Annotated in this window: 45 protein-coding genes, 6 tRNA genes and 1 other RNA gene (2 of these 52 running past the window's edge); 39 read left to right on the top strand and 13 right to left on the bottom strand. The window is 40.3% G+C overall.

Annotated elements, in window-relative coordinates; all coding sequences use genetic code 11:
* The 10 genes from ABIS04_RS13975 to rpoS form a co-directional block, all read left to right on the top strand.
* Window positions 1-1,026: the 3' portion of a CTP synthase gene (locus ABIS04_RS13975; RefSeq protein WP_140234842.1), read on the top strand. It extends 612 nt beyond the left edge of the window; 1,026 of the gene's 1,638 nt are visible here — the last part of the coding sequence; its start codon lies off the left edge, out of view; its stop codon occupies window positions 1,024-1,026.
* A gap of 272 nt (window positions 1,027-1,298) precedes the next feature.
* Window positions 1,299-2,600 (top strand): phosphopyruvate hydratase, encoded by a 1,302-nt coding sequence (gene eno / locus ABIS04_RS13970; protein ID WP_137226361.1) that lies wholly within the window; start codon window positions 1,299-1,301, stop codon window positions 2,598-2,600.
* Between the two features lie 100 nt (window positions 2,601-2,700).
* Window positions 2,701-3,003 carry a cell division protein FtsB gene (gene ftsB / locus ABIS04_RS13965; protein WP_137226363.1) on the top strand — a complete coding sequence of 101 codons (303 nt, stop codon included), beginning with the start codon at window positions 2,701-2,703 and terminating at the stop codon, window positions 3,001-3,003.
* A gap of 59 nt (window positions 3,004-3,062) precedes the next feature.
* Complete coding sequence (gene ispD / locus ABIS04_RS13960; RefSeq protein ID WP_350431451.1) at window positions 3,063-3,761, top strand: 2-C-methyl-D-erythritol 4-phosphate cytidylyltransferase; 699 nt, start codon at window positions 3,063-3,065, stop codon at window positions 3,759-3,761.
* Between the two features lie 61 nt (window positions 3,762-3,822).
* The gene (gene ispF / locus ABIS04_RS13955; RefSeq protein WP_350431450.1) at window positions 3,823-4,302 is read left to right on the top strand and encodes a 2-C-methyl-D-erythritol 2,4-cyclodiphosphate synthase; all 480 of its coding nucleotides are present in this window, start codon (window positions 3,823-3,825) and stop codon (window positions 4,300-4,302) included.
* Between the two features lie 27 nt (window positions 4,303-4,329).
* The gene (gene truD / locus ABIS04_RS13950; protein WP_350431449.1) at window positions 4,330-5,403 is read left to right on the top strand and encodes a tRNA pseudouridine(13) synthase TruD; all 1,074 of its coding nucleotides are present in this window, start codon (window positions 4,330-4,332) and stop codon (window positions 5,401-5,403) included.
* 3 nt (window positions 5,404-5,406) lie between these two features.
* Window positions 5,407-6,156 carry a 5'/3'-nucleotidase SurE gene (surE, locus tag ABIS04_RS13945; protein ID WP_350431448.1) on the top strand — a complete coding sequence of 250 codons (750 nt, stop codon included), beginning with the start codon at window positions 5,407-5,409 and terminating at the stop codon, window positions 6,154-6,156.
* Entirely contained in the window at window positions 6,153-6,788 is a 636-nt protein-coding gene (locus ABIS04_RS13940; RefSeq protein WP_137227431.1) for a protein-L-isoaspartate(D-aspartate) O-methyltransferase, read from the top strand. Before surE ends, ABIS04_RS13940 begins: the two co-directional genes overlap by 4 nt.
* Before the next feature lie 116 nt (window positions 6,789-6,904).
* Window positions 6,905-7,837, top strand: coding sequence for a peptidoglycan DD-metalloendopeptidase family protein (locus tag ABIS04_RS13935; RefSeq protein WP_371833604.1), 933 nt, complete (start codon window positions 6,905-6,907; stop codon window positions 7,835-7,837).
* Between the two features lie 78 nt (window positions 7,838-7,915).
* Window positions 7,916-8,887 carry an RNA polymerase sigma factor RpoS gene (gene rpoS / locus ABIS04_RS13930; protein WP_137226369.1) on the top strand — a complete coding sequence of 324 codons (972 nt, stop codon included), beginning with the start codon at window positions 7,916-7,918 and terminating at the stop codon, window positions 8,885-8,887.
* 472 nt (window positions 8,888-9,359) lie between these two features.
* On the opposite strand, the gene mutS is transcribed toward rpoS, so the two are convergent.
* Window positions 9,360-11,942 carry a DNA mismatch repair protein MutS gene (gene mutS, locus ABIS04_RS13925; RefSeq protein WP_350431447.1) on the bottom strand — a complete coding sequence of 861 codons (2,583 nt, stop codon included), beginning with the start codon at window positions 11,940-11,942 and terminating at the stop codon, window positions 9,360-9,362.
* A gap of 283 nt (window positions 11,943-12,225) precedes the next feature.
* On the opposite strand from mutS, the gene recA reads away from it, so the two are divergent.
* The 13 genes from recA to ABIS04_RS13860 all read left to right on the top strand — a co-directional run bounded on the left by recA (window position 12,226) and on the right by ABIS04_RS13860 (window position 24,176).
* Window positions 12,226-13,287 carry a recombinase RecA gene (gene recA, locus ABIS04_RS13920; RefSeq protein WP_140234835.1) on the top strand — a complete coding sequence of 354 codons (1,062 nt, stop codon included), beginning with the start codon at window positions 12,226-12,228 and terminating at the stop codon, window positions 13,285-13,287.
* A 600-nt stretch (window positions 13,288-13,887) separates the two neighbouring features.
* Window positions 13,888-16,512: an alanine--tRNA ligase gene (alaS, locus tag ABIS04_RS13915; protein ID WP_350431446.1), complete on the top strand. Its 2,625-nt coding sequence runs from the start codon at window positions 13,888-13,890 to the stop codon at window positions 16,510-16,512.
* A 441-nt stretch (window positions 16,513-16,953) separates the two neighbouring features.
* Entirely contained in the window at window positions 16,954-17,151 is a 198-nt protein-coding gene (gene csrA / locus ABIS04_RS13910) for a carbon storage regulator CsrA (protein WP_076496509.1), read from the top strand.
* Between the two features lie 516 nt (window positions 17,152-17,667).
* Window positions 17,668-17,759: transfer RNA gene (locus tag ABIS04_RS13905), tRNA-Ser, on the top strand.
* A 22-nt stretch (window positions 17,760-17,781) separates the two neighbouring features.
* Window positions 17,782-17,858 (top strand) — tRNA-Arg (locus ABIS04_RS13900).
* Between the two features lie 27 nt (window positions 17,859-17,885).
* Window positions 17,886-17,962: transfer RNA gene (locus ABIS04_RS13895), tRNA-Arg, on the top strand.
* A 26-nt stretch (window positions 17,963-17,988) separates the two neighbouring features.
* Window positions 17,989-18,065, top strand: a tRNA-Arg gene (locus ABIS04_RS13890).
* An 8-nt stretch (window positions 18,066-18,073) separates the two neighbouring features.
* Window positions 18,074-18,165, top strand: a tRNA-Ser gene (locus tag ABIS04_RS13885).
* 79 nt (window positions 18,166-18,244) lie between these two features.
* Window positions 18,245-18,321, top strand: a tRNA-Arg gene (locus ABIS04_RS13880).
* Between the two features lie 635 nt (window positions 18,322-18,956).
* Window positions 18,957-19,205, top strand: coding sequence for an OadG family transporter subunit (locus tag ABIS04_RS13875; protein ID WP_137226373.1), 249 nt, complete (start codon window positions 18,957-18,959; stop codon window positions 19,203-19,205).
* 13 nt (window positions 19,206-19,218) lie between these two features.
* Window positions 19,219-20,991 (top strand): sodium-extruding oxaloacetate decarboxylase subunit alpha, encoded by a 1,773-nt coding sequence (gene oadA, locus ABIS04_RS13870; protein ID WP_350431445.1) that lies wholly within the window; start codon window positions 19,219-19,221, stop codon window positions 20,989-20,991.
* Window positions 20,992-21,000: 9 nt separating this feature from the next.
* The gene (locus ABIS04_RS13865; protein ID WP_137226375.1) at window positions 21,001-22,131 is read left to right on the top strand and encodes a sodium ion-translocating decarboxylase subunit beta; all 1,131 of its coding nucleotides are present in this window, start codon (window positions 21,001-21,003) and stop codon (window positions 22,129-22,131) included.
* 881 nt (window positions 22,132-23,012) lie between these two features.
* Entirely contained in the window at window positions 23,013-24,176 is a 1,164-nt protein-coding gene (locus ABIS04_RS13860) for an alginate export family protein (RefSeq protein ID WP_371833643.1), read from the top strand.
* Between the two features lie 106 nt (window positions 24,177-24,282).
* Here ABIS04_RS13860 and ABIS04_RS13855 read toward each other — a convergent pair whose 3' ends face one another.
* A complete protein-coding gene (locus tag ABIS04_RS13855; protein WP_350431443.1) occupies window positions 24,283-25,533 on the bottom strand; it encodes a dicarboxylate/amino acid:cation symporter in 1,251 nt (416 codons plus the stop codon).
* A gap of 567 nt (window positions 25,534-26,100) precedes the next feature.
* On the opposite strand from ABIS04_RS13855, the gene ABIS04_RS13850 reads away from it, so the two are divergent.
* The 5 genes from ABIS04_RS13850 (at window position 26,101) to ABIS04_RS13830 (ending at window position 32,523) form a co-directional block, all read left to right on the top strand.
* Window positions 26,101-26,526 (top strand): YqaA family protein, encoded by a 426-nt coding sequence (locus ABIS04_RS13850; RefSeq protein ID WP_137226379.1) that lies wholly within the window; start codon window positions 26,101-26,103, stop codon window positions 26,524-26,526.
* 70 nt (window positions 26,527-26,596) lie between these two features.
* The gene (locus tag ABIS04_RS13845; RefSeq protein ID WP_350433441.1) at window positions 26,597-29,440 is read left to right on the top strand and encodes a pitrilysin family protein; all 2,844 of its coding nucleotides are present in this window, start codon (window positions 26,597-26,599) and stop codon (window positions 29,438-29,440) included.
* A gap of 310 nt (window positions 29,441-29,750) precedes the next feature.
* The gene (gene gshA, locus ABIS04_RS13840; protein WP_371833642.1) at window positions 29,751-31,394 is read left to right on the top strand and encodes a glutamate--cysteine ligase; all 1,644 of its coding nucleotides are present in this window, start codon (window positions 29,751-29,753) and stop codon (window positions 31,392-31,394) included.
* A gap of 2 nt (window positions 31,395-31,396) precedes the next feature.
* Complete coding sequence (locus tag ABIS04_RS13835) at window positions 31,397-31,831, top strand: hypothetical protein (protein WP_350431441.1); 435 nt, start codon at window positions 31,397-31,399, stop codon at window positions 31,829-31,831.
* Between the two features lie 74 nt (window positions 31,832-31,905).
* Entirely contained in the window at window positions 31,906-32,523 is a 618-nt protein-coding gene (locus tag ABIS04_RS13830; RefSeq protein WP_350431440.1) for a hypothetical protein, read from the top strand.
* Window positions 32,524-32,842: 319 nt separating this feature from the next.
* On the opposite strand, the gene ABIS04_RS13825 is transcribed toward ABIS04_RS13830, so the two are convergent.
* The 3 genes from ABIS04_RS13825 to purE all read right to left on the bottom strand — a co-directional run bounded on the left by ABIS04_RS13825 (window position 32,843) and on the right by purE (window position 36,730).
* Window positions 32,843-34,447 (bottom strand): PAS domain-containing methyl-accepting chemotaxis protein, encoded by a 1,605-nt coding sequence (locus ABIS04_RS13825; RefSeq protein WP_350431439.1) that lies wholly within the window; start codon window positions 34,445-34,447, stop codon window positions 32,843-32,845.
* A gap of 706 nt (window positions 34,448-35,153) precedes the next feature.
* The gene (gene purK, locus ABIS04_RS13820; protein ID WP_350431438.1) at window positions 35,154-36,239 is read right to left on the bottom strand and encodes a 5-(carboxyamino)imidazole ribonucleotide synthase; all 1,086 of its coding nucleotides are present in this window, start codon (window positions 36,237-36,239) and stop codon (window positions 35,154-35,156) included.
* Window positions 36,239-36,730, bottom strand: a complete 492-nt coding sequence (gene purE, locus ABIS04_RS13815) for a 5-(carboxyamino)imidazole ribonucleotide mutase (protein WP_137226385.1) — start codon at window positions 36,728-36,730, stop codon at window positions 36,239-36,241. Before purE ends, purK begins: the two co-directional genes overlap by 1 nt.
* Window positions 36,731-37,033: 303 nt before the next feature.
* Between purE and ABIS04_RS13810 the strand changes: the two genes are divergently transcribed.
* The 4 genes from ABIS04_RS13810 to ABIS04_RS13795 all read left to right on the top strand — a co-directional run bounded on the left by ABIS04_RS13810 (window position 37,034) and on the right by ABIS04_RS13795 (window position 43,853).
* A complete protein-coding gene (locus tag ABIS04_RS13810; protein ID WP_350431437.1) occupies window positions 37,034-38,878 on the top strand; it encodes a VWA domain-containing protein in 1,845 nt (614 codons plus the stop codon).
* 90 nt (window positions 38,879-38,968) lie between these two features.
* Window positions 38,969-39,517: a sigma-70 family RNA polymerase sigma factor gene (locus tag ABIS04_RS13805; protein WP_350433440.1), complete on the top strand. Its 549-nt coding sequence runs from the start codon at window positions 38,969-38,971 to the stop codon at window positions 39,515-39,517.
* Window positions 39,514-40,377 (top strand): hypothetical protein, encoded by an 864-nt coding sequence (locus ABIS04_RS13800; RefSeq protein WP_350431436.1) that lies wholly within the window; start codon window positions 39,514-39,516, stop codon window positions 40,375-40,377. The genes ABIS04_RS13805 and ABIS04_RS13800 overlap by 4 nt, the downstream gene beginning before the upstream one ends.
* A gap of 179 nt (window positions 40,378-40,556) precedes the next feature.
* Entirely contained in the window at window positions 40,557-43,853 is a 3,297-nt protein-coding gene (locus ABIS04_RS13795; protein ID WP_350431435.1) for a S41 family peptidase, read from the top strand.
* Window positions 43,854-43,943: 90 nt separating this feature from the next.
* Here ABIS04_RS13795 and ABIS04_RS13790 read toward each other — a convergent pair whose 3' ends face one another.
* On the bottom strand, window positions 43,944-44,381 hold the full coding sequence (locus ABIS04_RS13790) for an OsmC family protein (RefSeq protein WP_350431434.1): 438 nt from the start codon (window positions 44,379-44,381) through the stop codon (window positions 43,944-43,946).
* A 422-nt stretch (window positions 44,382-44,803) separates the two neighbouring features.
* Complete coding sequence (locus ABIS04_RS13785) at window positions 44,804-45,454, bottom strand: DsbA family oxidoreductase (RefSeq protein WP_350431433.1); 651 nt, start codon at window positions 45,452-45,454, stop codon at window positions 44,804-44,806.
* A gap of 426 nt (window positions 45,455-45,880) precedes the next feature.
* On the opposite strand from ABIS04_RS13785, the gene hpf reads away from it, so the two are divergent.
* A complete protein-coding gene (gene hpf, locus ABIS04_RS13780) occupies window positions 45,881-46,237 on the top strand; it encodes a ribosome hibernation-promoting factor, HPF/YfiA family (protein ID WP_137226392.1) in 357 nt (118 codons plus the stop codon).
* A gap of 410 nt (window positions 46,238-46,647) precedes the next feature.
* Here the strand turns inward: hpf and ABIS04_RS13775 are convergent, their stop codons facing one another.
* Window positions 46,648-47,700: a GGDEF domain-containing protein gene (locus ABIS04_RS13775; RefSeq protein ID WP_350431432.1), complete on the bottom strand. Its 1,053-nt coding sequence runs from the start codon at window positions 47,698-47,700 to the stop codon at window positions 46,648-46,650.
* A gap of 377 nt (window positions 47,701-48,077) precedes the next feature.
* Window positions 48,078-48,803: a YebC/PmpR family DNA-binding transcriptional regulator gene (locus ABIS04_RS13770; protein ID WP_140234819.1), complete on the bottom strand. Its 726-nt coding sequence runs from the start codon at window positions 48,801-48,803 to the stop codon at window positions 48,078-48,080.
* Between the two features lie 406 nt (window positions 48,804-49,209).
* Here ABIS04_RS13770 and ABIS04_RS13765 point away from each other — a divergent pair, with 406 nt between their 5' ends.
* The gene (locus tag ABIS04_RS13765; RefSeq protein WP_140234818.1) at window positions 49,210-49,458 is read left to right on the top strand and encodes a TIGR02922 family protein; all 249 of its coding nucleotides are present in this window, start codon (window positions 49,210-49,212) and stop codon (window positions 49,456-49,458) included.
* A gap of 100 nt (window positions 49,459-49,558) precedes the next feature.
* Here ABIS04_RS13765 and ABIS04_RS13760 read toward each other — a convergent pair whose 3' ends face one another.
* The gene (locus ABIS04_RS13760; RefSeq protein WP_350431431.1) at window positions 49,559-50,152 is read right to left on the bottom strand and encodes a TetR/AcrR family transcriptional regulator; all 594 of its coding nucleotides are present in this window, start codon (window positions 50,150-50,152) and stop codon (window positions 49,559-49,561) included.
* 145 nt (window positions 50,153-50,297) lie between these two features.
* On the opposite strand from ABIS04_RS13760, the gene ABIS04_RS13755 reads away from it, so the two are divergent.
* The 4 genes from ABIS04_RS13755 to ABIS04_RS13740 all read left to right on the top strand — a co-directional run bounded on the left by ABIS04_RS13755 (window position 50,298) and on the right by ABIS04_RS13740 (window position 53,914).
* On the top strand, window positions 50,298-51,341 hold the full coding sequence (locus tag ABIS04_RS13755; RefSeq protein WP_350431430.1) for an alkene reductase: 1,044 nt from the start codon (window positions 50,298-50,300) through the stop codon (window positions 51,339-51,341).
* A gap of 263 nt (window positions 51,342-51,604) precedes the next feature.
* A complete protein-coding gene (locus tag ABIS04_RS13750; RefSeq protein WP_350433439.1) occupies window positions 51,605-52,927 on the top strand; it encodes a leucine-rich repeat-containing protein kinase family protein in 1,323 nt (440 codons plus the stop codon).
* 200 nt (window positions 52,928-53,127) lie between these two features.
* On the top strand, window positions 53,128-53,319 hold the full coding sequence (locus ABIS04_RS13745) for a ribbon-helix-helix domain-containing protein (protein ID WP_011636565.1): 192 nt from the start codon (window positions 53,128-53,130) through the stop codon (window positions 53,317-53,319).
* 250 nt (window positions 53,320-53,569) lie between these two features.
* Entirely contained in the window at window positions 53,570-53,914 is a 345-nt protein-coding gene (locus ABIS04_RS13740) for a zinc ribbon domain-containing protein YjdM (protein ID WP_101032423.1), read from the top strand.
* Window positions 53,915-54,660: 746 nt separating this feature from the next.
* Here the strand turns inward: ABIS04_RS13740 and ABIS04_RS13735 are convergent.
* The 3 genes from ABIS04_RS13735 to smpB form a co-directional block, all read right to left on the bottom strand.
* Window positions 54,661-55,548: a hypothetical protein gene (locus tag ABIS04_RS13735; RefSeq protein WP_350431429.1), complete on the bottom strand. Its 888-nt coding sequence runs from the start codon at window positions 55,546-55,548 to the stop codon at window positions 54,661-54,663.
* A gap of 605 nt (window positions 55,549-56,153) precedes the next feature.
* Window positions 56,154-56,509, bottom strand: a transfer-messenger RNA (tmRNA) gene (gene ssrA / locus ABIS04_RS13730).
* 145 nt (window positions 56,510-56,654) lie between these two features.
* Window positions 56,655-57,146 (bottom strand): SsrA-binding protein SmpB, encoded by a 492-nt coding sequence (smpB, locus tag ABIS04_RS13725; protein WP_137226400.1) that lies wholly within the window; start codon window positions 57,144-57,146, stop codon window positions 56,655-56,657.
* A gap of 237 nt (window positions 57,147-57,383) precedes the next feature.
* Here smpB and ABIS04_RS13720 point away from each other — a divergent pair, with 237 nt between their 5' ends.
* A protein-coding gene (locus ABIS04_RS13720; protein ID WP_137226401.1) for an SRPBCC family protein crosses the window boundary here: on the top strand, window positions 57,384-57,671 show its 5' portion. 150 nt of this gene lie beyond the right edge of the window; the window shows 288 of its 438 coding nt (coding positions 1-288); its start codon is at window positions 57,384-57,386; its stop codon lies off the right edge, out of view.

Raw genomic sequence — 57,671 nt, 5'->3', positions numbered from 1 at the left:
CCAGATGTACTGGTTTGTCGTGGCGACCGTGCTGTTCCTGCTAATGAAAAAGCTAAAATTTCGTTATTCTGCAACGTAGAAGAACGTGCGGTTATTTCATTAAAAGACGTTGATAGCATCTATAAAATTCCAGCGTTATTACGCTCGCAAGGATTAGATGAGTTAGTGATCAAGCGTTTCAATTTAGAATGTAACGAAGCTGACTTGTCTGAGTGGGAAAACGTTATTTACCAAGAAGCCAATCCAAATGGTGAAGTCACTATTGGTATGGTTGGTAAGTACATCGAATTACCTGACGCTTATAAGTCTGTTAATGAAGCATTAAAACATGCAGGCATAAAAAAACGTGTAACAGTGAACATTAAGTACATTGATTCACAAACTGTTGAAGCTAAAGGCGAAGAAGTGTTGCAAGGCCTTGATGGTATTTTAGTACCTGGTGGCTTTGGTGAGCGTGGCGTAGAAGGTAAAATTTTTGCCGCTAAATTTGCCCGTGAAAATAATCTACCGTACTTTGGTATTTGTTTAGGTATGCAAGTAGCATTAATAGAATTTGCACGTAATGTTGCAAGTTTAGACGGTGCTCACTCAACAGAGTTTAATTCACAAACACCTTATCCAGTAGTGGGCCTAATCACTGAATGGATTAACGAAGAAGGTGATGTTGAAAAACGCCATGAGTCTTCAGATTTAGGTGGCACCATGCGTTTAGGCGCTCAGTTATGCCATTTAAAAGAAGGCACAAAAGCTGCAACAGCTTATAATTCAGCAACGTGTGTAGAGCGTCATCGTCATCGTTACGAAGTGAATAATAACTTCATCGAACGTATGGAAAAAGCCGGCTTAGTGTTCAGTGGTTTGTCTTCTGATCGTAAATTAATAGAGATGATTGAACTGCCTGATCACCCATGGTTTGTTGCGAGTCAATTCCACCCTGAATTTACTTCAACCCCACGAGATGGTCATCCATTGTTTGAAGGCTTTATTGCTGCTTCTTATGCGTATCAAAAACGCGATATCAGCTAATTGAGACAGCCGCTAATGCATGCATTAGCGGCTTTTTTGTGTAAGATATGTGCATAAATCAAATAATCGCTATTACGATGTCTCATTGCGGTTAAAACTAAGTTGAAGCAAAGACCAATTCGATCTACTCTACCTTACAATAGAATAAAATTACTAAACTGAAAGTTTAATACCAATAAATCGACAATATTTGTTGTTTAAGCGGTTTTATTGGTATTGGCTTTTAACTTTTATTTAAAACTTTTAATTTACTTACACAGTACGAGGATATTATGGCTAACATTATTAAAGTGATTGGTCGCGAGATTATGGATTCGCGTGGTAACCCAACCGTTGAAGCAGAAGTACATTTGGAAGGCGGTTTTATTGGTATGGCTGCTGCACCATCTGGAGCATCAACTGGTAGTCGCGAAGCATTAGAACTTCGTGACGGCGACAAAGCACGTTACTTAGGTAAAGGTGTATTAAAAGCTGTTGCTGCTGTAAATGGCCCAATTGCTGAAGCGATTAAAGGTAAAGATGCTTTGGCTCAAGCTGAACTTGACCAAATCATGATTGACTTAGACGGTACCGAAAACAAAGCAAAATTTGGCGCTAACGCTATTCTTGCTGTTTCTCTTGCTATCGCAAAAGCCGCCGCTGCTGCTAAGCACGTACCTTTATATGCTCACATTGCTGATCTAAACGGTACACCAGGTGTTTACTCTATGCCTCTTCCAATGATGAACATCATCAATGGTGGCGAGCATGCTGATAACAGTGTTGATATTCAAGAGTTTATGATCCAACCTGTCGGCGCAAAGACTTTTCGTGAAGGTCTACGTATGGGGGCGGAAGTATTCCACAGCCTTGCTAAAGTGCTTAAAGCTGACGGTCATTCAACTGCGGTAGGTGATGAAGGTGGTTTTGCTCCAAACCTAGCATCTAACGAAGCTGCACTAGCTGCAATTAAAGTTGCTGTAGCCAATGCAGGTTACGAGCTAGGTAAAGACATCACGTTAGCGATGGATTGTGCTGCTTCTGAGTTTTACGACAAAGAAGCCAACATCTACGATCTTAAAGGTGAAGGTAAAAAATTCACTTCTGAAGAATTTAACTTCTTCTTACAAGGTCTTACTCAACGCTACCCAATCGTTTCTATCGAAGATGGTCTTGACGAGTCTGACTGGGATGGTTTTGCTCACCAAACTAAATTAATGGGTGATAAAATCCAATTAGTGGGTGACGATCTATTCGTAACAAATACTAAGATTCTTAAACGTGGTATCGACAACGGCATTGCTAACTCTATTTTAATTAAATTCAACCAAATCGGTACCTTAACCGAAACATTGGCGGCAATTAAAATGGCTAAAGATGCAGGCTTTACGGTTGTTATTTCTCATCGTAGTGGCGAGACAGAAGATTCAACGATTGCCGATTTAGCTGTTGGTACAGCGGCAGGTCAAATCAAAACAGGTTCACTAAGCCGTAGTGACCGTGTTGCGAAATATAACCAATTGCTTCGTATAGAAGAAGCGCTAGGTTCAAAAGCACCATACAACGGTCTTAAAGAAGTGAAAGGCCAAGGATAATATTTTTGCTTTAGCTTAAAAAGGCCACCACTAGGTGGCCTTTTTTGTTGTACTATAATGAACATATTTTCTAGGGGTTACTTCGACATAACTTAATATTATGAAACGACTAATATTTTTATTGATTTGTTTATTATCACTTTTACAGTACCGACTATGGAAGGGTGACAACAATTTTTCAGAATATGTCGTGCTGCAAACCCAAATAGCAGCGCAAGAACAAAGTAATGACAAGCTTGTTGCTCGAAATCAAATCCTTAAAGAAGAGATTATTGATTTAAAAAGTGGCACTGCAGCCATTGAAGAACGTGCCCGCAACGAGTTAGGTATGGTAAAAGAAGGCGAAACGTTTTATCGAGTCGTAGGCAGTGAATTACGTGATCTGAACCAATTAAATCGTTAGTCTATGTGGCATCCTAGATACTACTTAATCATATTATTTTCAATCTTGGTATTGCATATATGCTAAACAATCCTCGTTCTATCATTGCTATTGTTCCTGCTGCAGGCGTGGGGAGTCGTATGGGAGCCAATATGCCTAAGCAATATTTGATGCTTGGACAGCAATGCATTCTCGCCCATACATTAGACTCATTATTGTCGCATGCTGAAATAGACCAAGTCGTTGTAGCATTAAACCCACAAGATAACTATTTCAGTCAGTTACCACAGTCTCACCACTCAAAGCTGACAACCGTTTTTGGTGGTGGTGAACGTGCCGATTCTGTATTAGCCGCATTAGATTATGTTGAGTCTATAAACCCTGAAGCTTGGGCTTTGGTGCACGACGCTGCAAGGCCTTGTGTTACTCACCAAGATATTACTAAGTTGATTGAATCAGTAAATCTTCATCCCCAAGGCGCCATTCTCGCCGCACCGGTTCGCGACACCATGAAGCGAAGTGACACTAACGGTAATATTATTCATACAGTCGATCGCGCGTTATTATGGCATGCATTAACTCCACAGCTTTTCCCTGTTTCTGTTTTACGTCACCACTTATCGGCGGCATTAGCCGCGCAGGTTCCTATTACTGATGAAGCCAGTGCCATGGAGTGGGCCGGGGTTATGCCAGGATTGGTTAATGGCCGAATGGATAATATCAAAGTGACTCACCCTGATGATTTACAATTAGCCGCTCTGTTTATGTCACAACAATAGTTAACTGAAATAGTCACACTCGTTAATATCAGTTCAAAGCAAGTTAAGATAAGGTTTTTAAATGAATATTCGTATCGGTCATGGTTTTGATGTACATAAATTTGGCGGTGATAGCCCACTGGTTTTAGGTGGTGTTACTGTCCCTTATGAAAGTGGACTGATTGCCCATTCTGACGGTGATGTGGTACTGCATGCCATTAGTGATGCGATATTAGGGGCGATGGCGTTAGGTGATATAGGCAAACACTTCCCTGATACTGATGTTAATTTTGCCGGTGCAGATAGTCGGGTATTATTAAAGCACTGTTATCAACTTGCACTGCAAAAGCAGTTTGTATTAGGTAACTTAGATGTCACCATTATTGCTCAGGCACCTAAAATGGCGCCACATATTGAGGCTATGCGTCAATGCTTAAGTGTTGATTTACAGACCGACATAGACAAGATTAATGTTAAAGCGACCACTACCGAGAAGCTGGGTTTTACAGGGCGCAAAGAAGGCATCGCTGTTGAAGCTGTTGTATTAATGAAAAGCCAATAACCTACAAATTATAGAGAATTCTGTCGCATGAAAGAATTACATTACCTATTTGGTAAACCAATAAGCCAGGCCGATTTACGCACTCATAACAGTGATTTTATTGTTAAAGAAATTTTGCCTTTTACGCCGACGGGCGAAGGCGAACATCATATGCTGCACGTGCGCAAAAATGGCATGAATACCGTTTATGTTGCTGAAATATTGGCTAAGTTTGCTAAAGTTCATCCAAAAGAAGTGACCTTTGCTGGCCAGAAAGACAAAAACGCCATCACTGAACAATGGTTTGGGGTGCGTATTCCTGGTAAAGAAACACCAGAGTGGACGCAGCTTAATGATGATAAATTAACGATTTTGTCGAGCGGTCGCCACAGTAAAAAATTGCGTATAGGCGCTTTGCTTGGCAATCGGTTTGTGCTGACATTACGTAATATTACCGAAGTCGCTGATGTTGAAGCGCGTTTACAACAAATTGCCAAAATGGGTGTGCCTAATTACTTTGGTGAGCAACGTTTTGGTCATGACGGTAAAAACTTGCTGTTAGGGCGACAAATGCTTAGCGGCGGTCGTAATGTAAAAGATCGCAATAAACGCAGCATGTATTTATCAGCTGTGCGTTCTAACATATTTAATCAAGTGGTTTCCTATCGCTTAGCGACTCATCAAGCCCAAACATTAGCGGGTGATTGTGTCATGTTAGCCGGCAGTAAAAGCTATTTTACTGTTCAAGCATGGGATGATGTTCTCAATGCGCGTTTAGCAGAAAAAGATATTCAACTATCAGCGCCATTGTGGGGCAGGGGAACACCCTTAGCTCAAGATGAAGCACTAACTGTAGAAATGACGCCATTAGCTGATTTGTCAATTGACTTACAGGGACTTGAAGAGGCGGGCTTGTCACAAGAGCGACGCCCATTATTACTTGAGCCTCAAGGCATTAAGTGGCAGTTTGACGCTGATACGCTCACGCTTGAATTTGTTTTGCCTGCGGGAAGTTATGCAACGTCAGTACTTCGCGAACTGGCTGATTATCAAGATGTTCAAGAGTTACAACGAAAAGTCATGGTTGCAGATCAACAAGCACAAACAAAACAAGAGTCTTAATCGATGATGAATATTTTAGTCAGTAATGATGATGGCGTGAACGCTCCAGGAATTATTACGTTAAGTAACGTACTCAGTGAGTTTGCGCAGATACTAACCGTTGCCCCAGATCGTAATTGCTCTGGAGCAAGTAACTCATTAACCTTGACTAATCCATTAAGAATTAATAACTTAGATAATGGTTATATTTCTGTAAGCGGGACTCCTACCGATTGTGTCCATCTCGCGATTCGGGAACTGTGTCAAACTGAGCCTGATATTGTGGTTTCTGGTATTAATGCAGGGGCTAATATGGGCGATGATACCCTGTACTCAGGTACTGTCGCTGCTGCAATGGAAGGACGTTTTTTAGGTTTGCCTGCTATTGCAGTATCACTGGCTGGAAAGTCATTAATTCATTATGATACCGCAGCCATCTTTGCTGCCAAAATTGTAAAAGGATTGTTGGCTCACCCTATTAGTCGTGACCAAATTTTAAATGTTAATGTTCCAGACTTGCCTTTATCGCAAATTAAAGGCATTAAAGTGACACGTTTAGGCGGCCGGCATAAAGCCGAAGGTATGATAAAAACCCAAGATCCAGCGGGTAAAGATATATACTGGCTTGGGCCTGTTGGCACTGAGCAAGATGCGGGTGAAGGGACTGATTTTGGTGCTGTAGCAGCCGGTTATGTGTCAATAACACCGCTAACTGTTGATTTAACGGCATACAATCAACTTGACGGATTAGCCGATTGGATAATAAAAATATGACACGGGTAGCTTCAACATCAGCAAATAATTTAGCGAAAAAATTGTCTGATGCAGGGATCATACATCCTGCGGTATTGCATGCGGTTGCAACAATACCACGAGAATTATTTCTCGATGGTGCATTAGCGCATAAAGCCTATGAAAATACGGCATTACCGATAGGCCAAGGTCAGACTATTTCACAACCTTATATTGTGGCTAGAATGACGGAGTTGTTGATGCAGCACAATCCTCAGAAGGTGCTAGAAATTGGTACTGGTTCTGGTTATCAAGCTGCCATTTTGGCATCGTTAATTCCAGAGTTATGTACTATTGAACGTATCAAAGCATTACAAATACAAGCTAGGCAAAGGCTAAAGCGTCTAGATTTACATAACGTAGCATTCAAATATGGTGATGGTTGGCAAGGGTGGCCAAATCGAGGACCGTTTGATGGCATTATGGTGACGGCCGCAGCGGCTACGGTACCTCAAGCATTGCTTGAACAGTTATCTGACCATGGGGTATTAATTATTCCTGTGGGTGAAGATACTCAACAACTGCTCAAAATAACCCGTATTGGACAATCATTCCAATCAGAGATTGTTGAGGCGGTAAAGTTTGTACCTCTTATTAATGGCGGTTTAGCATAGTTATCACGATAAGATGAGCCTTAATAAATTAATCATAATTTCTTTTGAAATAAGCTCGTTGGAAATAAGTTCGTTTTAGCATAACAATCATGTATTTCTCCCCTTAAGGACTTTGTTTGATGAATACCGGTTGGCCGAACGTTTGTGTTTTAGCTATTTTGCTTTCGGGATGCAGCTTTCAAGCGGATCATCCAGCGCCGGTTGACAGTTTATCGTCGAAAAATTATAACCCTCGTTATCATAAAGGGTCATTAAAAACCAATAAATACAAAGTAAAGAAAGGTGACACTCTTTATTCAATAGCATGGGGCGCCAGCCGTAATTTTGTAGAACTAGCTCATTTGAATCATTTAGCGGCTCCTTACACTATCTATCCAGGGCAGACACTGACGTTAACTGCCCCAAAAAAGCATTCGTCGACCGCAGTTCGTAAACCTAAGGCTAATGTTAATTCGGTACAAACTAGCGCGGTCTCTCAACCCTATATTTCGAGTGGAAACCGTCCGGAATCTAAAACAATCAAGCCTATAATTCTCTCAAAGCCCATAGTTGCAGTGGTTCCAGCCGAAACGAAAAAAGATCTTGATCACAAAGTAAAGCCTGCGTATTCTGTAACAACTACCCAACAAAATATTAACCAAGGTTCGAGTAGTCCTATCGAAAACTTGCCGCAGCAAGTTCACCAATGGCACTGGCCAGTTAGAGGCCGAATAATTAAATATTTTTCGGCATCAGAACAAGGCAATCAAGGGATTAAGATTGCTGGCAATCGCGGAGATATTATTAAAGCCGCAGCTGATGGAAGAGTTGTTTATGCAGGTAATGCACTACGAGGTTATGGCAACTTAGTGATTATCAAACATAATGATGATTTTTTAAGTGCTTATGCTCATACGGACAAGATAATGGTTAAAGAAAAGCAATATGTTAGTGCAGGGCAAACAGTTGCAACAATGGGCAGTACAGGGACAAGCCAAGTGATGCTTCATTTTGAAGTGCGTTACCATGGAAAGTCTGTCAACCCATTAAGATATCTACCTAAACAATAATAGTTTAGCAACATAAATAGCGGAGGATAAGCAAGTGAAGTAGATTACATACATAAAATTAGGTTTGGGAGAGCAATTATGAGCCGCAAAAATAGTACTGCTTCAGCAGAACAACTTGTCGATCTAGCTAAACAACCACAAGAGGTTGCAACCAAAAAAGGCGATTTGGTACAACAACTCGACATTGAAGAAAAAGTCCAAGACGACCTTCAAAAAAATCTTGACGCCACCCAATTATATTTAGGTGAAATTGGTTTTTCCCCACTGCTTACGGCAGAAGAAGAAGTGTTTTTTTCACGTAAATCCCTCAAAGGCTGCGCAAAATCTCGCAACCGTATGATAGAAAGTAATCTCCGTCTTGTTGTTAAAATATCCCGCAGATATAACAATCGTGGTTTAGCACTGCTAGATCTTATTGAAGAAGGCAATTTGGGCCTAATTAGAGCCGTGGAAAAATTTGATCCTGAACGTGGATTTCGTTTTTCGACTTATGCTACGTGGTGGATTAGACAAACTATTGAACGCGCGATTATGAATCAGACTCGCACAATCCGTCTTCCTATTCATGTAGTAAAAGAATTGAATGTGTATTTACGCACAGCAAGGCAACTTGCCCAAAAATTAGATCATGAGCCTACCGCTGAAGAAATTGCCGAAAAATTAGATGTCTCGACCGGTGATGTCAGTCGTATGTTAAAATTAAACGAAAGAATTACCTCGGTAGATTCACCATTAGCTGGCGACAGTGAAAAGGCATTATTAGATGTCATTGCCGCTGATGATTCGGTCGGTCCTGACCATCGTGTACAAAATGAAGATTTATCTAAATCAATCGTTGGCTGGTTAAATGAACTGAATACCAAACAACGTGAAGTGTTGGCAAGACGTTTTGGTTTACTTGGATACGAACCTTCAACATTAGAACATGTGGGGGCAGAAATTGGTCTTACACGTGAACGAGTTCGTCAAATTCAAGTTGAAGCGCTAAAACGCTTAAAAGATTTACTTGGTACGCAAGGTCTGTCTGTTGAGGCACTTTTTAGAGATTAATAAATAGTTAATACTTACTTTGGGTATTAAATGAAAGATGACCATCGAAAGTTATTTGATAGGGAATCTGAATAAATACAATTTAAGGTGATAGTCGATAGTCGGGTTAATAACCTATATGGGCGGTAACAATTCTGACTCATGTTTTTAGGTTTATCCCGTTAATCGTTGTGAACTTAAACGATGTAGGGTTAAAGTTAATTTGTTGATAAATAAAATGTATTTCCCCATATGCTATTTGCACATTTACCATGTGGTTAAATATGCTTAACGCGGATTCAAAACGTCTATTCACTCCTTTCTAGCATCTCCTCGCTATTTACATTTGCCTATTATTTTAAGCCTATTGTTGTGTCATTCTAACTCTCATTGTGCATGTAATACCTTTTTCGATAAATACAATGTTGGTGTGGAAGTCTTGTCAGACTTCCACAGACCTATTATTCCGAGTTATACCAAGCTTTGGTATTGATTAGCTTTGGCTATTTAAGCGCTTCAATTCATATAAATAATCTAATGCTTGTTTAGGGGTTAAATCGTCAGGATTAATTTGTGCTAGCTTTCCCAATGCAGCTGAAGGCTCTGGTATTGGCGGTAATAAGTTCATACTGACTTGGGTCGGATTTTGCTGCGATAAACTCATATCGCGGTTTTCAAGTTGATGCAGTTTTTGTTTTGCTGCTTTAATCACTTGAGCTGGAACACCTGCAAGTGCCGCAACTTGTAACCCATAGCTTTTACTTGCCGCACCTTCTTGCACTGAATGCATAAAGGCAATCGTGTCGTCGTGTTCTATTGCATCTAAGTGGACGTTAATCACTGATGGTAACAGTTCGGGCAGTTGGGTTAGTTCGAAATAGTGAGTGGCAAATAACGTTAACGCACTCACATTTTTTGCTAAATATTCTGCAGCAGACCACGCGAGGGCTAAACCATCGTAAGTCGAGGTTCCGCGACCGATTTCATCCATCAACACTAAACTGTTTGCGGTCGCATTATGTAAAATGTTTGCGGTTTCAGTCATTTCAACCATGAAGGTTGAGCGACCCGATGCTAGATCATCTGAGGCACCAATACGGGTGAATATCCGATCAACTTCGCCAATTTTGGCTGAATCCGCGGGAACAAAACAACCAATGTGTGCCATTAATGTAATGAGTGCTACCTGACGCATATAGGTCGATTTACCGCCCATATTGGGACCGGTGACAATAAGCATTTGACGTTGCGGTGTTAACGCAACAGGGTTTGCAATAAAAGCCGCTTGACTGACCCTTTCAACCACAGGATGACGACCTGCGTCAATATGAATACCAATATCGTCAGTCATTTGTGGGCGTTGGTAATTAAAGGTTTCTGCTCGCTCTGCAAAATTACTGAGTATATCTAGCTCTGCAGCGGCGCTAGCAAACTGTTGTAACTCTTGTAATTTTGGCAGCAATAAGTCAAATAGCTGTTCCCACAGCTGTTTTTCAAGTGCGAGGGCTTTGCCTTGGCTTGAGAGTACTTTTTCTTCGTATTGTTTTAATTCTGGGGTGATATAACGCTCTGTCCCTTTCAGTGTTTGCCGGCGTTGATAGCTCAGAGGCACTCTGTCAGCTTGTAAACGACTAACTTCAATATAATATCCATGAACTCGGTTATAACCCACTTTTAAGGTGTTAATTCCAGTTTGCTGTTTCTCGCGGGCTTCAAGTTCAACTAAATAATCACTCGCGCCTTCGCTCAGCTTACGCCATTCATCTAATTCATTATTATAGCCAGTACGGATAACCCCACCATCACGAATTAACACAGGAGGATTATCTACAATAGCGCGCGTTAATAAATCGTGCTGTTCTGGGAAATCACCTAATAATTGCACTAATGCGCTCAATCTAGGTTGTTGACATGTAGCTAATGTTTGTTGAATTTCTGGCAGAAGTGTTAACGCTTGTTTTAAACGTGAAAAGTCGCGAGGTCTGGCACTGCGTAGTGCTAAACGAGCCATAATACGTTCAATATCACCTAAGCTTTTTAGTTGTTCATGTAACGTTTGATATAGGTCGAGTTCAATGAGTTCATTGACGGCATTATGGCGATATTGAATTGTTTGTCTATTGCGAAGTGGCTCGTGGATCCAGCGCTGCAACATACGGCTGCCCATAGGGGTTGCGGTATTATCTAATACCCACGAGAGGGTATTTTCTCGTCCGCCGGACAAGTTTTTAGTTAACTCTAAATTACGTCGCGTCGCGGCATCTAAAATAATGGATTCCGATTGATTAAAACGCACAATCGAGTTGATATGCGGCAACGCCATCTTTTGAGTATCTTTTACATACTGCATTAAGCAACCAGCAGCTTGCAGCGCCAAGCGGGCATCTGTAATCCCAAAACCATGTAAGTCTTTGGTACCAAATTGACTCAATAGTAAATTAACACAAGTATCGTAATCAAACTCCCACTCTGGACGGCGGCGGATCCCTTTCATATTATTGATTAATAACATGTCAGTAAAATCTTCACTGTAAAGTAATTCTGCAGGATTAGTGCGTTGTAATTCGGCTTCTAATGCTTCACGAGTGGGTAATTCTGCAACCACAAAACGGCCTGATGAAATATCTAGGGTTGCGTAACCAAAACCGTTTTTACCTTGATAAAGCGCCGCCAGTAAATTGTCTTGTTTTTCTTGCAATAGGGCTTCGTCTGTTAAGGTGCCAGGAGTCACAATACGCACCACTTGGCGTTCAACTGGGCCTTTTGATGTGGCTGGGTCGCCAATTTGTTCGCAAATGGCCACTGACTGACCAATGTTAACTAATTTTGCTAAATAGCCTTCGACTGCATGATAGGGAATGCCTGCCATAGGAATAGGATCGCCGCCGCTTTTCCCGCGAGCAGTAAGCGAAATACCCAGCATTTCAGATGCTCGTTTAGCATCATCGTAAAATAGCTCATAAAAATCACCCATACGGTAAAATAATAACATATCAGGATGGGCGGCTTTTAAGCCCAAATACTGACGCATCATCGGGGTGTGTTTTTCTAAATCGCTGGTATCAATCACTGTCATTATGAACACTTCACTATTAATCGTTTTTAAGTCGTAAATCTTATGAGGCTAATCTTAACAATATTTGTCCTCTGGGTATAAATAGATTCATATAAAAATCTACGAAGATAATATATTGATGTAAAAAGGCAATTTTCAAAGGATTGAAAAAAATTACGATCAGCACTTGATACTGTATGACTATACAGTATACTGATGAACATAATGAAATGGTCCACACCATTCCACCTAAGTACAAATAGCATTTTACTAAACGTATTGAATGCCTTAAGAGGGTTTTATAATGAAGGTTGATCCAAATAAAGAGAAAGCACTTGCCGCCGTGTTAAGTCAAATTGAAAAGCAATTTGGTAAAGGCTCAATTATGAAATTGGGCGAAGATCGCACAATGGATGTTGAAACTATCTCTACAGGTTCACTTTCATTGGATGTCGCCCTAGGTGCTGGTGGTTTACCATTAGGACGTATTGTTGAGATCTATGGCCCTGAATCATCAGGTAAAACAACATTAACACTTGAAGTGATTGCTGCAGCACAACGCGAAGGTAAAACCTGTGCGTTTATTGATGCAGAGCATGCACTTGACCCTATTTATGCAAAAAAGCTAGGCGTAGATATTGATAACCTACTTTGTTCGCAGCCAGACACTGGCGAGCAAGCATTAGAAATTTGTGACGCATTAACCCGTTCTGGTGCTGTAGATGTTATTGTTGTCGATTCTGTTGCTGCATTAACGCCAAAAGCCGAAATTGAAGGTGAAATTGGTGATTCACATATGGGCCTTGCTGCTCGTATGATGAGCCAAGCAATGCGCAAACTTGCTGGTAACCTTAAGCAATCAAATACTTTGCTTATTTTTATTAACCAAATTCGTATGAAAATTGGTGTGATGTTTGGTAGTCCAGAAACAACTACTGGTGGTAACGCACTGAAGTTTTACGCTTCTGTTCGTTTAGATATTCGTCGTATCGGTGCCATTAAAAACGGTGATGAAGTTATCGGTAACGAAACCCGCGTAAAAGTCGTTAAAAATAAAATTGCAGCACCATTTAAGCAAGCTGAATTCCAAATTCTTTATGGATTAGGTATTAATCGTACCGGCGAGTTGGTTGACTTAGGCGTTGCACATAAGCTTGTTGATAAAGCAGGTGCTTGGTATAGCTACAAAGGTGAAAAAATTGGTCAAGGCCGTGCAAATGCAGGTAAATTCCTGACTGAAAATCCAGCTATTGCCAATGAAATCGACACCACTTTGCGTGCTATGCTATTAGCTGCTCCAGGCTCATTAGGCTCAAGCACTGACAGCGACGAGAATGTTGATCTCGAAACTGGCGAAGTTTTCTAAGTTAGTCCGCAAAATCTATCGCGGTAGCGCATCTTGCGCGCCGCGAATATTCCCATCAAGAAAACCTCTCTATGTTTAATAAAAAATCAAAAGGCATTGATGAGCAATAAATCTAGTCGGTTCTAGGTTATTGTTAATTTGATTTTTTTAGGTGATATGTTTTATTACATTTAAACGTTTTATCAATTAAGCCCGTGGTGTTTGGGTCTTTAGGTCGTAACGCAACAATAGTTAATTAACATTGTGATTTTAGCGGTCGCGTTAAGTTGAGTAAAACTCTTGTTTTGGTCAAATAATATATTTGCTCAATGATGTTCCTGGAAGACCAATCAATAAGCCTTTACCCTAGGGTAAAAAAATGATCATCCTGTTTATTTGTATTCGATATTTAACGCTTGTCCCTCTTGTTTATACTGTTGTATTTAACACGCCATACAACCATTCATTCCCCTATAGGCACACAAGGTATCATTTTTTACTGCTATTATAATCGATTCACTCATCTCGCTTCTTTCGCCAAATTCAGTATATAATGCCTACATTTACAGGCTTGCTTGTCAAGCTCGTTACTTTTGTATTTTCTATATTCAGGGCCAATTAATGTTTCAGACTACAGCAGAATTAAGAAGCGCTTTTTTAAAGTACTTTGAAGATAACGGACATCAGGTTGTTGATAGCAGCTCGCTCGTTCCCACCAATGACCCAACACTGTTATTTACCAATGCGGGTATGAACCAGTTTAAAGACGTGTTCCTCGGAATGGATAAGCGCAGTTATACACGAGCGACCACATCTCAACGTTGTGTGCGTGCTGGTGGTAAACATAACGATCTTGATAATGTAGGCTATACCGCTCGTCACCATACTTTTTTTGAAATGTTAGGTAACTTCAGTTTTGGCGATTACTTTAAAGAAGATGCGATTCGTTTCGCATGGACCTTTTTAACCGAAACACTCAAGCTACCAAAAGAGCGTTTATGTGTCACCATTTATGAAACAGATGACGAAGCGTATGACCTTTGGACTCAAAAAATTGGTGTAGCCCCTGAAAATATGATTCGTATTGGCGACAATAAAGGAGCTCCATTTGCGTCAGATAACTTCTGGCAGATGGGTGATACCGGTCCTTGTGGTCCTTGTAGTGAAATTTTCTATGATCATGGCGATCATATTTGGGGTGGCCGCCCTGGTACTCCTGAAGAAGACGGCGATCGTTTTATTGAAATTTGGAACATCGTATTTATGCAGTATAACCGTCAAGCAGACGGTGAAATGTTGCCATTACCTAAGCCTTCTGTCGATACAGGCATGGGCATTGAACGTATAGCTGCCATTATGCAGGGCGTACATTCAAACTACGAAATTGATATCTTTAAGCAGTTGATTGCTAAAACAGCCGAAATTATTGGCGTTTCAGATTTAGAGAACAAATCATTACGCGTCATTGCTGATCATATCCGTTCTTGTGCATTCTTAATTGCTGATGGTGTGATGCCATCAAATGAAGGCCGCGGTTATGTGTTACGTCGTATTATTCGTCGTGCTGTGCGTCATGGTAATAAGTTGGGTGCTACTGATGCGTTTTTCTATAAGCTTGTTCCTACGCTAATCAGTGTAATGGGCGATGCAGCCAATGGTTTAACACAAACTCAAGCCATTGTTGAAAAAGCCTTAAAAGCGGAAGAAGAACAATTTGCTCGTACTCTTGAGCGTGGTTTAGTGATTTTAGATGGTGCACTGAATTCTCTACAAGGTAATACTTTAGACGGTGACACTGTATTTAAACTTTATGACACCTATGGTTTTCCAGTCGATTTAACTGCTGATGTGTGTCGTGAACGTGACATTAATGTTGACGAAGCAGGCTTTGAAGTTGCAATGGCTGAACAAAGAAGTCGTGCACAAGCCGCAGGTAACTTTGGTGCAGATTATAACAATCATTTAATTATTGATGCTGAAACATCATTTAGTGGTTATACCGAGTTAACTGGGCAGTCGAATGTTATTGCTTTATATGTTGACGGTAAATCAGTTGATACAGTGGGTGCTGGGCAAGATGCCGTTGTTGTATTAGATAGCACCCCGTTTTACGCAGAGTCTGGTGGACAGGTAGGTGATAAAGGTCAACTAACGGCAGTTGGCGTAGAATTTACTGTTATGGATACTCAAAAATTTGGCCCTGCAATAGGCCACGAAGGAAAGTTAACTCAAGGGCAATTGGTTGTTGGCCTGCAGTTAACTGCACAAGTGGATAAAAAGTTACGTCACCGTACTCAGTTAAATCATTCTGTGACTCACTTATTGCATGCTGCATTGCGCCAAATACTGGGTTCTCATGTCACTCAAAAAGGTTCGTTAGTTAACCCAGAACGTTTACGTTTTGACTTCTCTCATTTTGAAGCGGTTAAACCTTCTGAGTTGAAAGCGGTAGAAGATTTAGTTAACACACAGATCCGTCGTAATCATGAACTTTTTACTGCTGAAATGGCCATTGATGAAGCCAAAGAAAAAGGCGCAATGGCATTGTTTGGTGAAAAATACGATGACCAGGTACGCGTTGTTACCATGGGCGATTTTTCAATCGAACTGTGTGGCGGTACGCATGTGGGCCGCACTGGTGATATTGGTTTATTTAAAATCACTTCTGAGGGCGGTATTGCTGCAGGAGTGCGTCGTATTGAAGCGGTTACGGGTATTGCTGCTATGGCTTATATTGCCGAGCAACAAGCTGTGTTAGACGAAGCTGCACAGTTGCTGAAATCAGACAGTGCTTCTGTTATCAGTAAATTAAAAGCTCAGTTAGATAAAGTGAAACAACTAGAAAAAGATTTGTCTCAGTTAAAAGATAAGTTAGCCGCTGCGGCTAGTGCCGATATGGCGGGTGATGCTGTTGATATCAATGGTGTTAAGGTGCTGGTTAAGATGCTTGATGGCATAGACCCAGGCTCTTTACGTGGCCTACAAGATGAGTTAAAGCAAAAACTTAAGTCTGCCATTATTGTGCTTGGTACTGCCAAAGACGGTAAAGTAAACTTAATAGCAGGTGTGAGCAATGACTTAACCAAACGAGTCAAAGCTGGTGAGCTTGTTGCCATGGTCGCCCAGCAAGTAGGCGGCAAAGGTGGTGGACGTCCTGATATGGCTCAAGCCGGTGGCTCTCAGCCTGAGAACCTTAAAACAGCCTTGGCCTCAGTTGAACCTTGGATCCGTGAGCGTTTAAGCTAATAAGTCGGTAAATTAGGGCTTATATTGGTGCTTAAGTTATAAAGTCTATGATATTCAACTTTATAACTTGAGTGCCAACAGTAGATTTGGCATAGTGAACTCACTCGCGAACAGTAAAAGCGTTTATAGGTATTGTTAGGTGATGATTTTCGATAAGTCTTTGGACACAAATCATTATTGATTTTATTCTAGTTATTTTGGTTATTGTTTTTACTGTATTGATTTATTTAACTGCGTGGTGATTAGCAAGTGTGATTAATTTGTTACTTATTGCGTATCAATAGATGATTTATCGTCAAATTTACGATTTTCGAATAGATGGTGCTTTATAAACCGACGTATTTAGAAATAGATACTATTATTTTATGTAAAGCAGACCTTATAATGAACGCATATTACGGACAAAGCGTGTTATGCAGATTGAACTAAAGGAGCAATAGAATGCTAATTTTGACTCGTCGTGTAGGCGAAACATTAATGATTGGTGATGAAGTCACCGTTACTGTTCTAGGTGTAAAAGGTAATCAGGTACGTATCGGTGTTAACGCGCCTAAGGAAGTTTCTGTTCATCGTGAAGAGATCTACCAACGTATTCAATCTGAGAAGTCTGGAACACCTTCTGAAGATGGTAATTTCTAATATTCGGCAGATTGTGTCGTCGATATAATTAAAGTCAGCATTTGCTGACTTTTTTGTTTGTTCAATACCACTTTTATGTATTAATAAATGTGAAATTTCAGTGATTAACAGGTTTTTTTACCAGCCTAGCATTCAAATTATTTTGATTATTCTCGATTCAAGGCTTATGTCGCATTATTTGACTTTTTATATGCATTAGTACAATACAATCAATACAAACCCAGCCATTATTTATTAATGTTTGTGGAATAGGGATTTTGTAAAAACAACATGGTAAGTTCAATAATGCCCTGAAAGATGCAATTTAGTAAAAAGGTAAACTTGCCACAATCACGAGTGACTTAATGAAGCTGATATTGATGGTGATGATGTGAATAGTTATAAAAAGTAATGCAGTTTTCATGACTATTTGAGGCTATTATCTCCAATGTGCTTAAAAACACTCCAAATGAAGTTAGGTTTCCTAAAAAGGGTTTGACTTATTTTCGTCAAACAGTAATATGTGCGCCAAGAAACGGAGAGGTGGCCGAGTGGCCGAAGGCGCTCCCCTGCTAAGGGAGTATGGGCTTTAAATCCCATCGAGGGTTCGAATCCCTCCTTCTCCGCCATTTCTTACAATAGATATACGATGCGGATGTAGCTCAGCTGGATAGAGTACCTGGCTACGAACCAGGCGGTCGGAGGTTCGACTCCTCCCATCCGCACCATTATCTATCAAAGTGTTAAATTTGAATGCGCGTGTAGCTCAGCTGGATAGAGTACCTGGCTACGAACCAGGCGGTCGGAGGTTCGACTCCTCCCACGCGCACCATTCATATTTCACTAAACCCAATTTATGCGCGTGTAGCTCAGCTGGATAGAGTACCTGGCTACGAACCAGGCGGTCGGAGGTTCGACTCCTCCCACGCGCACCATTTATTGCGGAGAGGTGGCCGAGTGGCCGAAGGCGCTCCCCTGCTAAGGGAGTATGGGCTTTAAATCCCATCGAGGGTTCGAATCCCTCCTTCTCCGCCATTCATTCATATGTAATGTTGGTATTTTTTTATCGTACTAACTATAGCAATGCCTTTGAATGATATGTTGTACCGATTTTGCGCGTGTAGCTCAGCTGGATAGAGTACCTGGCTACGAACCAGGCGGTCGGAGGTTCGACTCCTCCCACGCGCACCATAATAAAAAAGCCCTGCATTTATGCAGGGCTTTTTTTATGTTAATTTGTCCCGTCCTGAAATAAGTTGACACTTACCCCCTCAAATTATCTTCATCATTAGATGCTTCTTAGTCATATCGTTGTGGATCTGACTTAGCCGCCTTTTGTTATTACATCTTTATTCATTGTGTTTGTTTGATTGAGAATACTTATGTATATGTTTGCGTCTGTTTAGCGGTAAGTGATGTTGTTTCATGCTTATTGATGATGAATTTATTATTTAGCTATCAGAAAATGCTACTTAGTTATGGGATCTTCATTTTACCGGCTTTATTTTTACTGATTGTATAGTTGCACTGTCTTTGTGCATGTCACTTGGTAAGACCAATTTACAAAAAGATAGCATTATTGTGGTATATTGTTTATATTTTGTGACAAGATTTTGAGCTGATGTCCCGCAAGTGGGGGGATTCAGCTCATAAAAACCTGAATTAAATAAAGCTTGAGTTGAATATTTATGCTTGCTGAATTAGCGCTTGTTTAATAGGTAAGTCAAATAGGTATGGTGAATTGATAAATATTAATTCTTGCACCGATTTAGCGCGCCTAAACCAACTTATCTTAATTTAACTGTTTGACAAAAAAGTGAGGACACATGACATCAATATCTGAGCAGTTATCCGATGCGCTGGGCATTATGATAATGGGCATGGGCTTAGTGTTTATCTTTTTAAGTATGTTGATCATCGGTATTGGTATTGTTGCTAAGCTTTTCCCTGCGCCTATAGCGGCAGCTACAGCTGCGCCTGCAACAGCAATACCCAGAGCACCGGCACAGGTAGCTTTAAATCCTAAGCTAGTTGCCGCAATCACCTCTGCGATACATCAATACCGCGCGAAATAAATTTGGAGTCATTATGAGCAAGCCATTAGCACTAACCGATGTCGTCCTGCGTGACGCACACCAATCAATACTGGCAACACGTTTACGCCTCGACGATATGCTACCTATCGCGCCGTTATTAGACAAAGTGGGGTTTTGGTCACTTGAGTCATGGGGGGGAGCAACGTTTGACTCTTGTATTCGTTATCTTGGTGAGGATCCTTGGGACCGCATTCGTGAACTAAAAAAAGTCATGCCTAATACACCGCAGCAAATGTTACTGCGAGGGCAAAATTTATTAGGCTATCGTCATTATGCAGACGATGTTGTTACACGATTCGTTGAACGTGCTCACACCAATGGCGTAGATGTATTCCGTATTTTTGATGCAATGAATGATGTACGTAACCTTGAAACCGCAGTTAAAGCAGTTAAAAACGTTGGCGGACATGCGCAAGGGACGATTTCGTTCACTACTAGCCCTATTCATACGATTGATACTTGGGTCGACATGGCAAAGCGTTTAGAAGACATGGGCGCCGATTCATTATGTATTAAAGATATGGCGGGTTTACTTAAACCGATGCAAGCCTATGAGTTAATCAGTCGCCTAAAATCACAAACTGATTTAATGGTATCGATGCATTGTCATGCGACAACGGGTTTAAGCACTGCTACATACCAAAAAGCCATTGAAGCTGGGGTTGATGTGCTTGACACTGCAATATCTTCAATGAGCCAAACCTATGGGCACAGTGCCACAGAAACCTTAGTGGCAATGGTTGAAGATACTGACAGAGCAACCGGTTACGATATGGTGTTGTTAGAAGAGATAGCCGCTTATTTTCGTGAAGTACGTAAAAAGTATGTCCGTTTCGAAGGTGCACTTAAAGGTATCGATTCACGTATTTTGCGTGCTCAGGTACCTGGCGGTATGTTGACTAACATGGAAAACCAATTAAAAGAGCAGGGTGCAGCAGACAAAATGGATGCCGTGCTTGAAGAGATCCCTCGGGTGCGTGAAGATCTTGGCTTCTTACCTTTAGTTACGCCTACCTCGCAAATTGTTGGTTCACAGTCGGTGATCAACGTGCTGATGGGTGAACGTTACAAGTCGATGACCAAAGAGACTGAAGGCGTTCTAAAAGGCGAATATGGTGCGACGCCGGCGCCAGTTAACGTCGAGTTGCAAGCCAGAGTGCTAAAGGGTGAACAGCCTATTACCTGTCGTCCAGCAGATTTGATTGCACCAGAACTTGATAAGTTACGTGTAGAACTTACAAAAACAGCTAAAGAGCAGGGCTTTAGCCTAGCAGCTGAATCAGATGATGATGTGATGACTTATGCGTTGTTCAATCAAATTGGTCTTAAATTTCTTAAAAATCGTGGCAACCCGGATGCGTTTGAGCCTGTCCCAAGTGCAGATGATTTACAAGTGAAAGCCGATAAAGGTCCACAAACGTATACCGTTGACGTAGAGGGGCAACATTTTGTCGTCGAAGTGAGCGAAGGTGGCGAAATAGGGCATATCGCGCCAGTCTCAGCTGCACCAGTTGCCATGGCTCCTGTGGCTTCAGCGCCTGTTGGCGAAGTTAAATGCACTATGGCTGCACCGTTATCGGGAAATATTTTCAAAGTGTTAGTTAATAATGGTCAAGCGGTTAAAACTGGTGAAGTGATCATTATCTTGGAAGCGATGAAAATGGAAACCGAAATTCGTGCTCAAGAAGATGGTGTTGTAACTCAGTTAGCGGTTAAGCAGGGTGACAGTGTAACTGTAGGTTCAACATTGTTATCACTAGCATAAGAGGTCGAAATGGAAGGATTACTGGCTTTTTGGGCTGAAACGGGTGTGGCTAACTTTACTGGTGGCCAACTGCTGATGATGGCTGTTGGTTGTTTATTGTTATTTCTAGCGATAATTAAAGGTTTTGAGCCGTTATTATTATTACCTATTGGGTTTGGTGCCATATTAGCTAACATTCCTAATGCAGGTTTCACCGATGAAGGTGGTTTGCTGTATTACGCTTATCATGTCGGCATTGAAACTGGGGTGTTCCCATTGCTCATCTTCATGGGGGTAGGTGCATTAACTGATTTTGGGGCGCTAATTGCTAACCCTAAAACACTTTTGTTAGGGGCTGCGGCACAATTTGGTATTTTTTCTACCTTAATTGGTGCTATAGCGCTGAATCTTGTACCTGGATTTGAGTTTAGTATGCAAGATGCTGCTGCTATTGCCATCATTGGCGGTGCAGATGGTCCAACGGCAATTTTCTTAGCCTCTAAGTTGGCGCCAGAGTTGCTAGGCGCGATTGCCGTTGCTGCATATTCATATATGGCGCTAGTGCCATTAATTCAGCCGCCTATAATGAAACTGCTCACCACTAAAGCTGAACGCGAAATTAAAATGGAACAATTGCGTGAAGTCAGTAAGAAAGAGAAAATTATCTTTCCACTGATGGTACTTGGCTTAACCATTTTGTTTTTACCCGCAGCAACACCATTAATTGGTATGTTCTGTTTAGGTAATTTGATGCGTGAATCAGGTGTGGTTGATCGTTTATCGAAAACGGCGCAAAACGAGTTAATCAACATAGTGACTATCTTTTTAGGTCTTGCTGTTGGATCTAAGTTATCCGCCGATCAATTTCTGCGTATCGAAACCTTGGGTATTTTAATCCTTGGCGCGGTTGCATTTAGTATTGGTACTGCTTCAGGGGTATTGATGGCCAAATTAATGAGTAAGCTCTCTGGTGGGAAAATTAACCCACTTATCGGTGCAGCAGGTGTTTCTGCAGTGCCAATGGCTGCTCGAGTGGTGAATAAGGTAGGTTTAGAGGCTAATAACCAAAACTTCTTACTCATGCATGCAATGGGACCCAACGTTGCTGGTGTGCTGGGTAGTGCGGTTGCAGCTGGTGTGTTGTTGGCTGTTTTAGGTTAATCGTTAACGATTGAGTTTAAAAGCCAATGCAATTGCATTGGCTTTTTTGTTTTTATTCCATAAGTAAAGTAGATATAACTGTTTAATTTATGTTGGTGTACTTAATTTTTAATACTGAGCGGTTGTGACGTTATAGTTGTGAAAGAATTATTGACCCTTATTAGAATTAGTCTTTATCTAATGGCTGTCAAAGATAAATAATAAAACCTGTATGTATTAAAAGTTATATTGATATGGGGAAATAGCATCGGGGTTACTTTTGAACTTGGCTGCTAACCTTTAAATCAAAAACAAAAAATCGATTACATTATTAAAATGTTAATAATTGTTTTGTTCAATAAACATACTAATCTAGTTTGAAATATGTCGATAATTCACTTGGATTATTCGTTTGTTAGCTTACTTGTGTGCCCATTATATTGAGTATTATTAATCGAAAGGTAATATGTACTGAAGCCAATTTTTAGTCAGAAACTTATTGGCATACCTCTTTATAGGTATGTAAGCGGCCGTTTTTATTCATAATTTTATATCAGCAAGACATGTCCCTAAAATAATAATAGTTCGACAGCCCGTTAATTTTAACGGTCAAAAGTCGCAAATTTTGAATTGCCATCAATATCTAGTCAAACAAGTATGTAAAATGCAAGATATGTCACGGAAACTGAACAGTGAACTTATTAAGGTTACGACCAGTTAACTTGCTAGCCATATATTTTACGTATATTTAGCAGATTGATAACTCAACTTAAAATAAATATTAGGAATGTAAGATGAATAATAAATTGCTTGCTAGTCAAGTTACGGATAAGGCTTGCCAAAATTCTGCTGTGACCAAAAAATGGGCTTTATCAGCATTAACTTGTTCGTTGTTATTAGCCATGGGCAGCGCCAATGCCGCAGACACCAATGTTAATACAGTTGCTGATGCAATCACTCAAGGTACAGCAAAAGTAAACTTAAATTTACGTTATGAATCAGTCGATCAAGACAATCCGTTAAAAGACGCAGATGCTTTGACCTTACGCACCCGTTTAACCTTTGCTACGGCTGAGTATTATGGATTAACTGCATTAGTTGAGTTTGAAGATTCTCGCAGTGTGGCAGGGGTAAATGATTACAACGACGCTATCGGAAATAACACCGATTATTCAGTGATAGCCGATCCTGAAACAACTGAATTAGATCAAGCTTTCTTACAATACAAGCGTAATGGTTTTACTGCTAAAGCTGGGCGTCAAGTTATCGCCATCGATAACCAACGTTTTATCGGCCATGTTGGCTGGCGTCAAGATCGCCAAACATTCGATGCAGTTACCATGCAATATGCGATAAACGATTTTAGTGTTGATTATGGTTACATCTACAAGCGCAACCGTATTTTTGCAGAAGTTAAAGACATTGATTCAAAAGATCACGTTATTAACGCATCTTACAATTTCGGTTTGGGTAAACTTAGCGCATACAGCTACTTACTTGAAGAAGATACCAACATAGACAATGGTATCGACACCTATGGTATTCGCTTTGCGGGTGCTAAAGATATCGATAAAATTAAACTACTTTATACGTTAGAGTACGCAACTCAAGATACTGATACAGAAACAACATCTTACTCTACAGATTATATGCTTGGTGAAGTGGGCGTTGGCTTTAGTGGTTTGACCGTTAAGCTTGGTTACGAGCTATTGGGCTCTGACGATGGCGAATATGGTTTTTCAACTCCGTTAGCGACTTTGCATGCGTTTAATGGTTGGGCAGACCAATTTTTGGCAACACCAAAGCAAGGCTTAGTTGACACTTATGTGTCAATTGGCGGCAGTGTGGTTGGTGGTAAATGGGCGCTGGTTTATCATGATTTTGAAGCAGATGAGTCAAGTGCCACTGTTAACGATTTAGGTGATGAAATTGATGCGGTATTTAGTTTACCAATTGATAAGCATTACACCGTAGGCGTTAAATACGCATCTTATTCAGCGGGTGATGCTGGAGCAGGAAAAGTTGATGCCGATAAAGTATGGTTATGGGCAAACGCTAAGTTCTAATTTTATTAGCATGATATAACAAAAAACGAGTATCAGTTGATACTCGTTTTTTTATTGTCATTAATCTTGTATGACGATAGAACTGCAATAAGAAGCGTAATAAAAACTAAGACACTACTTGCTGTTGCGGTGTTTCATTTGAGTAAAATTGTTCTACATCAAGCTGACCTTCGCTTTTACCAATCACCACCGCAGTCATCATGTCTCCGGTCACATTAGTTGCAGTGCGGATCATATCAATAATACGGTCTATCGCGGCGATAAAGGCAATCCCTTCAAGCGGTAAACCTATTACGCCTAAGGTTACGGTTAACATCACCATCGCGCTACCTGGCACTCCTGCGGTGCCTACAGAAGCGACTGTGGCCGTTACCGCAATTAGCATGTAGTCGGTCATATCAAGCGGAATACCGTAAATTTGCGCAATAAAGATCGCCGCAATGGCAGGGTAAATGCCGCCACAACCATCCATATTCATGGTCGCACCTAATGGGAGTACAAAAGCACTGTAGCGCTTCGACACGCCCATCGCTTCGGTACTTCGTGTGCTGGCCGGTAAAGTACCGAAGCTTGATGCGGTACTAAAGGCCACAACTTGTGCTGGTAAGGCTTTACGGAAAAACTGAACTGGGCTAAGACCTGCAGCAAATTTCACTAAACCGCCATACACAAAGATAATATGAATTAGCGCGGCAATATAAATCGCAATAATAAACTTACCTAATGGTAATAATGTACTTAAGCCATATTCGCCAACAACCCACGCCATTAAGCCAAATACACCAATAGGCGTTAGTTTTAATACCATACGTGTTAATTGAAACATCACTTCAGCACCCGCTTCAATCACGTTCTTTAACGGCGTGGCTTTCTCGCCGACAGCATTAATGGCGATACCAATTAATGCTGCAAACACGATAATTTGCAGTACATTACCTTCTGCCAACGAGGCAAATGGATTGACTGGGATCATGTTAAGTAATACTTGTGCAAATCCAGGAATATCACGCTCACGCACTTCCGATGTCGCTAAAGCTAAATTACCGCCCATGTCGATTAGGCTACCGACCGTTAAGCCAATAAATGACGCAATGGTGCCAGTAAACATAAACATGGCCAAGGTTTTAAAGCTTAAGCGTTTTAAATTACCTTGTGAACCCAAGGAGGTAATGCTGACCACAATGGCACAAAATACTAAAGGAGCAACGAGCATTTTTATGGCGCTAATAAACAGATCGCCAAGGGGTTTTAACATCACGGCTGACTCGCCTAATCCGACCCCAGTAAGTGTACCCAATACAAAACCTGCAATGACTTTCTGCCAAAAAGGGATACGATTGAACGTTTGCAATATCATGAAAATTCCAAATTATGTCATTGTAACGTCACTAATCTTATTAGGTAACGTTGTTGTGCGTGACTCATTGTGTTCACTAATGAGCGATGAATTACCAAGAACTACACCATCTTATGGTGATGTTTAGTAGTGGAACTATTTAGTTTATATTAAGACCGAACTAGATGCTGATGCTAAATAATGCGCTAATAAACCCGCTAAGGTTAATTAATATTAATTGTATTGTATGAAGTGATCCAATGACAAACAACGTTATTTTGTTATAACTTATATGAATAAACAAATTTGTTATTATAACTTTAAATTTATTACTAATAATTAACTTATTAAGGCCTATTGTTCAATTTATTAAATTGAATCTGCAAACGTGAATCATGGATGTTTTGCCGTTATAGCCTGTGTAGCGTTTGGGTCGCTATGTTGATATGAGTGAGTTAACGTTAGAGGTTTGCGGGTTCAAAATTCTGCAAGATAGGTTCAGCTAGATCCATGTTCTGTGTAAATATCCATGGCGAGAACTGCGATAAAATCTGAAATGAAACTATTAATGCGCAATAAGGTCTATTAATGACGAGTTTATGGTTAATGTTTAGCGGTGCGTTTTTGGCTGCAACCTTATTGCCGGGTGGTTCCGAAGTGTTACTCGTGGCATTACTTAATCAAACGCCATCGTCATGGTTCGAATTATTGATGTTGGCCAGTATTGGTAATACGTTTGGCGCGATGACAAGTTATGGTTTAGGTCGAGCCGGACGGCTTGCTAAAAGTCCACAAGATATCCAAAGTCGGCAATATCGTTATGCTCTGGCATGGCTTGAAAAATATGGTATGTGGGCTTTATTACTATCTTGGTTACCCATCATCGGTGATTTGTTATGTCTGTTGGCTGGTTGGTTAAAAATTCCTATAGTGCCAGCATCATTTTTTATGTTTTTCGGTAAGTTACTACGTTACAGCGTAATTGTGTTTTTAGTTCTTTATACTGTTGAGTAACTTTATACCGTTATTTTTTCTGTGATTATATTTATCCTAATGAAGAAAGGAGTCGATTTTGAAATTAAATTTGAATAAATGGATATTAGCTGCAGCAATCAGTGCTGCATTAAGTGGTTGTGCATTCGATGCGCATCAATCGTCAAATTTGCCACAAGGTGTAAGTTTAATTGAAACGGTTGCACCTTCTGAAAATCAAGTCAGTATCCCTTATAAAAAATATCAGTTAGCGAATGGCTTAACGGTGATTTTACACCAAGATAAGTCTGATCCTTTAGTTCATGTTGATGTTACCTATCATGTTGGTTCTGCTCGCGAATTAGCTGGTCGTAGTGGTTTTGCGCATTTATTTGAACACATGATGTTTCAAGGCTCACAACATGTAGCCGACGAACAGCATTTCAAAGTTGTTACCGAAGCGGGCGGAACACTAAATGGTTCTACCAATACTGACCGAACCAATTACTTTGAAACCGTGCCGAGTAATCAACTAGAAAAAATGCTCTGGTTAGAATCAGATCGTATGGGCTTTTTGTTACCTGCACTCACGAGTGAAAAATTCGAAGTACAACGTGAAACGGTTAAAAATGAACGCGCACAACGTATTGATAATCGTCCTTATGGGCGTTTAAATGAACGTTTTAATCAAGCATTTTATCCAGCCGGTCATCCGTATTCTTGGCCTGTCATCGGTTGGCCAGATGACTTAGATCGCGCCACCGTTGATGACGTGAAACATTTCTTCCAACGTTGGTATGGGCCTAATAATGCCACTTTAACTATTGGTGGTGACTTTGATGAAGTGCAAACATTGGCGTGGGTAAATAAATATTTTGGTGAAATCCCTCGTGGACCAGAAGTCAAACCAGAAGCTAAAACCGCAGTCACGTTAGATAAAACTCGCTATATCTCGATGGAAGATAAGGTTCATTTACCGCTTATTTATATCGGTTTTCCAACCGTTTATGCGCAACACAAAGATGAAGCTGCATTAGATTTGCTGGCTAATATTCTCGGTGGTGGTAAAACCTCATTAATATATAAAAACTTAGTTAAAGATGGTTATGCGGTACAAGCTGCAGTGAGCCATCCTTGCCAAGAGCTTACTTGTCAGCTGTCACTTTATGCCGTAGCGAATCCTGCCAAAGGTGGTAGTCTTGCAGAACTCGAAACCAAAATAAACCAAACGATTAATGAGTTTGAGCAACGCGGTGTCACTGACGACGATTTGCAAAAAGTCAAAGTGCAGTTTGAAGCCGATACCATCTTTGGTATGCAAAGCGTAGCAGGAAAAGTATCAACACTTGCTGCTAATCAAACCTTCTTTGGCAAACCTGACATGGTGGCATCTGATTTAGCCCGTTATGCCAATGTCACTAAAGCCGATGTAATGCGAGTATTTAATACTTACATTAAAAATAAGCCAATGGTGGTGATGAGCGTGGTACCCGAAGGGCAAACGCAGCTAATTGCCCATGCAGATAATTTTGAACCGAGCATTATGCCAATTGCACAAGATGCGGTAACCGGATTAACCAATATCACTTTTGCAAAATCATCATTTGATCGCAATAAAATACCGTCATCAACCGCAGCGCCATTATTGACTGTGCCACAGTTATGGGACAGCAAGCTGGCCAACGGCATTAGTGTTATGGGCACTGAAAGTGATGAAACGCCAACGGTCGAATTGCTGGTTTATTTGGATGGTGGACATCGTTTGTCGCCGATCAAAAAAGCTGGCCTAGCAGAGTTGACCGCCTCGATGCTTAATGAGTCAAGCTCGTTACGCAGTAGTGAAGAATTGGCTGGTGCGCTTGATATGCTCGGGTCATCAATTAGCTTTGGTGCCAGTGATTCACAAAGTTACATCAAGGTATCAAGTTTAACTGAAAACTTAGATGCGACGCTTGCTATTGTTAAGGAGCGCTTATTTAGTCCTGGCTTTTTAGAGGCTGACTTTGAACGATTGAAGCAGCAGCAACTACAAGGATTACAACATCAAATGTCTGATCCTAATTATCTAGCTCGTAGTGGTTTCGCTCAATTACTCTACGGTGCAGATAGCCCAAAGGGGATCAGCAGTGATGGCACCATGACATCAATTTCAGCGCTAACACTTGATGATGTGAAACAATTTTACCAGCAGCAATATCGTGCTGGTAATGCGAAAATGGTTGTTGTATCGGATTTAAATCAACAACAGATTATGCCGAAATTATCGATGTTTAATGAATGGGAAGGTGATGCTACTCAGGTTGCAGCATTACCTGCATTGCCTTCACACCTTAAAAATACCATTTATTTGATTGATAAGCCTGGGGCTGCTCAATCTGTCATTGACATTGGTCAAGTATCATTACCTTATGATACTACTGGTGATTATTTTAAGGCCTATCTGATGAACTACCCGTTAGGGGGCGCATTTAACAGCCGTATTAATCTCAATCTACGTGAGGATAAAGGTTACACTTATGGCGCTCGCACGCAATTTAGTGGCGCCGAAGATTCAGGGCTATTTATTGCGTCTGCTAGCGTCAAAAGTGATGTGACAGGTTTAGCATTGGCTGAGTTTGTTAAAGAGATTAACGCTTACCAAGCGTCAGGCATGAACGCCGAAGAAAGCGCCTTTATGCGCAGTTCGATTGCGCAAAGCCAAGCGTTAGAATACGAAACACCGTATCAAAAGGCCGGCTTTTTAAGGATGATTCAACGCTATCACTTAGATAAAAACTTTACTGCCAAGCAAGACGAAATAATTAACACTATTTCGATAGATGAATTAAATAAACTTGCCGGTAAGTTATTAAATATCAATGATATGGTCATGTTGGTGGTCGGTGATAAAGCAACCGTTGCACCGCAACTTCATGAACTTGGATATCAAGTTAAAATAATGACACTTGCTGACTAGTTGAACACTTGATACTTATAGGGTTAACACCAGCCTTGAAATACGCTAATGTTAACCGCATATAGTCTTAGCTCAATCTATTTTATAAATAGGTTGAGATAAATTATGTGTTTTAATCGTGAATTTCATACAGTGTCAGTTTATCAACAAATATCATATAATGTTAAGGCTCCATCATCGGTAACAACGACTGTTACCGTTTTTATTTAAGACCCACAAACAAACTGATTTATACTGAGTTACATTTTTCGCTTTCCAGTAATAATCTCGTTTATTATCCGGTCTAGCTATTTACTCGCAATGCGAATCCATAAAAGAGAGTAGTAAATTGAAGTCTTTCAATGAAAAAGTCGAAAACTTAAGTGACACTCAAGGCCGAGCTGCATTATTGGGCATGTCACGTGGTATTGAACGTGAAGCATTGCGTATCGATGGAAATGGTCACTTAGCACAAGATGAACACCCTAAAGCACTCGGTTCTGCTCTGACTCATTCGCGTATAACCACTGATTATAGCGAATCCTTATTAGAATTTATTACTCCAGTATGTCACAGCATTGACGAGCTATTAGAGGGATTAACTCAAACGCATGCTTATAGTGTTCGAAACCTTAATGGCCAAGAACTCTGGCCTGTTAGCATGCCATGTTATGTGGGTGCAGTTAGCGACATTCCCGTAGCACGTTATGGAACCTCCAATAACGGTAAAATGAAAACCTTATACCGCAAAGGATTAACCCATCGTTATGGTGCGTTAATGCAGATTATTTCTGGGGTCCATTTTAACTTTTCTGTTTCACAAGAGTTATGGCAACGTCTATATGACGATAAAATTGCTAACGGCAATGGCAGCGCTTGTTGTAGCAAAAGCATTAACTTTGAAGATTTCGTTTCTGAATCTTATTTTGGCCTGATCCGCAATTACCGTCGTTTAGTCTGGGTGTTACCGTATTTATTTGGTTCAACTCCGGCATTATGTAGCTCATTTATAAAAGATCAAGAAGTTGATTTTGAGTTTAAAAAAACCGGTAAAGGCACGTTATATCTACCTTTTGCAACATCATTACGGATGAGTGATTTAGGTTATACCAATAAAGAACAAGATACGTTGAATATCAGCTATAACTCATTACCTGACTATCTTGAAGGCGTTGGTGCTGCGATTAAAATGCCATCGAAAAAGTTTGCTCAAATAGGTGTCAATGTTGATGGTGAGTTCCGTCAACTCAATAGTAATATTTTGCAAATTGAAAATGAGTTTTATGCTCCAATCCGCGCTAAACGTGTCACCCAAAAAGGTGAAAAACCTTCGCAAGCTCTATCCCGTGCAGGTGTTGAATATATTGAAGTACGCGCCTTAGACGTAAATCCATTTAGCCCAGTTGGGATAGACGCGACGCAAGTGCGTTTTTTAGATTTGTTTTTATTGCATTGTTTATTATCTCCATCTAAAGATACTGATGCCGTTGGTGAAGCTGAAATTGCCGCTAACCTAAAAGCGGTAGTATTAGAAGGGCGTAAACCTGGACTTACTCTGCAACGCAATGGTCAAGCCATTGGTTTAAAACAATGGATGCACGAGCTTTTTGATGAACTATCAACGTTAGCTGTTTTACTTGATGGCGATGATAGCCATGCATACCAAACGGCATTAAACACTTGGTCAGAAGCCATTGATGATCCAGACAAAACCTTATCTGGTCGCGTAATACAAGAAGTCGTCGTTAAGGGCACAGATCATAGTGTGTGGGTTAAGACGTTGGCGGATGATTATCATCAATATTTAAGTCAATATCCTTTAACTGATGAGGTTATTCAAGGCTATGAAGAAGAGGCTGAAAAGTCGTTGCTAGAGCAGAAAAATCTAGAAGCTCAGCCACAAGATGATTTTACTCACTTCTTAAAAGACTATTTTAGTGATGTGGTTCCTGCTGGCACTTTCGAGGCCAAATAATCATGTCTCTTCGGTCATTCTGGCGAACATCGGTAATGCTGATAATTGGACTAGCCTTGCATGGTTGTGCTTCATCGCCAGATGAAATGGTTGAATGTGGTACTGTGTCGAGTTATTTAGACCCCGACAACAGTGCCAATTTATACCGAGTCGTTGTGACTCACCTAGATGGCGTCCCTGTTATTTCAAGACCGAATTATCAGTTATTGCCCGGTGAACATGAGTTTACTGTCGCAGAACTGATTAATTCACCAGCGTTAAAAGTGTCATTATCTGCACGGAAAGTAAAAGTTTTTTCTATCAAAGTAAAAGCTGAACAGCGTTACCATATTGCTGCACAATTCAATACCGATAAAATCTATATCGGCCAAAATCAAGGTTATTGGCAACCCGTGGTTTGGCAGACAGAATCCCATCAATGTGAGATGACGCGCTAACCTGAATTGCATTAATTGCTTATTGATGTAAAACTAAACATTGAATCAATATCTTAGGTACTGGTAGAAGTGTTATGAAATGTTTTTTAGGTGTTGTTAGCGCAATTGTTTTATTGTCTTTAACAGGTTGCGCCACCTCGCCTCCGAAAGAGCCTGATAATCTTTGTTCGATTTTTAAAGAACATCGCTCGTGGTATGACGCCGCTGTAGATACCCGTGAAAAGTGGGGCGTGCCTGTACATGTTCCCTTAGCGATGATGTATCAAGAAAGCTCATTCAAACACAATGCGGCACCTCCAATGGAATACTTTTTAGGCTTTATCCCCACAGGGCGAGCCAGTGACGCTTATGGTTATGCGCAAGCTAAAACCATGACTTGGGACGATTACGTTCGCGAGACCGGTAACAGTTGGTCTAGCCGCAGTGATTTTGACGATGCTATGGATTTTATGGGCTGGTTTATTTATAAAACCCATAAAATTAACGGCGTGTCTAAGTGGGATGCTAAAAACCAATACTTAAATTATCACGAAGGTTGGGGCGGTTATAAACGTGGCAGTTATAAAGCCAAAAAATGGTTAACGCCAGTGGCTAATAAAGTCGATAAACGCTCAAAACGCTATGCTGCTCAGTATCATCAATGTAAAGAAGATTTAGATTCCTCATGGTTATGGCGAGTGTTTTTTGGCTAATATTAATGCAGAACTTGATCTCAATAATGAATTGAACATAGTCGGATAAATAAAATGGGCAATCTCACGAGATTGCCCATTTTATTCCAGAGTATTCATACTGTTGAAAAGCTGGATCATTATGGTATAACTTGCTAGATAGACAATAAAACATTATTTAACAATATGTTACTTAATGACACTATTACCTTTACTTGCAATAGGCTCACTATTGATACAGTTTGTCATACTAGAATGCGCCTTGTGAGCAAATAGATGACCAGTTTGCGATAAAGTAGTTTAAATAACCTAATTCAAACAGATTTATCTCATCTGTAAATTAGTTGAGATTAGCTTTTTGATTATCCTGAGTAGTTTTAAGGTTTCTTGTTAAAAACTGCTCAACTAATACCATTTGCGAGTCTACTTTTTCAACGACGTCACCACCTAGGTGAACCATATCTTGACCCAACTCATTACTACTATTCACTAATTGAGATACCACCACTACGCTTCGATTGACTTCATTAGACACCTGAGATTGCTGTTCTACAGCGCTAGCAATATGATGAGTCATGTCGGTGATTTGCTCTACAGCAAGACGAATTTCATTAAGTGCGACACCTGCTTGTTCTGCTTGCTCAACACAAACATTGGCATCATTAAGCCCTTGTTCCATGCTCGATACAGCAGACCCAGTACCTTGTTGTAAACGACTTATCATATCGTGGATTTCTTTAGTTGAGCTATGTGTTCGCTGAGCCAATGAGCGGACCTCATCGGCCACAACAGCAAATCCACGGCCTTGCTCTCCAGCCCTTGCCGCTTCAATTGCAGCGTTTAGGGCGAGTAAATTTGTTTGTTCAGAAATAGCTTCAATGACATCCAATACAGAACCAATATTTTTGCTGTGTTGTTCTAATTCAGTAATAACATTAGAAATCGTACCCAGTTGATTAGACATTTTTTTGATAGAAGAGACCATTTGCTTAACTACATTGTCACCTAAAGTAGTTTGAGATAATGCACTTGCTGAAGATTGAGCTGCATCAGCACAATTTGAAGCCATATCAGTTAATGTCGCGGTCATTTGGTGCATCGCTGTTGCAACTTGTTCAATTTCAGCCATTTGCGATTGGCTGTTTTGCTGAATATCATGTCCTTTGGTTGCTGATTTTTCGGCGCTTTCTGATACTTGTTTGCTTGAGTCAAGTGTACGCCCTAACACCGCCCTAAGCTCGGATGCTTGCATTTGCAGTGCTAAATCAATCTTTGCAATATCGTCATTTTTTCCGGTATAAACAGCAGAGGAAATAGGATTATTATAAATAGTAGTGGCTTTTTCAACGAGATGATTAAAACGTTTGAATGCTGTTTTTATAGCGATAAAACCACCACCAAACGAAATACCAAACAGTCCTAAGCTTATCATGTCCCCTTGGCTAGCAAGATAAGCCATGGGGATCATTACAGCACCAAAGGTTAAATAGACTTTAATGGGTAAGGTGATTTTACTAGGGGTAATAGAGTGAGTTTTACCCTCTTTTAATTGTTCATAAATCGTTTCTGCTCGTGTTATTTGCGCACGCGTTGGTTTAGTTCGAATAGATTGATATTCAACTATTTCACCCTTATATGAAATGGGGGTAACAAAGGCATCGACCCAATAATAATCACCATTAGAGCAACGGTTTTTAACTAATCCTTTCCAAGGGTCTCCTTGTTGAATATGTTGCCAAAGATCTTTAAATGCCGCGGTCGGCATATCCGGGTGACGTACCATATTGTGTGGTTGACCAACTAAATCTTGGGGCTCAAAGCCTGCGACGGTACAAAAAGAGCTATTGGCATATTTAATATGGCTGTTGGTGTCGGTGATGGAAAGCAAAATCCAGTCTAGCGGGTAATCATATTCTTTTTGTGTTATTGGCTGATTATTTCTCATTGATATAGCTCCAAGGATTTGGGCCATTTCTATCCTTGAAACGGAATGAATATTATAAGTATAATTTTTTTATATTTTTATTAAAAAGTTTTTATTGTATTGGTATCTTTTAATAATAATTAGTTATAAATGATCCTTCAATTAATGAATTGTTGAAATGATAGTTTGAACAATATTATAAATTACATAATCTGATAAACATTTTTTACTATACACGAAAAATAAAATGTTACTGAAGTGTATCAACAGGTCGTACCTTTTGTTGCAGTATACATTTTATTGTTATAACCATTAGGTATTGGACTTATTTATTAAGGTATGGGTGCGTGATGATTATTTGAGAGTGAGATTCATATTACACACATATGGATATTAAGTAGGGTATTAATTTTGAGACTAGTTAGATAATTATTTTTTAAAATTAACATTGAAATTAGACTTGGGATGTATATTGCTGGGTGGTTAAGAAATACTCAAATCTTTGAGTTGTTTTAATGATTAAATGTTCATTATATTTATCATTAGTAAAATAAGATTAATTATTGGATGTCCATTATTAATCACCTACAATAACAAAGGTTATAATTCATCGAAAGCCAACATGAAAGACGAATATAACCATGTAACAATAAAAGGAGCCTAGGCTCCTTTTATTGTTAACTGATACTTATTTGGTAACCATATTGGTCGTATTTACTTGGCCTATTTATTTGTCAAATTCTGCCAAAATCCAATCTAACGGTGCTTGATATTGTTGTGGCATCCAAGCTTTAAGCTGGTTGATACTGTCATCTAACATGGCTTTATTGTGCACTGACAAGTTTAAATGGCCTACCTTACGGCCCTCACGAACTTCTTTGTTGTACCAAAATAGTTCTGCATTAGGCAGGCTTAACCATCTATCGTCTTTATCAACGCCAATTAAGTTTACCATCACACATTGAAAATTTACTTGCGGCAGATGCAAAGGTAAATTGCACAAAGCACGTAAGTGCAGTTCAAACTGGTTAATGTGACAACCTGTTTGAGTCCAATGGCCAGAATTATGTACCCGCGGGGCTAACTCATTCACCATTAAGTGTTCACCCACACGGAAACACTCCATTGCCATCACACCCACATATTCAAGGCCATTCATCACCTTGCTGAGCATGGCTTCAGCTTCAGCTTGCAAAGGGGCTAAACGGGTTAATGGTGCAATAGAAGCCATTAGAATGCCGTCTTGATGTAGGTTAAGCGTCAGTGGGTAAAATAAACAACGGCCATCTTGAGTGCGAACCCCAACTAATGACACTTCTTCATCAAAGTTAATCGCTTGTTCTGCGATGGCTTCATTGCGCCAATCGGCAGGAATGGTTGTCGCTTCTGTCTGTTTTAGCCAATGTTGTCCTTTACCGTCATAACCGCCGGTGCGGCGTTTTAATAATACCCGTTCACCATAAGCTTTATGCAGGGCTTCGGTACTGGTATTGTCATCAACTAATTGCCAAGGCGAGGTCGCAACATCTAATTCATCTAAGAGACTTTTTTGGGTAAAACGATCCGCTAAACGGCCAAATACTGGGCCATTAATAAAATGTGGGTGTTGGCTGAGTTGTAAACTAAGTTGAGATTCAGGCCATTGCTCGCGTTCAGCGGTAATAATGTCATCAGCTTCTAATGGTAATTTAACATCTGATGGCGTCATAATATCAACCGGACGCACATTAATACCCAGTGGCTGACCAGCGTGACTAAGCATGGCGCCTAATTGACCATCGCCCAATACCCATAAATTTTTTGGCAACGTCATTAGTCTTCTCTCGGATCGGGATTATCAAGGATCGAGCGAGTTTGCTCATCACGAAATGCGTCTAAACGCTCAGCTAAAGCAGTGTCGCTAATTGCCAAAATTTGGCTGGCTAATAAACCTGCGTTAAATGCACCAGCTGTACCAATCGCCAAGGTGCCAACAGCAATCCCTTTAGGCATTTGTACAATAGACAATAGACTGTCCATGCCAGATAGCGCCTTGCTTTGCACTGGAACACCCAATACTGGTAAACGCGTTTTCGAGGCGATCATGCCGGGTAAATGGGCTGCTCCGCCTGCGCCACCAATAATGACTTTATAGCCTTTATCTGCAGCAGAACTTGCAAATTCCATAAGCTTGTCTGGTGTTCTATGAGCAGAAACAACTTCAACATGATAAGGCACTTGTAACTTATCCATAATTTCAGCGGCGGCTTCCATTGTAGGCCAATCACTTTTCGAACCCATTACAACAGCAACTAGGGCTTGCATGTTAACTCCTTAACGTACTTATTCTATTAGTATATTTAGTTAATTCGCTCAGTAGGAAACGGCGGCGGTCAACGTCAATATTAAGGCGATAAAAAAGGGGCTAGATAATAGCATAAGCCGTGCTCTGTTGGCTGCATTTCAGTGTTTTATGAGGCTAACACTCAATTTCTAAATACGAAAACTCTTTAAATACATTTTATTTAAATAACCCTTTTACTCATCGCGCTCGTTATTAGCCGTATACAAGGTCACTTTGCGTACGTAACCAATATGAATAACAGGTCGATAGATAGGGGTATAATCATGAACCATGTCCATAAGCAGCTCACTCGCAGTACATTAGCCATTGTCATTAGCGCGATTATTATCGGTGGTTGTGCACAAGAATCCAAAGACAGTGCAAAACAAAGTCAGCCCCAATCTACTTCTAAAAATCAGCCTGCTTCTAAAATTAAATCCGCGAGTAAAACTGATTCATCTTCACAAGCGCGCCCTGAGTTATCTGAGGTAGCAGGCTTAGTGATAGCTTCTGAGCCACAGGTTGATTTATACCAAGGATCTAAGGAGCTACATCGCAGTGCTAAAGTCATGGCATCGTCAATGGCGCAGGGTATTGTGAGTTCTCAGCATGTTAGCGTAAGTGATCGCAATTTTTCTTTGGCACCAACGGTTAATGATAAGTTTGAGTCAATAGTGGAAAACGGCAATATGGTTGCCGCTGAAACACCGGTATCCACTTTTTCAATTGATGTTGATACTGGCAGTTACAGCACCACCCGCAGATTAATTAATCAAGGCCAACTGCCGACTAAGAATACCGTTAGGGTAGAAGAGTTAGTGAATTACTTTAGTTACAACTATCCAACACCGACAAACTCTGAGCAGCCATTTAGCGTCAATACTGAATTAGCACCATCACCGTACAATGCTGATACTCAGTTATTGCGTATCGGCCTTAAAGGCTTTGATGTTGCAGTAGAGCAGCTTGGTGCAACTAATTTGGTGTTATTACTTGATGTGTCTGGCTCTATGTCGTCTATTGATAAGTTACCATTATTAAAACAAGCCATGTTGATGCTGAGTCAGCAATTATCGGCGCAAGATAAAGTATCGATTGTGGTGTATGCAGGCGCCAGCGGTGTGGTGCTTGATGGCGTTGCAGGTAATGACTTTTCTGCCATTAAAACAGCCCTTAGTCAGTTAAATGCTCAAGGTGGCACTAATGGAAGTCAAGGTATTCAGTTGGCGTATCAATTAGCGCAAAAACACTTCATCACAAATGGTAGTAACCGAGTTATATTAGCCACAGACGGAGACTTTAACCTGGGGATGACAGATCATCAGCAATTGGTCGATTTCGTTACCAGTCAAAGTAAAAATGGTATTGGTTTATCCACGCTTGGTTTTGGTCTGGGTTCTCGTACTGCGAGTTATAATGACCATTTATTGGAACAATTATCGAATAAAGCTAACGGTCAATATGCCTATATAGACACGCTTAATGAAGCGCGAAAAGTGCTAGTGGATCAACTCAGTGCCACCCTGTTAACTATTGCCCACGATGTTAAAGTGCAAATTGAATTTAACCCAGCCGTGGTGTCTGAGTATCGACTTATTGGCTATGAAAATCGGGTGTTGAACCGCAGCGACTTTAATAACGATGCAGTTGATGCCGGAGAAATTGGCGCAGGTCATACCGTTACCGCCTTGTACGAACTGCGCTATAACGAAAGTCGCAATAGATTAGTAGACCCATTGCGTTATGGCATCGAAAAGCCAGTTGTTGAAGACACAATGGTAAGCACCGATGAAGTGGCCTTTTTAAAATTACGATATAAAAAGATTGGCGAACAAACCAGTCAATTAATCACTTATCCCATTAACCGCGAGCAGCAGCTGACTCATCTACATCAAGCCAGCGATGACTTTAGATTTGCTGCGGCAGTAGCGGGATTTGGGCAATTGCTTAACCATAATGATTATGTCCACGATACTGATTATGCTAACTTAATTACATTAGCCGAATCCGCAATGGGCCAAGACCGCTTTGGTTATCGCCATGAATTTGTGCAAATGCTTAACACCGCCAAGGTACTTTCAGAGCAGCAAGCATTATTAGAATTGACGGCAAAGCGCACCAATCAGTAAGTGGGTAACAATAAGGATAAAATAGTGCATACATTGAATCAGCCTAAGGACGATACTTTAACCGCACAAGCTGGTAGCGACGAGCAACTTATGCTCGACTATCAGGCTGGTGATATGAGCGCGTTTGAAACCCTATACCGCAAGCATAAAGGGCCTTTGTATCGTTATTTTGTCCGTCAATTACATAACCAGCAGTTAGCAGAAGACTTATATCAAGACACTTGGGGCAAAGTCATTAACGCAGCAGTGCAATATCAAGTCACCGCAAAGTTTACCACTTGGTTGTATAAAATTGCTCATAACTTATTGATTGATCATGTGCGCGCGGTTAAGCCGCTTGATAAGGTCACTGCACTTGGCGAAGACCAAACTATGGATAGCCTAGAAGCTAATCATCATGTCTCACCAGAGCCGCAATTACTGCAGCAGCAACAAGCCGATATGCTTAAAAGTTGTATCGCTAAATTGCCGCCAGTGCAAAAAGAAGCCTTTTTGCTCAATATCGAAATGGGCATGACTGCCGCCATGATAAGCGATATTGCCAATGTCACTTTAGAAGCTACTAAAAGCCGGATTCGTTATGCCTATAAAAGTATTAAACAATGTATCGCTAACCAATGGCAGGAGACGTCATTATGATTAAGCAACCCGAACATGACCAAGAGTTCACGGCATTACAAACTGAAATTAACAAGGCTTATCATCAACAAACATTAGAGCAACCATCAGATGAACTTGATGAAGCGATTTTAGCTAAAGCGCGATCGGGGGCTCATGTGTCAGCAAAGGGGAAAAAGCTTAAAAAGTCACTATGGCAACGTAATGCTTGGTTATTTTCAAGTGCCGCGTCTGTATTGCTGGTGGCCGGATTGTTTATGCTCACTCCGAGTTGGCAACAGCTAATAGGTGTCGATGCGGAACAAGCTATACCTACTCAACCTGCGTTACCTAAGCAAGCTATACCCCAACAAATAGGATCGGTTTCAGTTGTAGCCGCTACCGAAAAAGCAATTGCTATCGAAGGTTTGTCGATGAAAGTCAAATCTGCATCTACGATTAAAAATGATTCATCAAGTAACGATTCGGTAATTAGCGAGCCAGTCGCTGAAGAATCAACAATTAACGCATTCAGTGAGCAACCAGCACTAATGCGTGCAGAGCCAGCACAAATTGCGAGTGACACAGCAAAGCAAGCGGTGGCAGCTAAAACCAATGATGTAGCAACGCAAAAAAAGGCCATTGAATTACAATCGCATCGCAATGACAAAGAAATCCAGTTATTGAAACAACAAAGCGATAATTCAACAAAAGATATTATTCAACTAGATACCGCTGACGTGGCATTAGCTCGCTTAAAAGCGTTAATGGCAGACAATAAAATAATCCAAGCTGAGCGTTATATGATTACAATGGATCAACGTTTTCCTGAATTATCAAATAAGGCGCACCCACTTTATGAGCAATATCAAAAGATTAAAGTACAGTTAACCTCGAAATAACTAAGGTTCAAATAGCCTTAAAATAACAACGGTTAAACCAATATGGTTTAGCCGTTTTTCGTTACATTTTTGTACTGCTAAATTCGCCGCAACTCTGATAACGTTAAAGCATAAATAAAACCGCCAATTCGATAACATCTCAACTCACATTATCGACGTTAATAAGGATGCTCCTCACCATGAAACTTCGTCGCTCCGTTACGCATTGTATGCTGGCTTTAGGCACTTTAGCCTGCTCATCAATGATATTTGCTAACGCTTCAAATCAAGGTTATTACCGCGCGCCAGCTTTACATGATCAAACCCTAGTGTTTACTGCCGAGGGTGATCTGTGGACCACTGAACTCAGTCAAAACAACAACCAAACAAAAGCCAGTCGCTTAACGAGTTTGGCGGCTGAAGAAATGGATGCAACGATTTCAAAAGATGGTAAATGGGTGGCTTATACCGCCAATTATGAAGGCGCAACTGAAGTCTATGTGATGCCTATTCAAGGCGGAGTCGCTAAACGAGTGAGTTTTGAAAATAGCCGCGTACGCTTGCAAGGCTGGACCGCAACTGGCGAAGTATTATATTCCACCGACAACGCATTTGGTCCGGCAAATTTCTGGGTGCTCAAAACGGTTAATCCACAAACTTTAAACATCACCAATTTACCTTTAGCTGACGCCGTAGAAGGTACAATTGATGATAAAGGTGAATATGTTTATTTTACTCAATTTGGTCTGCAAGTCAGTGGCGACAATGTCAAAGTGTATCGCGGCGGTGCTAAAGGTGAGATTTGGCGTTATAAACTAGGCAGTAAAAAAGAAGCCCAGCAATTAACGGCAACACATGAAGGCTCAGTTAAACAGCCGATGTTATGGAATAATCGAGTCTACTTTGTGAGTGATCAGTCTGGGAATGACAATATTTGGTCAATGAGCGTAGACGGTAAAGATATTAAACAGCACACCCAATATACCGACTGGCAAGTGCGTGACGCCCAACTTAATCATGGTCGAATTGTGTTCCAGCAAGGTGCCGACATTAAACTGCTTAATTTGGATAATCTGCTTGAGTCCACTCTCGACATTGAACTCACCAGTGACTTTGCTCATCGCCGTGAGCAATGGGTAAATGATCCTATGGATTATGCCACTTCAACGGTATTCGCCCCTCAAGGCGATAATGTAGTGATTACCGCTCGCAGTCATGTCGCTATTGCCAGTAATGATGGCCGCCGTTTAGTACAAATAAACTCACCCGCCGATAGCCGAGTTCGCGATGCACTATTAAGTGACGATGGGAAATGGGTGTATGGCATTAGTGACGCATCTGGCGAGCAAGAAATTTGGCAATATCCAGCCGACGGTTCAGCAGGGGCAAAACAGCTCACTAAAGATGGCAATACCTTACGCACCAGTTTATCGTTATCACCTAATGGTCGTTATTTGGTTCACGATGATTATATGGGCAATGTGTGGTTATTGGATTTAACCCGTAACGATAACCAGAAAATCATCAAAAATGGCGAAGGTCTTGGTCCTTATCAAGATATTAACTGGTCTGGTGATAGTCAATTTATTGCCCTAACCAAAGCAGAAATTGGAAAGCAACGTCCTCAAATTGTGTTGTATTCAATTAACGATTCAAAAGCACAAACCGTCACCACAGATAAGTATGAATCTTTTTCGCCGAGTTTTAGTCCTGACGGTAAATGGTTATATTTTCTGTCTAATCGCGAATTTAAAGCTAATCCAGGTTCGCCTTGGGGCGATCGTAATATGGGACCTATTTTTGACAAACGCACCCAAATTTTTGCATTAGCTTTAAATGCTAAAGCGTCATTTCCATTTGCTAAACCAACGGAATTAACGATCCAAAGAGACGCTAAAAAAGCAGATGAAAAAGATTCTGATTCGGTGAGTAAAATTAAAGTTGATTGGGATGGGTTAAATCAACGTTTATGGCAAGTACCAGTGGATGCTGGAAATTACAACAGTTTAACGGTCGCTAAAGACAAACTGTACTTACTTGATAGTAATAAACAAAGTAGTGAATTAAAACTCGTTAAGTTTGAACCTATAAACCCGAAAGTAGAATCCTTTAGTGAAGATGTGGGCCAATACTCATTATCAAAAGACGGCAGTAAATTAATGCTGCGCAAAAAATCAGATCCTAAAAATATCATGATTGTCGCTGCCGGAGACAAACTGCCTAGCGATGTATCTCAAGCCAAAGTCAGTACCAATCAATGGCAATTAAGTATTTCGCCACCGCAAGAATGGCAGCAAATTTTTGAAGATGCTTGGTTGATGCATCGCGATTCGTTTTTTGATCCGAAAATGCGTGGGGTAGATTGGCAAGCCGCTAAAGCTAAGTATCAACCTTTGGTCGATAGACTGACCGATCGTAATGAGCTCAATGATATTTTCATGCAAATGATGGGCGAACTGAACTCACTGCATTCACAAGTGCGTGGTGGTGATATTACTCGTGACACTGATGCCGCCAAAGCTGCTGCTTTAGGCGCTAGACTGACACAAACCGATAAAGGTGTAATCGTCAGTCATATTTATCAAACTGATGCTGAGTTACCATTGTCTGTATCACCACTTGCTCGTATTGAAGTTAATGCTAAAGATGGCGATGTGATTAAGACCATTAATGGCAAAAATGTCACCAATATTGCTGAAGTGACACAATTGCTACGTAACCAAGGCAATAAACAAGTGCTATTAGGTTTACAGCGTGGTAAAACACACATTAATACTATAGTGACACCACATGATATTGGTACCGATGCCAAGCTACGTTATTTGGACTGGGTTGAACATAATGGCGATAAAGTGGCTAAAGCCTCCAAAGGAAATATTGGCTATTTGCATTTATACGCTATGGGTAGCGGTGATATAGAAAGCTTTGCTCGCGAGTTTTATACCAACTACGACAAAGATGGTCTAATCATTGATGTTCGCCGCAATCGTGGTGGTAACATCGACAGCTGGATTATTGAAAAGCTATTGCGTCGTGCTTGGGCATTTTGGCAGCCAACTCGTGGCAGCACTAATGCAAACATGCAGCAAACCTTCCGAGGCCACTTAGTCGTGTTAGCCGATCAAATGACCTACTCAGACGGTGAGACTTTTTCTGCGGGAATTAGAGCACTTAATATTGCGCCGATTATCGGTAAGCAAACCGCGGGTGCCGGTGTATGGTTATCGGGTCGTAATTCGGTTACCGACAAAGGCATGGCACGAGTGGCAGAATACCCACAATATGCCATAGACGGTCGTTGGGTGGTTGAAGGTCACGGGGTTGAGCCCGACATTGAAGTCGATAACTTACCTTATGCTACTTTTAGCGGTAAAGATGCTCAGCTTGAAGCTGCAATTAATTATTTAAAAGACGAATTAGTGCAACAGCCTATTAAACCATTACAAGGTCAGCCAATACCTCCCAAGGGGCCTGCGGCAGACATTAAAGCGAAATAAGTTGTAAAACAGCTTAAAAAACAACCCTCCTTAAACATTGTTTTTGGAGGGTTATATTTATGGTTCTAAAGAATTTAGTATTGCTAAATATTAATGTTTAATGTCAACTTCACAGGCTAATGAGTTAGCAATAAAGCAGTTCGCATGAGCCTTTTCATGAATTTTTGCCAATGTATCTTCATCTACTTCAACCCCTTCAGCAAAGATCACCTTAGGTTCAAGCGTCATTTTTACTACAGCAATTTTCCCAGCGGCATTTTGGCCTAAATCTGCAGTGGCATTATCAATATAACTCGCCACAGGAAGCCGTTTTAAATGAGCAATGGCTAAAAAGGTCAGCATATGACATGACGATAGCGCCGCCAGTAAACATTCTTCAGGATTCACTTTATCTGCATTTCCTTTGTATTCAGGAGCAGATGAGGTTTGGATGGTTTGTCCGCTGCCAAACTTAACCTCATGGTCGCGATTAAATTCACCTTCTTCACTAGGTGAAGATTGCCAATTGGTTGTTACTTTAAAGCCCATTTTGTACTCCTAAAACCACATAAAAGTGGTGTTTATAACGACTTAACGTTTTTAAAACGTACAATATTCATCGTTATATTGTATTCTTTTAATGGTAATTAATATCTATATATTCAACACCAAGCACCGCCTATTGTCTATGAACTCGGTCGAATAAATGTACATAAACATGTCCTCAAATCACTACAGCTAACCTTGCTGCCTGAGTGATTAACACTAAGCGTTGACGTCTAGGTCAAGATATGATGTTTCTCTGTTTAAAAAGAAAAACCAGCTTGCGCTGGTTTTTCTTTATACAAGCTTTGTCTATATTTTAATAAACCAATATAAATCAGTTAATTAAAGGTTTAAAAAAATCAATCACCTTTATCACTTATCGAGTAACCTCAAACACTGAACGCTAGTTGTGTTATTTATTCTGATTAAGCTTCTTCGGTAGTCAATTTGGTAATTAATTCAGCAATAGTGGCAGGTTCTTGGGCGCCAGAGATTAAATACTGTTGATTAAACACTATGGCGGGCACTGCTTGGATCCCACGGCCGATCCAAAGTTGCTCTTCCTCTTTTACGGCAGCTTCAAAGCGTTTGTCAGTGAGCACTGCGCGTGCTTCATTAGCATCTAAACCGACTTGCGCTGCAGCTTCAATTAAGACTTCAATATCATCTGGGTTTTTCTGCTCAGTAAAGTAGCTGCTGAATAATGCCAGTTTCAATTCAGTTTGCTTACCAGACTCTGCCGCCCAATACAGTAGCTGATGGGCCTGAAGAGTGTTGTAAATACGTGATGAGTCAGAAAAGTTAAACTCAAAGCCTAAATCGGCACCCATTTGAGTTAATCGTTGACGATTTTGCGCACTTTGCTCAGGTGTAGAACCGTATTTTTCGGCAATATGTTCACCTAGGTGTTGCCCTTCAGGCCCCATTTTTGGATTAAGTTCAAAAGGATGCCACTGAATGTTAACGTCTAAATCATTGAATTGACTTAATGCTTGCTCAAGTCGGCGGTAACCGACAATACACCAAGGGCACATTACGTCTGAAATTATGTCAATTTGGAGCTGCTTAGTCGCCATGAATGTTCCTGTTAATGATTAATTCGACTTCATTTACCAAAGTCTGAAAAGATAATAAATGTATAGTTGCTTATAAATTAACTGCTTTTAGCGGTAAATTGAATGGTTTACCATCACTTGTGTAAACAACACAAAAATTGCAATCTTTAGAGCTGAATTGTGTCTATACTTAATCAGTAATCTGATGTTTAATCAATGTAGGGGTTAGGTTAATTTGACATATCCCATGCACGTTTAATATTGATATAGCCATTAAAGTGTATCAGGTAGAGATAAAACACATTTTAGGCTTGAGTACTTGTGATACAAAGCACATGTCCGATGTCTAAATATGTCTGCCTACATTTGTACAACAACACGATTTATGTCAGCATGCAATTGTAATACGCGACAAATTTGGCAAGTAAATTCTTTTAAGGACAATCTATGAAAATAAATCTTTCTGGTCACCATGTTGATGTTACTGATACTGTCAAACAACACGTAGATGAAAAATTCGCTAAAATAGCTAGCCATTTTCCAACACTTATTTCGCTAGATGTCATCATTGCCAAAGAGCATGGTGAATTTGATGTAGAAATTAGAACTAACTATGAAGGAACTCGCATTGCGGCTAAAGGAACTGACTTAGTCATGTATCCTGCTATTACCAGCGCAGCTAAAAAATTAGATGCAGCGCTAAAGCAACGTAAAGGCCAATTAAAAGCAGATTTGCATGATAAACCAGATGTTACTGCGCCTGAAATTGCTTACGAAAAAGTTCAAGAAATGGACTTAAGTTAACCATACTCGTTTATTCAACGAGTCCCAAAAACGCAGCCTACGCTGCGTTTTTTGTTTTAATTTTATCGAAAGCGATAATCAAGTCAACGTCAGCAAGAACGAATGTAAGGCTGATGAAAATAAAACCTAGGTGCTAGAAGCTAGTGAATGTTTTACTTAGATTGATATTATGCTAAGAAAATATCCAATACTGATAAACATGAATACCTTAACCGTTTGCTTCATAAACCTTTCTTGGTCTCAACATAGTGCAATGTCACAGCCTTATAAATACAATCTAGTTCGATGACAGACCCTATTGTTTTTTGATGACAGTTAATGATAAGTCGAGGTCATCGAGTAAATGACAGCATTAATGCGGTAGTGATAAGTTTATCGAATAATTTAACTCATAGGCCGATAGAGGCTGCTTACTGAGGATATACTTGGTTTCTACCATTCTTTTTAGCTTGATACAGATACCGATCGGCATTATTAATCATCTCATCAATAGTTTGATTATCGGTTAACTGTGAAATTCCGATACTGATGGTCAGGCTGATGTCTTGTTCATGACAATACACGCTATGACGTTGTACGTTAATGCGAATTTTTTCTGCAATGACAAAAGCTTGTTCAGCTGAAGTTTGCGGGAGAATAAACAAGAACTCTTCACCTCCCCAACGGGCAACACAATCTTGCTGTCTTACACTTTTTGTAAATACTTGTGCTAGCTCAGTAAGCACCATATCGCCGCAATTATGACCATATTTATCGTTGACCATTTTAAAATGATCAAGATCGCAGAGCAAAATAGACAAGGGATCGTCGTTTCTTGATGTTCTTGATTTTTCTTGCTGCAAAATGGTTAACGCATTACGTCGGTTAGCCAGTTTCGTTAACGGGTCTGATAACGCTAATTGTTGATATTTTTTGCTTAATTCCAATGCACTTTTGAAGGATATCATTCTTAAATATTCATATAATGCGGAGAGGAAAGTAGTGGTTAGAAATGACAATATTAACCGTAGTTTGAATTCCATTGAATAAGTTACATGCGGGATACTATCAGTAGGTAAAAATATAATAATAGCAATAACAGTCAAGAAAAACGCAAGGTTAATTAGACCAGATGTTAACCCCAGTATATAAACGGATACTGGCGCCACAATAAAAATCCACAATGGCCCCGTTTGTTCGACCCCGCCAGTAAACACCAAATAGAACATTAATAAATACAATGAGTAAATCGTAATATAAGAGCTAAGTTTAAGTGTTTGGTATTTTTTGAGACTAATGTAAGCGAAACAATAAATCATACTGGCGAAGAATAGCGTAATGGTTAACTCATGATTACTATTAAATAAGCTTATGAATCCCATCATAAAAGTCATTGACATTCCGACGAGTGAAAACAGGGATATAACGCGAGTTTGCTGTTGGTCTGCGTTATTTTCAGTTTCATTGTTCATAAATGTTAGCAATGGTTAATCCTTTAAACACTTTGTGGCAGAAGTGAAACTACGATTGATTTCAAAGATGTTTCATATTCAATAACAATATGTATAGACGTTACCATTCAGATTGCCATGAATTGAACTTATATCAAATGATCTTTTTAAAAGTGCTCAACTAGATTGCAATGATGAACACAATAATAATGCTAAATGTTATAACAAGCTTTACGTCAGATACCAAGTATTATGGAAGACTATGTCTTACCAGTAAGGCTTGTAACAGTGATGAGACGAAGGGGAAAAGTGCTCTGCTTGATTATAGATCGTTATTATTTGCTTTATCGGTTCTGTTGCCAAGCGTTCTAGCACTTAGGCTTAGAACGCTTTAACAGACTTCGTTTGAGTTATTCTTCGTCGTTAATATCTGCATTGTGGTAAACGTTCTGTACGTCATCACAATCATCAAGAGCGGCTAAGAACTTTTCAAAACTTTCAACATCTTCACCAGTGATTTCCGTCATGGTTTGTGGCACAAATGCTAAATTCTCTACCTTAAAGTCAATTTCTGGGAAGGCTTCAGTTAATACAGTACGGGCATTGTTAAACTCAGATACTGGCGCATATACGCTGATGATGCCATCTTCTAGTTCTACATCGGCAACGTCGACGTCAGCCATCATAAGCAATTCAAGAATGGCTTCATCGTCTTCGCCATCAAACACAAATACAGCCTGATGTTCGAACATGTGGCCAACCGTACCTGGGCTACCTAATTTGGCATCATTCTTAACAAATGCTTGGCGAACCTGAGTAAATGTCCGATTACCGTTGTCTGTTAAGCAGTCAACAATTACCATGGTTCCGCCAGGACCAAAGCCTTCATAGCGGGCGGTATCATAATCTTCACCACCACCACCACGAGCTTTTTCAATGGCACGTTCAATAACGTGTGCTGGAACTTGATCTTTCTTCGCACGGGCAATCAAGCTTCGTAGTGCAAGGTTGCCATCTGGGTCAACACCACCTTTAGCACAAATATAAATCTCTTTACCGTAACGTGAGTAAATACGTGTCTTTTGGCCAGCGGTTTTCGCCATGGACTCTTTTTTATTTTGATATGCTCTGCCCATCTTAATCTCGTTTTATTAAATGTTTAAGGCTAAAAATTGTCATCGATTCTAGCAGGAATAAGTTGTGCTGTTTAGGTGCTGGCTCTAAATTTTATATAAATAGCCTCGATAACAGCATAAATCTTACCAATTTTAGAGTCTACATTTCATAAAGTCTTGGTGCATTATTCTTACTTACATCTCACGTGTGTTAACTTTATGTATCAATTGTTTTGAATCGATAACACTATTTGATAGTATGTCTTTGTTTAATACAAACCATAAAATAAGGGAAAGGATCTCTCATTTGGTGAAACCGATATTAATAGACCATCGTTTCACCTATTTATCCTGAGATGTGTTGATGAATAATATGATCAATATCATTTAAACAATTAACCACTAAGCTTGAACTGAGAGTCCAAATATGAAATCTGAATCTGCCGAAGCAGGTCAACCACCAATTTCGACGGTAACCGTGTTGTATTATGATGCACCAGTCGGCCTTGAAATGTTCAATGCAGTGCTGACTGATTTACACATCAGCCAAACAGGCCGAGTTATGATCCCAGAATCATTTCGTCAAGGTAAATCGATTATTGCAGTTCTAGAAGGCGAGTGTAAGATATTGAATTCATTAGGTGAACGTGTTTATGCTCAGCGCGTAGTGACTTAATATTATGATTCAATGATGTAAATTAAAAAAAATAAGACACCATAAGGTGTCTTTTTTTGTGCTGTTTGATATGTGTGTAGCTTACAATCGGAGTGTTACGCTACAACGAATTATTGCATAATAAATCGGCCAACAATTTATCAGCCAAAGGCTGTAATACTTCTGTGTTAGGTTCAGTGTGAGCCACGGTCCGTAAACCGTATATTCCCATCACCAAATATTGCGCTAAAAATTGACTATCGCTTTCTTGTGATATCAACTGTTGTACTTTTGCTGTTTCAAACACTGATGCTAATGATTGATGCCAAAGCTGCAACATTTGGCAGGTTATTTGTTTAATTTGTTCATCTTGCTCACCCATCTCACTTAATGATTTGGTCAGTAAGCATGACTGAGTCGCATCACAACTTAAACACTCTTGTACGATCACCGCTAAGTAATCACCTAAGTTGTCTATCGCAGAGTGGTCATTAGCAAATAATTGCTCAAACTGGTCACTGCGATGTTGTTGATATTGTTCAATCGCAGCAATAAACAAGCCTTTTTTATTATCAAAGGCACAGTAAATTGAACCTGGATGCAACCCCGTGGCTTTAGTGAGATCTTGCATGCTGGTTTTAGCGTATCCATTGACTAAAAAGGTGCTCATGGCAGCACGTAAAACTTTTTCTCTATTAAATTCAGCGTGTCTCATATCTGCTCACTTTTGGTCAATAACAAAGCGTGATAACTCTTAACACTCAAGTCTAACTAAATTTGAATATACATTCAAAATTTACTTGAATGTATATTCAATTAAGATTAATCTTGAATGTATATTCAAGATAGGAGTTAGTCAAATGCTGGCCAATTTATTTACACCTTACAAACTCAATGACACCTTAACATTATCAAATAAGATTTTAATGGCACCGTTAACGCGTTGTATGGCAGATGATGATCTTGTGCCGACGCAAAAAATGGTAGATTACTATGCTCGCCGTGCAGACGCGGGTCTTATCATCAGCGAAGCGACCATTATTCGCCCTGACGGCCAAGGTTATCCAAATACCCCAGGCTTATTTACTCCAGCTCAAATTAATGGCTGGCATGTTGTCACCGATGCAGTGCACAAAAATGGCGGTAAAATGTTTGCCCAGCTTTGGCATACTGGTCGAGTTGCACACCCACACTTTTTTGGTGGTGGCGAGGTGTTATCTGCTTCAGCACAAGCGGTTGAAGGTACTGTGCCTAGAATGCGTGAATTGGTTTATCAAACGCCAAAGCCTGCCACGTTAGACGATATTAAGCAGTTAGTCGTAGATTATGCTCAAGCCGCTGCAAATGCGATTGAAGCCGGTTTTGATGGTGTTGAAATACATGGTGCAAATGGTTATTTAATTGACCAGTTCTTACACCATGACAGTAATCGTCGTGATGATGAATACGGCCAGACTCCAGAAAAAATGTCTCGTTTTGCCTTAGAAGTCGTTGATGCTATTACAACCAGAATTGGCGCAGACCGCACAGGGCTTCGCTTATCTCCTGGTGCTTATTTCAATATGGCCGCGGATCCGCGTGACCGTGCAGTATTTGATTATTTATTACCAGAATTATCAAAACGTAATCTCGCATATCTACATGTAGGAATTTTTGACGATTCAACTCAGTTTGATTATTTAGGTGGCAGTGCATCTGCGTACATGCGCAGTGTTTACACTGGTACATTAGTGGGCGTTGGCAGCTATACCGCAGAAACGGGTAGCGCTGCAATTGAAGCTAATAAATTTGACTTGTTAGCTATTGGTCGTCCATTTATCGCTAACCCAGACTATGTGGCAAAAGTGCGTGATGGCGGTGAATTAGTTACCTACACCGACAACATGCTAGCAGAACTGATTTAAGCCTGTTTGTTATTTTTTGTTTGTTGTTTTGCGTTAACCACTTCAAGTGAAGTGCCAATAACGTAGTTTGTAGGAATCCCTTTCCCATGCTTATGTTAGGCGCGGGGAGTGGCGCTAAAATCATCAACCCCTATTTTTGTTTTTTAGCATCCGTCTTGACCACAGCTTTAGCTGTGGTTTTTTTTGGTTAAAGTTTGTAAGACATTTGTCTCAGTGAGTGTAGTCCATTACTATGACGGCAATTTTTGGCAAAGAGAAACATGATGCAAACACTGCAGCAATTAAATAATGGTTCGTTAAAAGGTTATCAGCGGGTCACTATCGCAGAACAACTGACGGAGTTTCCTGTAAAACTGTTTGAGTTAGCAGATACCCTAGAAGTACTCGATCTTAGCAATAACCAATTATCGTCATTACCCGATAACTTTGCCGACTTGCATCAACTTAAAATCTTGTTTGTATCGAATAACCTATTTGAACATCTTCCTGCTGTATTAGGCCTGTGTCCAAAATTAGAAATGATAGGTTTTAAAGCCAATCAAATTCGCACAGTATCTGAAGCATCTATTCCAAAACAAACCCGTTGGTTAATATTAACCGATAACCACATTGAGCAATTACCTGACAGTTTAGGTCAATGTTATCGTCTCGAAAAACTTGCGTTAGCGGGTAATCGATTAACCGCATTGCCTAATAGCATGGCAAACTGTAATCAATTAGCTCTAATTCGCCTGTCTGCTAACCAGCTCACCGAGTTGCCCGATTGGTTATTTAGCTTACCTAACCTAGCGTGGTTGGCTTTTGCGGGGAATACATTTAGTCATGTTGAACATTGTGATAATACTCGGGTACCTACAGTGCCATTAACCCAATTTAATTTAGGTAAGTTATTGGGGCAGGGCGCATCTGGATTGATTTACCAAGCAACTCACCATGCTAAACACTCAGATAAAACCAGCTTTAGTCGTGATACTGATGTAGCGATTAAGTTGTTTAAGGGCATGGTAACAAGTGATGGTTATCCAGCAGATGAGCTTGATTGCTGCTTAACCGCTGGCGAGCACCCAAACCTGATTAATGTGGTTGCACAAATTAATCAACCAGAGCAACTGGGTTTAGTGATGCAACTGATTCCGCCAAGCTATGGCAATTTAGGTTTACCACCGTCATTACAAACCTGTAGTCGCGATACTTTTGATCCCGAAACCGTATTTACTTGGGAACGCATTACTCATATCGCCAGCCAAATGGCTGATATTTTGGTTCATTTACATCAAAATGGTATTAGCCATGGTGATATTTACGCCCATAACATCATGATAAATATGCAAGATGACGTGTTGTTTGGTGATTTCGGCGCCGCATCAAATTTAAATCAATTTGTCCCACCGCATCTGCAATTAATGCAAGCTATTGAGGTTAGGGCCTTTGGTTATTTGGTCGATGACATGCTAAACCTCATCGATAACCCCAACACACCACAAGCGGCAATGTTGCGTGAATTAGTGCAAGATTGCTTGCATCACAGTTTATCAACAAAACCGAGTTTTAAAGCGCTGTTACCACGTTTAGCGAGCATTGCTTAACAGATAAACACACTCGGGCTAAGGCATGATTAGGTTTAACCTGCCTAGTTGTTTCTTAGTTTGAGTGAATAGCTCTAGTTAATGGACTGAGTTAATCGCTCGAGTGAATCGTTCTGCGAATAAAGAATACAGAATATGGTCTTTAGCCACACACTGGATTATAATCAAATTATCATGTCGTAATGAAAGGCTCGCTCACTGTGGAAAATAAAACTGCACGTTTTACTGTATTAATGGACCCGCTAAAAAAGCAGGCATTTGAACAACTGTGTGCCGCTCAAGATCTCACTCCATCACAAGTCACCCGTCAGCTTATTCGCGAATATCTTGAAAAGCATGATGTGAGTTTTGGTGACAATCAAAGTCGTCCCAATCCACAAGTAAAAAGCTAAGTTTCAATTCGCCTATTGTTATGCTATTGATTACGCACGTGGCTACGATAGCCGGTACGTTAACGGATAAAGTGGATCTGTTGGTTATCACCCTAGGGTAGTCAATTTGTGATAATAGCATTATAATGCCATTACAATATTCGGCAGGGTAGAGACTTTTCTATTTAACGCCAATCGATAAAGCCTGTCGAACTGCGTATTAGCGCGATTAACTTGTTCGACAACTGCAAAGAACACAGAGAGTAAAGATATGAGTGATGTAATCCCGCCATGCCCAAAATGTGAGTCTCCGTATGCTTATTCAGACGGCACATTATTAATTTGCCCAGAATGCGCCAATGAATGGAACCCAAATGAAGAAGTGGTTGATCCTGACGCAATCATTTTAAAAGATGCCAACGGCAACTTATTAGCAGAAGGCGACAAAGTCACCTTAATCAAAGATCTTAAAGTAAAAGGTTCATCACTCGTGCTTAAAGTCGGCACTAAAGCAGTAATCAACCACTTAGTCGACGGTGACCACGACATCGATTGTAAAGTTGATGGCAATGGCCAAATGATGTTGAAATCGAAGTTTGTGAAAAAACAAAGCTAATAGCAATTAACCTAATTGTTATAAGTGCCCATTAATCAACTTTAGGCTGATTAACAAAAAATCCCCGCAGGCAACAATGCCATCGGGGATTTTTTATGGACTCCGGTTCAAGTCCCGCCGCCACATCTTACTTGATAGTGGAGTGATAAATAGTTAAGAATCTCGAAAGTGGAGTATTTTTGAGGGGTTTTTTGAGAGTTGCTAGATACTAGGTGTTATGTGCTTTGCTGCCTAGTGGCGATACTCAAATGAAATCGATTCTATGACACGCGGTAAACCCATCCATGGGCGCTCTGCGAAAACATCCATGTTTTCGAAGGTCATAGCCGCGATTGCACCCGAGTCTCGGCTATCTTCGATTAAGTCTTTTTGTAATTTCTGTTGAATCTATTTCTGATAAAAATCCTATATTTTAGTTTTTCGTGTTTTTGATGTTTTTGATTTAATCTATGTAGATAGTAAGTCATTAAAATTATAAATTTCTAGTGTAAACGTTGAACAAGATACTGAGGCTAGAAATGCTCAATCCTAAGTATGTTGTCATGTAGCGCGAAAACGCAGAAGAAAGGGCTGATATTCAATTTGATGGTGATGCAAGTGACAATGCCAATCAGTTAAAAGACACGTTTGACCCTGAACAAATAGATTGCTCTGTGTATCCAAGGCTAATGATTTGCGAAATGGAATGAGTATCCAAATCACAATATCTAAACTATATACAGTTCAGATTTTGTGATTGATTAAATTTATTTTCCGAAGAGTTTTGGTGATAATTGTTCTAAGGTTCTGATATTTATACTCATGTTTGTTTTTTCATCAGGTTTGATAAATAAGTGTGCTTGCTTATCAAAATAAACAAAAGGTATTGAATTCTGGTATGAAACGGGTACAAAATAATAGAACTCACCTAATTCACTTTTAGATGGGATATTTATTGCTGCTTGTATGAATGTTAGATAACTCATTTTTGGAAGCCCAAAAACAAAGAATTTACCAACTGTACCATCTGGTGTAACGGTTGTTCTTGCGAGTAATACTGGAGCATAATGACCAGTAGCTACACAATCAAGTTTATCAGCTACCCCTATTTCATCTTGATGTTTTTCAAACAAATTTGGCCTTCTTAGGCATTCATCACCATGGTACACGTATAGATCAGAAGATTTGTATCTAAAAGTATGAGAAAATTCCAAACCATACATTTCCGTTGCACCAATAGAAATCATTTTACTCAAAGTTTTTAATGCTATTTCATTTTGGTCTTTGCTAAATGAATCGACAGGAATATAGGCAATACCATAGGCGTGGTTTAAAGGCGCGTCACTAGAGTTTCCACCTAGGATACTCAAAAAAGCACCTCCCATACCACCGCCAAATGCCGCACCAATAATACCGTCAGCCGCGTAATCTAAACCGCTAGAGCTAACATCACTACTTTCAGGTATATCTGCATCACGTAACCCATTATGCAAGCCTAAGCTCCCCTCAACCACGTTCATTGCAAAACTCGCGTCAGGGTCATAAACGAAATCATCGTTAGATTGTGGTGTATATGGGTCAGTTGAAGCACAACCCACTAGGAGTAGGCTTGCGATCATGCTTATTGTTAATAACTTTTTGTTTAGCGCTTTCATTCATTTACACCTCTCCACTATTTATAGTGCATAGATTATCATTGTTTTTAGATTGAGCTACCGAGGGGATCACAAACCTACAAATTGCTTGTAGCAGTAAGATACCGTTTCCCTAAAGTGTCTTACTATCTATTACCAACCGCATCATCAATGTTAATAGGTATAGAGCGATATTAGCGCTGCCAAAACAGACACTAATACTTGCTCACGGCTTCTCTGGCAAGCGTGTATTCGTCTATATGTGTTATGTGTGCATATTCTCATGCATCGCGATCACCTAATACCCTCTATACCGATAACAAAATACAGAACGGCAACAACTAAATTGGCGGGGGGAATGTCGATGCTATCGACATGAACACTAAAAAATTTATTACATGTCGATTAAATCGATTTTTATAAACATGTTTTATAGACTTTTAACATCAACATTTTGTTGAAGTTGTGGGTGTTTCAACAGGCAGGCCGTTTTCCCTCCTTGGTCGAGTGTGGGCGAAGCGCCAAGACGCTGATGTTAGATTTGAAAATGAAATAATGTATAAAATTACCATGTAAAAAAGACAAACAAAAAGGGCTTAGCATTGCTGCTAAGCCCTTCTATAAATTGGTGGAGGCGGCGGGACTTGAACCCGCGTCCAGAAAGCCTACATCCTCGGCACTACATGTTTAGTCTCTCTTTTATTTAACCAAGCAGTCTCCGAAAGACAGGATGCTACTTGGTGAGTCCGGTACTATTTCGCGGTTCACCCCCGGACGGAGTTCCCTCGCTAGCACACTGTAATATGACCATCAGAATCCACTGTCCACGTGCGAAACGTGTGGTTGATGGCTAGCTAGCCTAAGCTGCTAGAGAGTAGTTAGAGTCGTTTGCAACTATAACGGTGCGGCTTTTTACGAGGCCAACCGCCCCTCGACATGCTCCTTGGGTTTCGTGAATCCTGTCGAATCCAGAATCGCCCCCAATTGAGTTAACTATAACGCTTTGTTAGATGAATACCTAGTGTCCATTAACAAAATATAATCGTTTGTTCACTATCTGTTCGTTATAGGCCTATGTTCAATAACAACTTATCAGTTTCAATTGTTTTAGTGGCCTATTAACGAGATTAAGCACTCTCTTTATCTTTTTTCATTACGCGGGCTTTTTCTATTTTCCACTCGCGCTCTTTGGTATCTTCACGTTTATCGTGATCTTTTTTACCTTTACCTAAACCAATTTCAACTTTTACCCAAGCACCTTTACGCCAGTACATTGATAATGGCACTAAGGTGTAGCCTTGGCGTTCAATTAGGCCGGCAAGTTTGTCAATTTCTTTGCGCTTTAACAGCAATTTTTTAGTTCTGACTGGGTCACATATTACATGGGTAGAAGCAGTATTAAGCGGTTGAATAGTACAACCATGCATAAAGGCTTCGCCTTCTTTAATATAGACGTAACAGTCAGATAAGTTGACTTTTCCCATGCGGATGGACTTAACTTCCCAACCCATAAGTTGTAATCCTGCTTCGACTTTTTCTTCGATGCGGAATTCAAAAGTTGCACGTTTATTGCGTGCAATGCTCGCTGAGGAATTTTTTGTTGATTTCTTTTTTACCATTTTATTACCGTTCTGATTGTCGTTGTTGACCGAAGGATGGTGCTGGACAACCCGCAGTGAGCCCATTTGATAAACTCTAATATATAAGAGATATGGGGGAGATTTATGATATTACAACGATTATACCCAGTTTCTTGGTGATTGTGTTATTTCCAACGAGATTTAACCACTCTCTAAGATGCCTTTTTTATTTAACGTGATAAAATCGAACTATTGTATTAAGGATAGTGATGTCAGATGCCCAAAATTTCCAAGAATGTACTGGTTAGATTTAGTGCCTTACAGATGTATGATTTAGTCAATGATGTTGAGTCATATCATGCTTTTTTACCGGGTTGTGTCGGCGGGAAGGTACTTGAATTTGATGGTGAAACCATGTTGGCCTCGGTTGATGTTAGTAAAGCGGGGATCAGTAAAACGTTTACTACACGTAACCAAGTGATTGAAGCTAAATCGATTACCCTTGAACTAGAAAATGGCCCGTTTAAGTATATGCACGGCTTATGGAAGTTTACTGAACTGACC

Origin of the sequence: Shewanella sp. H8, assembly GCF_040285065.1 — a bacterium.
Lineage (GTDB): Bacteria > Pseudomonadota > Gammaproteobacteria > Enterobacterales > Shewanellaceae > Shewanella > Shewanella polaris.
This window is presented reverse-complemented; position numbering and strand designations above follow the sequence as displayed.

Excerpts from the sequence above, each read along its gene's own strand:
- eno (WP_137226361.1), top strand. The coding sequence starts at position 1,299 with ATGGCTAACATTATTAAAGTGATTGGTCGCGAGATTATGGATTCGCGT.
- ftsB (WP_137226363.1), top strand. The coding sequence starts at position 2,701 with ATGAAACGACTAATATTTTTATTGATTTGTTTATTATCACTTTTACAG.
- ispD (WP_350431451.1), top strand. The coding sequence starts at position 3,063 with ATGCTAAACAATCCTCGTTCTATCATTGCTATTGTTCCTGCTGCAGGC.
- ispF (WP_350431450.1), top strand. The coding sequence starts at position 3,823 with ATGAATATTCGTATCGGTCATGGTTTTGATGTACATAAATTTGGCGGT.
- truD (WP_350431449.1), top strand. The coding sequence starts at position 4,330 with ATGAAAGAATTACATTACCTATTTGGTAAACCAATAAGCCAGGCCGAT.
- surE (WP_350431448.1), top strand. The coding sequence starts at position 5,407 with ATGATGAATATTTTAGTCAGTAATGATGATGGCGTGAACGCTCCAGGA.
- ABIS04_RS13940 (WP_137227431.1), top strand. The coding sequence starts at position 6,153 with ATGACACGGGTAGCTTCAACATCAGCAAATAATTTAGCGAAAAAATTG.
- rpoS (WP_137226369.1), top strand. The coding sequence starts at position 7,916 with ATGAGCCGCAAAAATAGTACTGCTTCAGCAGAACAACTTGTCGATCTA.
- mutS (WP_350431447.1), bottom strand. The coding sequence starts at position 11,942 with ATGACAGTGATTGATACCAGCGATTTAGAAAAACACACCCCGATGATG.
- recA (WP_140234835.1), top strand. The coding sequence starts at position 12,226 with ATGAAGGTTGATCCAAATAAAGAGAAAGCACTTGCCGCCGTGTTAAGT.
- alaS (WP_350431446.1), top strand. The coding sequence starts at position 13,888 with ATGTTTCAGACTACAGCAGAATTAAGAAGCGCTTTTTTAAAGTACTTT.
- csrA (WP_076496509.1), top strand. The coding sequence starts at position 16,954 with ATGCTAATTTTGACTCGTCGTGTAGGCGAAACATTAATGATTGGTGAT.
- ABIS04_RS13875 (WP_137226373.1), top strand. The coding sequence starts at position 18,957 with ATGACATCAATATCTGAGCAGTTATCCGATGCGCTGGGCATTATGATA.
- oadA (WP_350431445.1), top strand. The coding sequence starts at position 19,219 with ATGAGCAAGCCATTAGCACTAACCGATGTCGTCCTGCGTGACGCACAC.
- ABIS04_RS13865 (WP_137226375.1), top strand. The coding sequence starts at position 21,001 with ATGGAAGGATTACTGGCTTTTTGGGCTGAAACGGGTGTGGCTAACTTT.
- ABIS04_RS13860 (WP_371833643.1), top strand. The coding sequence starts at position 23,013 with ATGGGCAGCGCCAATGCCGCAGACACCAATGTTAATACAGTTGCTGAT.
- ABIS04_RS13855 (WP_350431443.1), bottom strand. The coding sequence starts at position 25,533 with ATGATATTGCAAACGTTCAATCGTATCCCTTTTTGGCAGAAAGTCATT.
- ABIS04_RS13850 (WP_137226379.1), top strand. The coding sequence starts at position 26,101 with ATGACGAGTTTATGGTTAATGTTTAGCGGTGCGTTTTTGGCTGCAACC.
- ABIS04_RS13835 (WP_350431441.1), top strand. The coding sequence starts at position 31,397 with ATGTCTCTTCGGTCATTCTGGCGAACATCGGTAATGCTGATAATTGGA.
- ABIS04_RS13830 (WP_350431440.1), top strand. The coding sequence starts at position 31,906 with ATGAAATGTTTTTTAGGTGTTGTTAGCGCAATTGTTTTATTGTCTTTA.
- ABIS04_RS13825 (WP_350431439.1), bottom strand. The coding sequence starts at position 34,447 with ATGAGAAATAATCAGCCAATAACACAAAAAGAATATGATTACCCGCTA.
- purK (WP_350431438.1), bottom strand. The coding sequence starts at position 36,239 with ATGACGTTGCCAAAAAATTTATGGGTATTGGGCGATGGTCAATTAGGC.
- purE (WP_137226385.1), bottom strand. The coding sequence starts at position 36,730 with ATGCAAGCCCTAGTTGCTGTTGTAATGGGTTCGAAAAGTGATTGGCCT.
- ABIS04_RS13810 (WP_350431437.1), top strand. The coding sequence starts at position 37,034 with ATGAACCATGTCCATAAGCAGCTCACTCGCAGTACATTAGCCATTGTC.
- ABIS04_RS13805 (WP_350433440.1), top strand. The coding sequence starts at position 38,969 with ATGCTCGACTATCAGGCTGGTGATATGAGCGCGTTTGAAACCCTATAC.
- ABIS04_RS13800 (WP_350431436.1), top strand. The coding sequence starts at position 39,514 with ATGATTAAGCAACCCGAACATGACCAAGAGTTCACGGCATTACAAACT.
- ABIS04_RS13795 (WP_350431435.1), top strand. The coding sequence starts at position 40,557 with ATGAAACTTCGTCGCTCCGTTACGCATTGTATGCTGGCTTTAGGCACT.
- ABIS04_RS13790 (WP_350431434.1), bottom strand. The coding sequence starts at position 44,381 with ATGGGCTTTAAAGTAACAACCAATTGGCAATCTTCACCTAGTGAAGAA.
- ABIS04_RS13785 (WP_350431433.1), bottom strand. The coding sequence starts at position 45,454 with ATGGCGACTAAGCAGCTCCAAATTGACATAATTTCAGACGTAATGTGC.
- hpf (WP_137226392.1), top strand. The coding sequence starts at position 45,881 with ATGAAAATAAATCTTTCTGGTCACCATGTTGATGTTACTGATACTGTC.
- ABIS04_RS13770 (WP_140234819.1), bottom strand. The coding sequence starts at position 48,803 with ATGGGCAGAGCATATCAAAATAAAAAAGAGTCCATGGCGAAAACCGCT.
- ABIS04_RS13765 (WP_140234818.1), top strand. The coding sequence starts at position 49,210 with ATGAAATCTGAATCTGCCGAAGCAGGTCAACCACCAATTTCGACGGTA.
- ABIS04_RS13760 (WP_350431431.1), bottom strand. The coding sequence starts at position 50,152 with ATGAGACACGCTGAATTTAATAGAGAAAAAGTTTTACGTGCTGCCATG.
- ABIS04_RS13755 (WP_350431430.1), top strand. The coding sequence starts at position 50,298 with ATGCTGGCCAATTTATTTACACCTTACAAACTCAATGACACCTTAACA.
- ABIS04_RS13750 (WP_350433439.1), top strand. The coding sequence starts at position 51,605 with ATGCAAACACTGCAGCAATTAAATAATGGTTCGTTAAAAGGTTATCAG.
- ABIS04_RS13740 (WP_101032423.1), top strand. The coding sequence starts at position 53,570 with ATGAGTGATGTAATCCCGCCATGCCCAAAATGTGAGTCTCCGTATGCT.
- ABIS04_RS13735 (WP_350431429.1), bottom strand. The coding sequence starts at position 55,548 with ATGAAAGCGCTAAACAAAAAGTTATTAACAATAAGCATGATCGCAAGC.
- smpB (WP_137226400.1), bottom strand. The coding sequence starts at position 57,146 with ATGGTAAAAAAGAAATCAACAAAAAATTCCTCAGCGAGCATTGCACGC.